This window comes from Flavobacterium xylosi (assembly GCF_042787345.1).
In the GTDB taxonomy this organism is placed as follows: domain Bacteria; phylum Bacteroidota; class Bacteroidia; order Flavobacteriales; family Flavobacteriaceae; genus Flavobacterium; species Flavobacterium xylosi.
In genome coordinates this window covers 115,344-167,277 of sequence record NZ_JBHZPZ010000008.1, presented here as the reverse complement: position 1 = coordinate 167,277, position 51,934 = coordinate 115,344, and the positions used below count along the sequence as shown (strand labels likewise).

40 protein-coding genes and 1 tRNA gene (1 of these 41 running past the window's edge) are annotated in these 51,934 nt (G+C 35.1%); 14 read left to right on the top strand and 27 right to left on the bottom strand.

Annotated elements, in window-relative coordinates:
• Positions 1-344 precede the first annotated feature (344 nt).
• The 4 genes from ACFX5E_RS08750 to ACFX5E_RS08735 are packed head-to-tail and all read right to left on the bottom strand — an operon-like array spanning position 345 to position 3,653.
• Positions 345-1,301: a geranylgeranylglycerol-phosphate geranylgeranyltransferase gene (locus ACFX5E_RS08750; protein WP_379854824.1), complete on the bottom strand. Its 957-nt coding sequence runs from the start codon at positions 1,299-1,301 to the stop codon at positions 345-347.
• A gap of 46 nt (positions 1,302-1,347) precedes the next feature.
• On the bottom strand, positions 1,348-2,286 hold the full coding sequence (locus ACFX5E_RS08745; protein ID WP_379854823.1) for a mevalonate kinase family protein: 939 nt from the start codon (positions 2,284-2,286) through the stop codon (positions 1,348-1,350).
• A gap of 51 nt (positions 2,287-2,337) precedes the next feature.
• Positions 2,338-2,532 (bottom strand): hypothetical protein, encoded by a 195-nt coding sequence (locus ACFX5E_RS08740; RefSeq protein ID WP_379854822.1) that lies wholly within the window; start codon positions 2,530-2,532, stop codon positions 2,338-2,340.
• A gap of 38 nt (positions 2,533-2,570) precedes the next feature.
• Positions 2,571-3,653, bottom strand: a complete 1,083-nt coding sequence (locus ACFX5E_RS08735) for a diphosphomevalonate decarboxylase (RefSeq protein WP_379854821.1) — start codon at positions 3,651-3,653, stop codon at positions 2,571-2,573.
• 112 nt (positions 3,654-3,765) lie between these two features.
• On the opposite strand from ACFX5E_RS08735, the gene ACFX5E_RS08730 reads away from it, so the two are divergent.
• Entirely contained in the window at positions 3,766-4,242 is a 477-nt protein-coding gene (locus tag ACFX5E_RS08730) for a TspO/MBR family protein (RefSeq protein WP_379854820.1), read from the top strand.
• Between the two features lie 64 nt (positions 4,243-4,306).
• Here ACFX5E_RS08730 and ACFX5E_RS08725 read toward each other — a convergent pair whose 3' ends face one another.
• The 9 genes from ACFX5E_RS08725 to ACFX5E_RS08685 all read right to left on the bottom strand — a co-directional run bounded on the left by ACFX5E_RS08725 (position 4,307) and on the right by ACFX5E_RS08685 (position 16,852).
• A complete protein-coding gene (locus tag ACFX5E_RS08725) occupies positions 4,307-5,044 on the bottom strand; it encodes a hypothetical protein (RefSeq protein WP_379854819.1) in 738 nt (245 codons plus the stop codon).
• A gap of 123 nt (positions 5,045-5,167) precedes the next feature.
• Positions 5,168-6,376, bottom strand: coding sequence for a BaiN/RdsA family NAD(P)/FAD-dependent oxidoreductase (locus tag ACFX5E_RS08720; protein ID WP_379854818.1), 1,209 nt, complete (start codon positions 6,374-6,376; stop codon positions 5,168-5,170).
• On the bottom strand, positions 6,373-7,050 hold the full coding sequence (locus tag ACFX5E_RS08715; protein WP_379854817.1) for a glycerophosphodiester phosphodiesterase: 678 nt from the start codon (positions 7,048-7,050) through the stop codon (positions 6,373-6,375). The genes ACFX5E_RS08720 and ACFX5E_RS08715 overlap by 4 nt, the downstream gene beginning before the upstream one ends.
• An 81-nt stretch (positions 7,051-7,131) precedes the next feature.
• Positions 7,132-8,790 carry an alpha-amylase family glycosyl hydrolase gene (locus ACFX5E_RS08710; RefSeq protein ID WP_379854816.1) on the bottom strand — a complete coding sequence of 553 codons (1,659 nt, stop codon included), beginning with the start codon at positions 8,788-8,790 and terminating at the stop codon, positions 7,132-7,134.
• 125 nt (positions 8,791-8,915) lie between these two features.
• Positions 8,916-10,721: a glycoside hydrolase family 13 protein gene (locus tag ACFX5E_RS08705; RefSeq protein WP_379854815.1), complete on the bottom strand. Its 1,806-nt coding sequence runs from the start codon at positions 10,719-10,721 to the stop codon at positions 8,916-8,918.
• A gap of 226 nt (positions 10,722-10,947) precedes the next feature.
• Complete coding sequence (locus tag ACFX5E_RS08700) at positions 10,948-13,260, bottom strand: glycoside hydrolase family 65 protein (RefSeq protein ID WP_379854814.1); 2,313 nt, start codon at positions 13,258-13,260, stop codon at positions 10,948-10,950.
• Positions 13,261-13,372: 112 nt separating this feature from the next.
• Entirely contained in the window at positions 13,373-14,029 is a 657-nt protein-coding gene (gene pgmB, locus ACFX5E_RS08695) for a beta-phosphoglucomutase (protein WP_379854813.1), read from the bottom strand.
• Entirely contained in the window at positions 14,022-15,551 is a 1,530-nt protein-coding gene (locus ACFX5E_RS08690; RefSeq protein ID WP_379854812.1) for an MFS transporter, read from the bottom strand. The genes pgmB and ACFX5E_RS08690 overlap by 8 nt, the downstream gene beginning before the upstream one ends.
• A 272-nt stretch (positions 15,552-15,823) precedes the next feature.
• Positions 15,824-16,852, bottom strand: a complete 1,029-nt coding sequence (locus ACFX5E_RS08685; protein WP_379854811.1) for a LacI family DNA-binding transcriptional regulator — start codon at positions 16,850-16,852, stop codon at positions 15,824-15,826.
• A 236-nt stretch (positions 16,853-17,088) separates the two neighbouring features.
• On the opposite strand from ACFX5E_RS08685, the gene ACFX5E_RS08680 reads away from it, so the two are divergent.
• The 5 genes from ACFX5E_RS08680 to ACFX5E_RS08660 all read left to right on the top strand — a co-directional run bounded on the left by ACFX5E_RS08680 (position 17,089) and on the right by ACFX5E_RS08660 (position 26,396).
• On the top strand, positions 17,089-20,031 hold the full coding sequence (locus ACFX5E_RS08680) for a SusC/RagA family TonB-linked outer membrane protein (RefSeq protein WP_379854810.1): 2,943 nt from the start codon (positions 17,089-17,091) through the stop codon (positions 20,029-20,031).
• A gap of 10 nt (positions 20,032-20,041) precedes the next feature.
• Positions 20,042-21,655 carry a RagB/SusD family nutrient uptake outer membrane protein gene (locus ACFX5E_RS08675; RefSeq protein WP_379854809.1) on the top strand — a complete coding sequence of 538 codons (1,614 nt, stop codon included), beginning with the start codon at positions 20,042-20,044 and terminating at the stop codon, positions 21,653-21,655.
• A gap of 23 nt (positions 21,656-21,678) precedes the next feature.
• Complete coding sequence (locus tag ACFX5E_RS08670; RefSeq protein WP_379854808.1) at positions 21,679-22,677, top strand: SusE domain-containing protein; 999 nt, start codon at positions 21,679-21,681, stop codon at positions 22,675-22,677.
• A 16-nt stretch (positions 22,678-22,693) separates the two neighbouring features.
• Positions 22,694-23,443: a SusE domain-containing protein gene (locus ACFX5E_RS08665; RefSeq protein ID WP_379854807.1), complete on the top strand. Its 750-nt coding sequence runs from the start codon at positions 22,694-22,696 to the stop codon at positions 23,441-23,443.
• 64 nt (positions 23,444-23,507) lie between these two features.
• Positions 23,508-26,396 carry an alpha-amylase family glycosyl hydrolase gene (locus ACFX5E_RS08660; RefSeq protein WP_379854806.1) on the top strand — a complete coding sequence of 963 codons (2,889 nt, stop codon included), beginning with the start codon at positions 23,508-23,510 and terminating at the stop codon, positions 26,394-26,396.
• A 133-nt stretch (positions 26,397-26,529) separates the two neighbouring features.
• Here the strand turns inward: ACFX5E_RS08660 and acs are convergent, their stop codons facing one another.
• The 12 genes from acs to ACFX5E_RS08600 all read right to left on the bottom strand — a co-directional run bounded on the left by acs (position 26,530) and on the right by ACFX5E_RS08600 (position 39,789).
• Positions 26,530-28,437 (bottom strand): acetate--CoA ligase, encoded by a 1,908-nt coding sequence (gene acs / locus ACFX5E_RS08655; RefSeq protein ID WP_379854805.1) that lies wholly within the window; start codon positions 28,435-28,437, stop codon positions 26,530-26,532.
• Positions 28,438-28,452: 15 nt separating this feature from the next.
• Positions 28,453-30,354 carry an acetate--CoA ligase gene (locus tag ACFX5E_RS08650; RefSeq protein ID WP_379854804.1) on the bottom strand — a complete coding sequence of 634 codons (1,902 nt, stop codon included), beginning with the start codon at positions 30,352-30,354 and terminating at the stop codon, positions 28,453-28,455.
• Between the two features lie 59 nt (positions 30,355-30,413).
• Positions 30,414-30,773: a response regulator transcription factor gene (locus ACFX5E_RS08645; protein WP_379854802.1), complete on the bottom strand. Its 360-nt coding sequence runs from the start codon at positions 30,771-30,773 to the stop codon at positions 30,414-30,416.
• Between the two features lie 3 nt (positions 30,774-30,776).
• Positions 30,777-33,482: an ATP-binding protein gene (locus ACFX5E_RS08640; RefSeq protein WP_379854801.1), complete on the bottom strand. Its 2,706-nt coding sequence runs from the start codon at positions 33,480-33,482 to the stop codon at positions 30,777-30,779.
• Complete coding sequence (locus ACFX5E_RS08635) at positions 33,475-33,669, bottom strand: hypothetical protein (protein ID WP_379854799.1); 195 nt, start codon at positions 33,667-33,669, stop codon at positions 33,475-33,477. The genes ACFX5E_RS08640 and ACFX5E_RS08635 overlap by 8 nt, the downstream gene beginning before the upstream one ends.
• Positions 33,670-33,807: 138 nt before the next feature.
• On the bottom strand, positions 33,808-34,035 hold the full coding sequence (locus ACFX5E_RS08630) for a DUF6814 family protein (RefSeq protein WP_379854797.1): 228 nt from the start codon (positions 34,033-34,035) through the stop codon (positions 33,808-33,810).
• 100 nt (positions 34,036-34,135) lie between these two features.
• Positions 34,136-35,671: an MFS transporter gene (locus ACFX5E_RS08625; protein WP_379854796.1), complete on the bottom strand. Its 1,536-nt coding sequence runs from the start codon at positions 35,669-35,671 to the stop codon at positions 34,136-34,138.
• Positions 35,672-35,694: 23 nt separating this feature from the next.
• On the bottom strand, positions 35,695-37,074 hold the full coding sequence (locus ACFX5E_RS08620) for a porin (RefSeq protein WP_379854795.1): 1,380 nt from the start codon (positions 37,072-37,074) through the stop codon (positions 35,695-35,697).
• Positions 37,075-37,176: 102 nt separating this feature from the next.
• The gene (locus ACFX5E_RS08615) at positions 37,177-37,596 is read right to left on the bottom strand and encodes an IS1/IS1595 family N-terminal zinc-binding domain-containing protein (protein ID WP_379854794.1); all 420 of its coding nucleotides are present in this window, start codon (positions 37,594-37,596) and stop codon (positions 37,177-37,179) included.
• Between the two features lie 344 nt (positions 37,597-37,940).
• On the bottom strand, positions 37,941-38,480 hold the full coding sequence (locus ACFX5E_RS08610) for a hypothetical protein (protein WP_379854793.1): 540 nt from the start codon (positions 38,478-38,480) through the stop codon (positions 37,941-37,943).
• Positions 38,481-39,380: 900 nt separating this feature from the next.
• Positions 39,381-39,665: a GIY-YIG nuclease family protein gene (locus ACFX5E_RS08605; protein WP_379854792.1), complete on the bottom strand. Its 285-nt coding sequence runs from the start codon at positions 39,663-39,665 to the stop codon at positions 39,381-39,383.
• 51 nt (positions 39,666-39,716) lie between these two features.
• A tRNA-Phe gene (locus tag ACFX5E_RS08600) sits at positions 39,717-39,789 on the bottom strand.
• A 99-nt stretch (positions 39,790-39,888) separates the two neighbouring features.
• On the opposite strand from ACFX5E_RS08600, the gene ACFX5E_RS08595 reads away from it, so the two are divergent.
• The 6 genes from ACFX5E_RS08595 (at position 39,889) to ACFX5E_RS08570 (ending at position 46,148) form a co-directional block, all read left to right on the top strand.
• Positions 39,889-40,623, top strand: a complete 735-nt coding sequence (locus tag ACFX5E_RS08595; RefSeq protein ID WP_379854791.1) for a type III pantothenate kinase — start codon at positions 39,889-39,891, stop codon at positions 40,621-40,623.
• Positions 40,616-41,866, top strand: coding sequence for a hypothetical protein (locus ACFX5E_RS08590; RefSeq protein ID WP_379854790.1), 1,251 nt, complete (start codon positions 40,616-40,618; stop codon positions 41,864-41,866). Before ACFX5E_RS08595 ends, ACFX5E_RS08590 begins: the two co-directional genes overlap by 8 nt.
• 46 nt (positions 41,867-41,912) lie before the next feature.
• On the top strand, positions 41,913-42,467 hold the full coding sequence (lptC, locus tag ACFX5E_RS08585; RefSeq protein WP_379854789.1) for an LPS export ABC transporter periplasmic protein LptC: 555 nt from the start codon (positions 41,913-41,915) through the stop codon (positions 42,465-42,467).
• A 17-nt stretch (positions 42,468-42,484) separates the two neighbouring features.
• Positions 42,485-42,679 carry a hypothetical protein gene (locus tag ACFX5E_RS08580; protein WP_379854788.1) on the top strand — a complete coding sequence of 65 codons (195 nt, stop codon included), beginning with the start codon at positions 42,485-42,487 and terminating at the stop codon, positions 42,677-42,679.
• Positions 42,680-42,682: 3 nt separating this feature from the next.
• Positions 42,683-43,942 (top strand): hemolysin family protein, encoded by a 1,260-nt coding sequence (locus ACFX5E_RS08575; RefSeq protein ID WP_379854787.1) that lies wholly within the window; start codon positions 42,683-42,685, stop codon positions 43,940-43,942.
• A 109-nt stretch (positions 43,943-44,051) separates the two neighbouring features.
• Positions 44,052-46,148: a peptidylprolyl isomerase gene (locus ACFX5E_RS08570; RefSeq protein WP_379854786.1), complete on the top strand. Its 2,097-nt coding sequence runs from the start codon at positions 44,052-44,054 to the stop codon at positions 46,146-46,148.
• 124 nt (positions 46,149-46,272) lie between these two features.
• On the opposite strand, the gene ACFX5E_RS08565 is transcribed toward ACFX5E_RS08570, so the two are convergent.
• Positions 46,273-47,190 (bottom strand): GYDIA family GHMP kinase, encoded by a 918-nt coding sequence (locus ACFX5E_RS08565; protein WP_379854785.1) that lies wholly within the window; start codon positions 47,188-47,190, stop codon positions 46,273-46,275.
• A gap of 60 nt (positions 47,191-47,250) precedes the next feature.
• Entirely contained in the window at positions 47,251-48,567 is a 1,317-nt protein-coding gene (locus tag ACFX5E_RS08560) for a hydroxymethylglutaryl-CoA reductase, degradative (RefSeq protein ID WP_379854784.1), read from the bottom strand.
• 178 nt (positions 48,568-48,745) lie between these two features.
• Between ACFX5E_RS08560 and ACFX5E_RS08555 the strand changes: the two genes are divergently transcribed.
• Together ACFX5E_RS08555 and ACFX5E_RS08550 are read left to right on the top strand one after the other, a co-directional pair.
• Positions 48,746-50,914, top strand: coding sequence for a S9 family peptidase (locus ACFX5E_RS08555; protein WP_379854783.1), 2,169 nt, complete (start codon positions 48,746-48,748; stop codon positions 50,912-50,914).
• A gap of 9 nt (positions 50,915-50,923) precedes the next feature.
• On the top strand, positions 50,924-51,934 hold the 5' portion of the coding sequence (locus ACFX5E_RS08550; RefSeq protein WP_379854782.1) for a peptide MFS transporter. 534 nt of this gene lie beyond the right edge of the window; the window shows 1,011 of its 1,545 coding nt (coding positions 1-1,011); its start codon is at positions 50,924-50,926; its stop codon lies beyond the right edge, outside the window.

Below are 51,934 nucleotides of genomic sequence, written 5' to 3'. Positions count from 1 at the left end.
AAATATTGAGGCTACACAAGGTAAACATCCAGTGAATAATCGCAAGAAGCTTCCTCTCGGTGTAACAAATATATAAAAATTAACAAAAATAAATTAGGTAATCAAGATAGTACCTAAGCTGATGGAATTAGTGGTGTTTTTTGGGGGAATTGTTTCAACCTTTTCTCATTCTCTAATTATTTGTCTTTTGTCTTTTGTCATTCCGACGAAGGAGGAATCTCATCAACTTACTTAGGGTTATGTGGTTTCTCCTTTGTCGAATGTTTTTGTGAATAAAATGTTTGTAATGATGGTCTTTGAATGATTTGTACTTTCGTCTTATTCAAAAGAATGCGAGCAATAATTTACACCATCAACAATAATCTTTTTCCATGCCACAATACAGTTGGATTGATCAGCACAATACAAAAAACGCCAGCTACGATAAGGAATTTCAAGACATTATGAAGCAATAGGAATTCTAACTTAGTATTCGATTTCCACAAGTAAAGCAGGAAAAAAATCAAGATGATGAGACAGGTATAAAAATAAATATCCATGTAACCGACATCGTAAATTTCGATTAAAACATAAACTGGAAAAATAGTTAAAATGGTCAAAACCGTGATTACTTTTTTCGAAACGGCTTCGCCATATATGTTTGGGATTGTTTGGTAACCATTGGCTAAATCTCCCTTTAGATTCTCTAAATCCTTGATCATTTCTCGAACCAGAAGTAATAGAAACAAAAAAGTGGCATGAGCGAAAATTACAGCAAGCTGACTTTTATAAATCTCAATATCGCTAAAGGAAATTTTAGTGTAATAATATAATAAGATGGCAAAAAATGGTAAAACAGCCAATAAAGCAGCTGTCAAATTCCCTATTATTGAATACTTTTTTATTTTATGGGAATAGAACCAAACGGAAAATATATAAAGTGAAAAGAATAAAAATGCACGCCAGGACACAAACATTGACATTAAGGCCACAATGAGATTAAGTGAAAAATAAACCGTAAGCTTCGTTTTCTGACTTACCAGGCGGTCAAGCATGGATTTATTCGGGCGATTAATTAAATCTTTTTTGCTGTCGTAAAAATTATTGATGATGTAACCGGAAGCAATCGTTAACGAAGATGCAAAAACAATTAGGAATAAATGTAAATCAAGCAGGATGTCCAAAGCTCTTATCTCCGGCGCAAGAATAAAAATAGCCGAAAGATACTGGGCCAATATGATAACTGGAATGTTATAGCCTCTAACGACAGAGAACAAACTTATAATTTTCATCAATAAAAGTTTGTGCTGCCTGCTTAACATTATAAGTATACGAGTTTAATTATTTAAATTCCCTTTTGGTTAGGGGTTAAAATTGATAAACCACTTCGAGTTTATAATCTTTCAGAGATAATTTTGCGCGTTCTAAATCCTCAGTAAATCCTAAGATATAACCGCCACCACCAGAACCACATAATTTCAAATAGTAATCATTGCTGTCAATTCCTTGTTGCCAAATTCCGTGAAATTGCTCTGGAATCATAGGTTTGAAATTATTCAAAACTACTTTTGATAATTTTTTGGTATTCATGAACAACGATTTCATATCACCACCCAAGAAATTTTCCACACAAGCATCGGTATGTTTTACAAACTGATTTTTCAACATGGCACGGAATCCTTTGTCTTTCAGGTTTTCCATAAAAATATTAACCATCGGAGCCGTTTCGCCTACAATTCCTGAATCTAACAAGAATACCGCACCTTTTCCGTCAAAACTTTGATTAGGAATTCCCGTTGCTTGAATATTGTCTTTAGAATTGATAAGAATTGGAATACTCAAATAACTGTTTAAAGGATCTAAACCAGAACTTTTTCCGTGGAAAAAACTCTCCATTTGAGAAAATATATTTTTTAATTGTAATAATTTTTCACGTGTTAAATTCTCCAGAACCGTGATTTTATTTTGGGCATATTTATCGTAAATAGCGGCAACTAATGCTCCACTGCTTCCTACTCCGTATCCTTGCGGAATACTGGAATCGAAATACATTCCGGTTTCTATATCATTTTTTAAAGTTACTAAATCAAAAGTAACTAAGTCAGATTGCTCGTTTTGCAATGTTTCTAAGTAAACAAGGAAACGTTTCAAATTCCCATTTGATTTGATAGCCTCATCAGATGGATTCTCCTCTTTTTTTAACGCGCCGTTATAAAAATTATAAGGAATGGACAATCCTTTTGAATCACGGATAATTCCGTATTCTCCAAAGAGTAATATTTTTGAATAAAATAAGGGTCCTTTCATATGATGTTGGTAATTAGCAATTTGGGATTGGTAATTTGGTTTTGAATACTTTTAAAAATCGACGATATCACCGCGATTTTCCTTTTGTATTACGATATTGATTTTTTCTTGTTGCTCAGGAGTTAATTTTTCCCAAGCTTCTTTTTTCTCTGACTTCAAAATATCTTTTACAGCTTCTATTATAGCTTTGTCATCAGTTTCTAATAACATTTTTATCAATTCTAATTTTTCAGATTGAACATCCATGATTTCAACTATTTAAAAATAAAGGTATTAAAAATTATTCAATTCTCAACGGCTCCATTTCCAATTTGGTCACAAATGTACTGACGATTTTGGCAATAGCCAACTAATTCGTCCTTAATAAATTGTAATACTTCTGGTTTATCCTTATTTGGATATAAAACATGCACATTTGCTCCTGCATCCAATGTGAAACAAACAGGAATTTTTGTGTCGTTTCTAAATTTCCAGATGGCATTAATGATTTCCAAAGTGTTGGGTTTCATCAGTATGAAATATGGCATTGAAGTCATCATCATGGCATGCAAAGTCAAGGCTTCGCTTTCTATAATTTTGATAAATTCCTCTAAATTTCCGTTTTCAAAAATGGTAATTAGTTTATCTAAGTTTTCATGTGCTTGCGCAAATCGCCTTTCGGCAAAAGGATGGTCGTGCATCAAATCGTGCCCAACGGTACTCGAAACCTGTTTTTCACCTTTATCAACTAGTAAAATAGTGTCTTGGTAATTCTTAAAATTAGCATGAATAGCATTTGTATATTCCACTCCAAATAAATCTGAACTTCCGGAGATATTCTTGTGGTTTCCCCAAACTACAACTTGTCCTTTGATGCTACGGCAAGCACTACCGGAACCCAAGCGTGCTAACAAAGCCCCTTTTTGATAGAAATAATCGTCCGTCATTTCCGGGTTTAACGCTTTTTCTAAACTCATCAAGTTCATTGCCAAAGCCGCCATTCCTGATGCTGAAGAAGCAATTCCGGAACTGTGCGGAAAGGTATTTTCCGTATCAATCGTGAAATGATAGTCTTTCAAAAATGGCAAATAGATTTCAATTCGTTCCAAGAATTTTTGGATTTTAGGTTTGAAATCTTCTTTTGGTTTTCCTTCAAAAAGTAAATCAAAGGAAAATGTACCGTCGTTTTGTTTTTTGGCGAAAGCCAATTTAGTTATCGTTTTACAATTATTCAACGTAAAACTCACCGAAGGATTGGCTGGAATCTGATTGTCTTTTTTCCCCCAATATTTTACCAAAGCAATATTACTGGGCGCACTCCATTTGAAATTGCCTTGCTCTACGGACTGTGAATACTTTTTTGGAATAAAATCGTTTGCTGTAAACATGAATAATAAAATTTACGCAAAGATACTTTTTTTGGTTTACTCTTTGTTTTGTTTATTTAGCGATTTGTACTAAAGTTTTGACTAAATTTGGACAACATTAGAAAATAGTATTATGACTAAGATTACTCGAATTTTAACGATGGTTGTAACCTGTCTTGCAATTGGTTATTTGTCAGGAATGGTTACCCGTTCTGCAATTGTTACTTGGTACCCAACTTTGATAAAACCTAGTTTTAATCCACCCAATTGGATTTTTGCACCCGTTTGGAGTATGCTTTATATTATGATGGGTGTTGCTGCAGGATTAGTGTGGAACCGGATCGAATTTGAAAAAGAGATCGTAAAAAAAGCGTTGGTTTTCTTTGCGATACAATTGGCATTAAATGCGTTGTGGTCTTATTTGTTCTTTGGATTGCACAACCCGATGCTGGCCGGTTTAGAGATTATCGTGTTGTGGTTAATGATTTATGAAACCTATATTCAGTTTTCTAAAATCAATAGAATCGCAGGGTATTTATTCATTCCTTATTTGGCTTGGGTAAGTTTTGCTGCCGTTTTGAATGGAAGTATTTGGTGGCTCAATAAGTAGTTGGCAGTTTTCAGTCGCAGTGATCAGTTTATTTGGTGATTAAAAATTAATTTTTTTTGAAGTCTCATAACTTCTTAAATTCAATATTCTTGGACGTTAAAAAATCCATCATCGATAAAATATTGCTGTTTTCGATTAATGTTTTCGATTTAGGATCGGCATCACAAAATTGAAGGAAAAGAGGTATTTCATCTGGTTTTAATTTTAAAGTTTCGATATAAAACTTCTGATCACAGCTGCTTTTTGCCAATGCTGTGAATTCAATTGTTGGGGGACTAATTTTGATTTTTTCTTTTTCTTTTATGAATAAACCTAAAATCATGCCGCCAATTCGCATGAAATCCATTCCGTTTTCAATACTACCATTGTAAACCCCCGTTTTTAAACTTCTTGCGGATTTCTCTAACGCATATTTGTCAAGCTTCCCTTGTTCATAACCTTTGTCTATACTTAATTTAATAGAAGGCATTTTTGTAATTACTACTTCCTCTAATTGTTCTGGCTTAAGGATTAATGAAACAATAAGATTGTTTTGGTCAATGGTTTTTTTATCCACCATAATTTTTTTGATATCATGGTTTCTTGAAACAAAAAGGAGCGCATCACCTGATTTTACCAATATAGAAAATTCCCCCGCTGCATTTGTAATTGTAGTTTTTTTAGAATTAAAATTAGCCACTTCAACTTTTCCCACAGGAAATTGTTCGTGCAAAACTTTGCCGCTAATTAATTTATCGGTTTGTGAGAAACCAGATTGAAATACAAAAAACAGTAATGCGAGAGAAAAGTAGATTTTTATCATTCGTAATATTTTGATTACAAACATATTCAAATCATTCTGTGAAAATCAAAACAGAATAATAAATTCATGTTAATCAAAAACTAAAGTTCTCTTAATTAAAGTTTTGCAATATAGTGATTTGGTCTAAACGGCTTTCGCCACAATAAATCCGCTAGTCCAAGCATTTTGAAAGTTAAATCCTCCGGTAATCGCATCAATATTGACGATTTCACCTGCAAAATATAAGTTTTGATGCAGTTTGCTTTCCATGGTTTTGAAATTGATTTCTTTTAAATCAATTCCACCGGCAGTCACAAATTCTTCTTTAAACGTACTTTTTCCGTTGACTTGAAAAGTCCCATTCGTTAATTGATTCGCTAGATTTTGCAATTGAATTTTGGACAAATCAGCCCATTTTGTCTCCACTTCAATTCCGGAAGCGAGCACTAAACTTTCCCATAATCTATTGGTTAATTCGAATGGGGATTTCTTGGAAACTGATTTCTTCGCGTGTTCTTGTTTTAAGTCTTTTAGCTTTTTCTCGACATCTTCTTTGTCAGCATCATTCAGCCAATTGATAAAAATGGTGAACTGATAATTTTTGTCATGCAAGATTCGTGCCCCCCAAGCGGAGAGTTTCAAAATCGCCGGACCGCTCATTCCCCAATGGGTGATTAACAAAGGTCCGGTTGAAGTGAGTTTGGTGTCTTTTACTTTTACCGTGACTTGAGCTGCGACGCCAGGTAATTCTTTTATTCGGGAGTCTTTGATGTTGAAAGTGAATAGGGAGGGAACCGGACTGACAACAACGTGTCCAAAGGTCTGTAACATTTCCCAAATTTTAGGATTGCTTCCTGTAGCCAAAATCAGTTTTTCGGCAAGGTAATTTTCATTTTGGGTTTCTACTTTCCATAACGTGTCTCTCTTGAAAATCGATTGCACACTTTGTCCCGTAAGTACTGCGATTCCTAGTTTTTGAGTAGCCGTCAAGAAACAATCAATAATCGTTTGTGAAGAATTCGAAACGGGAAACATGCGTCCGTCCCCTTCAATTTTTAATTCTACGCCATGATTCTCGAACCATTCAATCGTATCGCCGGAGCAAAACTGATGAAAAGGACCGCGTAATTCTTTTTCGCCACGCGGATAAAATTTCACTAATTCGTTCGGTTCAAAAATAGCGTGCGTCACGTTGCATCGTCCGCCGCCGGAAATACGAACTTTATTCAGCACTTCTGCACCGCGTTCTAAAATTGCGACTTTGAGTTTTGGGTTTCTCTCCACAATATTTATTGCCGTAAAAAAACCTGCCGCGCCACCGCCTACTATTATTATATCGAAATTCTGGTTCATATTCTATTTGGGAAATCAGTGATGATTCCGTTTACGTTGAATGTTTTTATTTTTTGAATGTCTTCCAATTCATTGATGGTCCAAGGAAAAACTTGCAATCCTTTTTCCTGCATTTGTGCCGTGTTGTCTTTTGTCAATAAATGAAAATGCGGGTGAATTGATTTCGCTTGAATGAATTTGGCGAAAGCCAAAGCCAACTCTAAATCGGTTTCCGTTAAAACGCCAATTGGAATTTTATCATTTAAAAACGCCACTTGCTGCAGTGCATTCCAATCAAAACTGGAAATTAAAAACCGGTCGTATTTCCAGTCTTTTTTAGTAACATACTTTTCAATTAGTGAAACTACTTTATCTGTTGCTTCATAACTTTTGAGTTCAATATTGATAAAACAGTCTTGGTTTACCAAATCAAAAACCGCTGCCAGCGTTGGAATTTTATGCTTACCATCAATATGAAAAGTATTCAATTCGCGCAAAGATAATGCATTTACAAAACCTTTTCCACTGGTTGTTCTATCAATTGTTTCATCATGAATAACCATTAATTCCCCATCAGCACTCAAATGCACGTCGAGTTCAATGCCGTCCACTTGCATGCCTAACGCTTTTTGGAACGAAACTAATGTGTTCTCTGGTTCATATCCTTTTGCGCCACGATGTCCAATTTTTAGCATTGTCTTTTATTTTTTGGTAAAGGTAAACATAAAAAAAACGCCTTCATTTCTAAAGGCGTTTGGATTAAATTATTTTGAAAGTTATTTTTTCGATTCTAATAAAACAATATCAAATTCAGAATCAATACTTACTTTTCCATTTAAAACGGTTGCTTCCTTTGCAGAGTATGCATCTCTTACTTTGGTTCCATCTTTAAAAACAGATCCTACCGAAAGTTCTTTGGCTCCAATAGCTAAATCCAATCCAATTACAACATTATCCGAATAATCGCCTTTAGAAAAAGTTCTGGAATAAGTATACGGTTGAGTCGAAATTTTCTTGTGGATTCCCGCACCCACTGAAGGATGATTTCTTCTGAATTGGCCCAATTTCTGCCAATGTAACAACGTTTTTTGTGTTGCTGGGTTTGATTTAATGTCGTCCCAATTCATCAGCGAACGCAATGTTGCATCGCCTTGAGTGCCTTCAACTACTAAAGAACGAGCGCTTTCATCACCATAATACACTTGAGATAATCCAGGACTGAGTAATAATTTTGTTCCTGCTTCTTTGCTTTTTGTTCTTTTAGCATCAAATGGTCCGCCGTCATCATGCGAAGACAAATAGTTTAAAACACTGTATCCTTTCAAGTCATTGTTTAACTTGTCAGAATACTTGGAAAATATAAATTCATAGTCTTTTTGTGCATCCCATTTAAATTCGAAATTGATCATATTATTGAAGCCATTTTGATAATAGTTGACTTTTTTATCTCCAAAATCAAAAATTTGTCCGCCACTGATTCCATAATTGTAAACTTCGGCAATCGTGTAAAAAGCATTGTTGTCCAATACTTTTGTCGGATTGTTTTTCTTCCAATTTGTGAAAGCGTAATCACATTGGGTCTTGAAATCGGCCCAAACGGTTTCGTCGGTATGTTTTACAGTGTCCCCTCTATAACCGTCAATTCCATAATCTGCAATATAATCCGTCAACCATTTGATGATGTAATATTTTGGCGCTTTTGGATAACCGGTACGGGCGAAAAACGCGTCCAATTCTTTTATTTCTTGGTCGTAACGTCCTTCTTTTTTCCATTTTTCGATTAAAAAAGGTGGTAAATCCACATTTTGATTGCTCTCGGTTTTTACATCGGGAAGATTAGAAACGAGCGTACAAGCAGTTGTGTTTTCAAAAGATTTGTAATCGCAATTTGGTCCCATTCTCACCCAGTCATTTGGCCAAACCGTATCTTCAGCAGTTACGGGTCCGGTATGATTGATCACACCATCAAGAACGATTCTTATTCCGTGTGTATGTGCTTTTTGAACTAATGCGGCTAAATCTTCTTTTGTTCCAAAGTTAGGATCTAAATTCGTCCAGTCTCTAGCCCAATACCCATGGAAACCATAGCTTAATCCCGTTCCTTCATCAACTCCGTCGTGAATTTGTTCTACTATTGGTGTAAACCAAATAGCATTGATTCCTAATTTATCAAAATAGCCTTCGTCAATTTTTTTCGAAATTCCTTTGATATCTCCACCTTCAAAACCACGAAGTTTCCCCGCCGTTCTGGTTCTCTTTAGCGTGACGTCATTAGAGGTGTCTCCGTTATTGAAACGATCGGTCATCAGGAAATATAAATTGGCACCTTCCCAAACGAAAGGTGTTTTGTTACTCTCAGCAATCGTTTTTGTGCTGGAACAACTGCTTAAAATTGTAATGGTTAATAGTAAAAGTGGGATTGAATATTTTTTCATTTTTTTTAGTATTAAATGATTTGTTTTTTTTTGAAACATATAAGGCATGTAAGTTCATTTAAGTTTAAAGATTAGTTCTTCTTCTTTTAAACTCTTTTTTTCTTAAATGCCTTATATGGTTTAAATTATTTTAACTCTAAAATCAAAGTCGATTTAGGTTCTATTATTATTTCGTTTGTAACGTCAAATGTAAGTTCAGAAATTACATCTTTTCCGGTTTTAAAGTCTTTGATGTTTTCTTTGAAACGGTCGGTTTTTACCGTTTTTGTTTCGTTGCTGTTGTTCATTAAAACCATTACCGTTTCATTCGAGTTGTATCTAAAATAAACGTAAACATTGTTCTCTGGAATGTAATGTGTCATTTTTCCAAAATGTACCGCCGCTTTTGTTTTTCTCCAATTGAATAATTTAGAAGTAAAATCAAAATATTCAGTTTGTCCAGGAGTTCTTCCTTCTTTGATAAAAACGTTATTCTCATCACCTTCCCAACCGCCAGGAAAATCTTGACGAATATCAGCATCACCGTTGTCTTTGTCACCGGCCATTCCTATTTCGCTTCCATAATACAATTGTGGAATCCCGCGAACGGTAGCCAGCAAGCTCATTGCCATTTTGTATTTTCTGATGTCGTTTGCGCACGTTTGATTGAATCGATTGGTATCGTGATTTTCGACAAAAATCAACATGTTGTTACTATTTGGATATAGAAAATCATTCGTAAAATTGTCATACATTTTGACCATTCCTTTGTCCCACGTTCCTTCGTCTTCATTGAAAGCTTTGCTGGTTGCTTCATATAATGTAAAATCCATTACACTTGGTAAATACGGATTGTAATTTTGTATTTCAGCTATTTTACTGTCTTTTTGCCAATAGGCCATTTGCGCTTGGCTTTGCATCCAAATTTCCCCTACAATATTAAAATTTGGATATTCATCGGTAATGGATTTTGTCCATGTTGCGATTCCTTTTGGGTCGGAATAATTATAAGTGTCAACTCTGAAACCATCTAAATCAGCGTATTCAATCCACCAAATCGCATTTTGAATCAGGTATTTTAAAGTCAAAGGATTCTTTAAATTTAAATCGGGCATCGAAGGAACAAACCAACCGTCTATCGCAATTTTTTTATCAATTTCTGAAGCGTTTGTGTCGTGGATAACCGTTCTTTTATGATTGGTTTGGGTGTAAGTTTCGAATTGATTAATCCATTCTTTTGTTGGTAAATCCTTTATCATCCAATGTTCAATTCCCCAATGATTCACCACATAGTCCATCACCAGTTTCATGTCTCTTTTATGCATTTCGGCAGCCAATCGAACATAATCAGCATTAGTCCCAAAGCGGGGATCTATTTTGTAAACATCGGATTGTCCGTAAGTATGATAAGAATGTTTAGGATCGTTATCTTCGCAAAGCGGCGTGCTCCAAATGGTGGTTGCGCCTAAGGACGATATGTAATCCAGGTTTTTTATAATTCCTTCAATATCTCCACCGTGTCTTCCGCCGGGTAATTCCCGATTGTATTTTTCTTGGGTCGAATTTTCGCTGTCGTTATTCCTGTTTCCATTAGCGAAGCGGTCCGGCATCAATAAATACATCATATCCGAAGAAGCAAAGCTTTTGCGTTTCGCAGAATTTTCTCTTCTTTTCTTCAGAGAATATTTTTGTGTAAACGATTCTTTATTTTTGTTTTTAAAAGTAAAAATCAAATCGGTTGCCGGCACTTTTTTCGTGTCAATAGTGATGAAAATATAGTTAGGGTTTTCTGTTCGGGTAACGTTTGTGATTTTTATTGCATTAGATACTGAAACTTGGTATTCTGCTATGTTTTTACCGTAAAACAGAATTTGCAATTCCGGATTTTTCATACCCGCATACCAAAAAGGAGGTTCGATCCTTTGAATTTGAGCGTTTAATGATAAAGACATAAAGAAAAGGAATAAGGTTATTTTTTTTAGAAAGCTCCTATTTATGAAAGGAAATGTACCAATTTTATTCATTATTATATACTTTTTAGTGATATTAAATTTGCGGTAGCAGAAAACTAAATTTTAAAAACTGTTGGTAATTAAACAATCCCAATTTTCATTGGGATTGTCTGTGAGCCTGCGAGGCCTCTTATTAAATGATAGAATTGACTACAAGTTCCAACAATTAATTTACTTCTACGGATACTGATTTATTGGCCAAAACAACGATTGCCTTTCCGTTGACAACTATTGACAGATCTTTTTGACCATCGATTGAAAATGAAGTTTGTTCATGAGTAATATCGACTTTCAAAATTTGGTTTCTGAAATTGATTTTAAACGAATAACCGTTCCATTCTTTCGGTATTTTTGGAGAAAAATGAAGTTTATCTTCTTTAATTCTCATTCCACCAAAACCTTCTACGATGCTCATCCAAGTTCCAGCCATCGAGGTGATATGACAACCTTCTTCCACTTCTTTGTTATAATCATCTAAATCAAGACGTGAAGTTCTCAAATAGAACGTGTACGCCATATCCATTTTGTCTAATAAAGCGGCTTGGATTGAGTGTACGCAAGGCGAAAGTGAACTTTCATGAACCGTAAATGATTCGTAGAATTCAAAATTGTTTTTTAGTTCTTCCTTCGAAAAATGATCTTCAAAGAAATAGAAACACTGTAAAACATCGGCTTGTTTGATATAAGGAGAACGCAAAATTCTGTCCCAAGACCATTTTTGGTTGATTGGTCTTTGGCTTCTGTCTAAATCAGCTACTCGAACTAAATCTTTATCCAAGAATCCGTCTTGTTGCAAGTACACATTATGTTCTTCCGAAAAAGGGAAGTACATATTATCGGCAACTTTTTTCCAAGACTGTAATTCCGAATCCGAAATTTTCACTTTTTCCGAAATTCTTTTGTGATCCGATGGATATTCTAACGATACTTTTTGAATCTGTTCGTACGTATAATCCAAACACCATTTTGCGATATAATTGGTATAGAAATTATTGTTTACGTTGTTCTCATATTCGTTTGGACCCGTAACGCCAAGAATTACATATTGGTTTAAATTAGTTGAGAAATTGGCTCTTTGATGCCAGAAACGTGCAATTCCTATTAATACTTCCAGTCCTTTTTCAGGAATGTAACTGTAATCGCCGGTGTATCTGTAAAAGTTATAAATGGCAAATGCAATAGCTCCATTTCTATGAATTTCTTCAAATGTGATTTCCCATTCGTTATGGCATTCTTCTCCATTCATGGTTACCATTGGGTACAAAGCTGCACCGTTTGTAAATCCTAATTTCACAGCGTTTTCAATGGCCTTGTCCAATTGATTGTAACGGTACGTCAATAAGTTTCTTGCAACTTCCTGGTCTTTGGTAGCCATGTAAAATGGAATGCAATAGGCTTCAGTATCCCAATATGTAGATCCGCCATATTTTTCACCGGTGAATCCTTTTGGTCCAATATTTAAACGAGAATCTTTTCCTAAATAGGTCTGATTTAACTGAAATATATTGAAACGAATTCCTTGTTGCGCTTTTACATCACCATCAATTGTAATGTCTGACATTTCCCAAATTTTTGCCCAAGCATCAATTTGATCTTGTAGCATTTGGTCGTATCCTTTTGCCAATGCTGTTTGGATCACTTTTTCGGCAGCAGTTTGCGTATTAGTATGGTTCAAAGAAACGGTATAACCACCAGTTTTTTGGATAGATGATTTTTGGCCTTGCCCCACAACGACCTCATAACTAAACTGAATTTTGTCTGTGGTTGCATCAATATTGGAAGGAGAAATACTTGTTTTTTCGCCATTAATCAAAATGCTATTCTGCATAAAAGTGGTTACTTTAAAATGCGTTTTGAATGTTTGTGCAGTTACAAAAGCTTCGTTTGCTGAATTTTTAACATCAAGAGGTTCCCAAAATTTTTCTTCCCAGTTGGCATCTTCATTGGTTACGCCAGCATCGATATAAGGTTTGTAAATTATTTTAGCATCCTTGTTTAAAGGCGTGATTTCATAATTAATGATTCCAACTTCATCTAAAATTATCGATAGGAAACGACGGATATTTACTGAAATTTCAGTTCCGTTTTTTAGAGTTGCCTCAAAAGAACGGTGATACCAGCCTTCTTTCATATTTAATTCCCGACGAAAGTTTTTGACCTCTGAACAGGTATTCAAATCTAAGTTTTCACCGTTGATTTCGATTTCAATTCCAATCCAATTTGGCGCATTCAGAACTTTGGCAAAATATTCAGGATATCCATTTTTCCACCAGCCCACTTTGGTTTTGTCAGGATAATATATTCCGGCAATATAACTTCCTTGAAATGTTTCACCGCTATAATTTTCTTCAAAATTTGCACGTTGTCCCATCGCTCCGTTACCAATGCTGAAAAGACTCTCAGATGATTTTACGCTCTCTACATCAAATCCTTCTTCAATGATCGACCAATTGTCAGGTTTTATATAATCTTGATTCATTCTTTACTTTTGTTTAAAGTTTAAAAAGTTTACCGTTTAGAAGTTTACCGTTGTTGAATTTTAGTTCTGTTTTTCTAACCTGTTGCTTCTCGTTTCTTTTTATTCTATCTTTTTATTTTCTAATTAATTCTTCTATAAAATCGGTGTCTATTTCTGTAAAGTCTTTGAAGATGTATTTTGCTTCATTTAAAATCGAAGCTTCACCAATTCCTACGCTTGTCATTTTTCCGATATTGGCGGCTTGTACACCAGCTACTGAATCTTCAAAAACGATAGCATTTTCTGGACTTATATTTAATAGTTTAGCCGCAATCAGAAAAACTTCCGGATCTGGTTTAGCATTAGTGACATCATTTCCATCTACAACAACATTGAAATAAGATAATATTCCAGTTTTCTCGAGAATTGGCCTCGCATTTTTACTTGCTGAACCTAAAGCGATAGGTTGGTTTTTTTCTTTTAAAAATTTTAAAATTTTATATACACCCGGAAGAATTTCACTTTCATCCATATCTACCAAATAGGTTAGATAATCATCGTTTTTTTGAATTAACCATTTGTTTTTGTCTTCTTGTGAAGCTTCAACTTTGCCTAATTCTAAAATTATGTCTAAGGAGCGCACTCGACTAACTCCTTTCAAGAGTTCGTTGTGTTCGAGTGTGAAATCAATATTTAATTCTTTTGCAATTTTTTGCCAAGCCAGAAAATGGTATTTAGCGGTGTCAACAATAACTCCGTCAAGGTCGAAGATGAATGCTTTTTTATTCATTTATTATAATTTTTGATTCGTCATTAATGGTAAGAGCAATAATTCCGGCAAGAATCATTGAAGCTCCGCCAATCAAAAGCGCATATATAGGTTCGTTATTAAAAAATTTAGAAACTAAAAATCCTAAAATGGATGCAGCAACTAATTGTGGAATTACAATAAAGAAGTTGAAAACTCCCATGTAATATCCCATTTTGTTAGAAGGTAATGAACCTGATAACATGGCATACGGTATTGATAAAATACTAGCCCAAGCAATTCCGACACCAATCATTGGAAGCCATTCCATAGTGAAAGTGGTTGGTTCTTTTATGAAATAAACAGATATAAGACCAAGTCCACCACAAACTAATGCCGCAAAATGGGTGAATTTTCTGCTGGTATATTTGGCTAATAATGGTAGTAGAAAAGAAGCGATTGCAGCAATTAAATTATAATTAGCAAACATTTCGCCTACTTGATTTGCTCCGGTATTGTATGCCTCAGATGTAGTATCTGTTGTACCGTAAATGTGTTGGGTAACGGCAAGGGTGGTATAAATCCACATAGAGAAAAGCGCAAACCAAGAAAAGAATTGAACCCAAGCCAATTGTTTCATGATTTTTGGCATAAACTGAAAATCATTCATAATGGTCACAAATCCATTTTCAGTATTATTTGTTTTTTGCATTAATCCGGAAACTAACATTGCCAATCCGCCCAAACCAATAAGTCCAAGTGATAAGACGTATAAATCTTTCTTTAAATCAAATTGATAGATGACTAACGAAAACAAAACACTGACAATTAGAAACGAGATTCCTTTTGTGAGATGTGATTTTGCATTAGATGCAAACCAATCAGCAGAATGCTCTTCTTTTATAAAAGAGGCTTCTTTGTGTTTTTCAAAAGCGTCTAATTCTTCCGGGGAGTATTCTTTGGAAGTGATAACGGTCCATAGAACAGTTATGATAAATGCGATTCCACCGAAATAAAAGGAGTATTTCACTGAATCAGGAATTATGCCAAGAGGTGCTGTGTTTTGAACTCCTAAATGAGTAAAAATTAAAGGCAGTTTTGAAGCGAAATAAGCACCAATACCAATGAAAAAACTTTGCATGGCAAATCCCATGGTGCGTTGCTTTTCTGGAAGATTATCTCCAACAAAAGCACGAAATGGTTCCATAGAAACGTTGATAGAAGCATCCATGATCCAAAGCATTCCTGCTGCAAACCATAAAAAGGGGGAATTAGGCATTACAAATAAGGCTGCCGAAGCTAAAATTGCACCTGCTAAAAAATAAGGTTTTCTTCGCCCTAATTTTGTCCAGGTTCTATCTGAGAAATAGCCAATAATTGGTTGAATAATTAATCCTGTCAAAGGAGCAGCAACCCATAAAATTGGGATGTCGTCAATATTAGCCCCTAAAGTCTGAAATATTCTACTGACATTCGAGTTTTGCAAAGCAAAACCCATTTGAATTCCCAGAAATCCGAAACTCATGTTCCAAATTTGCCAGAAACTTAATTTACGCTTTTCCATTATCGTAATTTAAAAAATTGATACGATAAGCGCTATGCTTATCAAAACTTGTCTTATTTTCGAAGTAAAAGAAAAAGCTTTGATTGGGTAAATATAAAAATATATTTTAAATTTTTGTTTTTTAGAAACAAATAAAAAGAAACATTTTCAACTACAAGGTTGTAGTAATGAATATAATATAGGATTTCTGCTGTTTGTCTTAAAAATAGTCGCAGTTTTCTGTCGCAGTTTTCAGAAAGCAACTGAAAATTGTGACTAAAAACGGATAAAGTCTAAGAAGTAGATTCTCTCTCTATTAAATGAGTTTCAATTACTTCGGTTTTATAATTTTCTTCCTCTTCATCCTCACCGTGTTCCGATTCTAACCTGTCAATCAGCATTCTTGCGGCTTTGTTTCCCATTTTTATTCCGCTTTGACTCACCGTTGTAATAGTAGGAGTGGAATATTTTGAAATAATTCCATCAGTAAAGGCGATTACAGCTAGGTCTTTTGGGACATTCAGGCCTATTTTGTTGGCAGTTTTAATACAGGTTACGGCAAAAAGTTCATTAACTGCAAAAACAGCATCAATGGCTTTGTCTTCCAGTAATTTTCCAATGGTGATTTCGCAATTGTCTACGTTTTCAATTTTAATGATTAGATTTTCATCAAAAGGGATATCGTTGTCCAATAATGCTTTTATATATCCATCCGTTCGGAGCTTGCCTACACTGACATAATCAACGGTGGTCACCAGAGCTATTTTCTTTCTTCCTTTGTCAATCAAGCTTTGAACCGCTTCATAGGCAGAAAGTTTATCGTCGATGATGACCTTGTCGCAAAGAATTTCGTTAGTAACTCTGTCAAACATTACCACTGGCATTCCTTGATCAATTACTTCGGTAATATGGTGAAAATCACCTTTGAACTGGGTTTCTTTAGAAAGTGACATGATGAATCCGTCGATACTTCCGTTAGCAAGCATTTCCATATTAAGAACTTCTTTGTCAAAAGAATCGTCTGACAGGCAGATAAGTACGCTATATCCGTTTTCGTTTGCAACCTGTTCGATTCCATTAATGACGGTGGAGAAAAAATGATGAACAATTTCAGGTATGATAATCCCTATGGTTTTTGTTTTTCGATTCTTTAAACTCAGGGCAATATTATTGGGTTTGTAATTGTAAAATTTGGCGAAAGCCTGCACTTTTAATCTGGTATCTTCTCCAATTTCTAAGCTATTTCTTAAAGATTTTGAAACCGTAGAAATCGAAACGTCAAGTTCTTTGGCAATTTGTTTAAGCGTTACCTTCCTTTTCATAATTGTAAAATTGATAATAATTGTTTTCGTAATAAAGATATGATTTGTTTTTATTAATGGCAATTTAACCCTTAAATAATTAGATAATAAAGAAAGTTTTCAACACTATCACGTTTTCGTAAACCAAATCGAATGGCTCTTTGTCGGGAGTAACAAAATTTACATAAATTTAACATTCGAAGTAAAATTAAAAGTTAAAAACACAACCAAATTTCAAATTAATTTAAACAAAAAGTATGAAAACAATTTATAAAAAGTTGTTATTTTTATTACTGCTACTGCCTCTTAGTATTCTGGCTCAGAATACTGTAAATGGATCTGTTCTTGATAAAGTGTCAGGACAGCCAATTCCAGGAGTAAATGTAAATGTACAAGGTGCCGCAAATGGTGTTTCGACAGATTTTGACGGAAAATTTCAATTATCAAATGTTAAGAAAGGGGACAAGATCGTATTTTCTTTCATTGGATATAAGGCTTCTGTCGTTAATTATGATTCTCAAAAATCATTAACTGTCTCTTTAGAAGAAGATGAAAATTTATTAAAAGAGGTAGTTGTACAAGTAGGTTACGGTACCGTTAAGAAAAAAGATGCAACGGGTGCAGTAACCGTATTGACAACTAAAGATTTTAATAAAGGAGCCAATGTAACAGCTGAAAACTTGCTTAACGGAAGAGTTGCGGGTGTTACTGTTAATACAAGCGGTGCGCCAGGTTCGGGTTCTCAAATTAGAATTCGTGGAGGTTCTTCTTTATTTGCAAGCAATGACCCATTAATTGTAATCGATGGTTTGCCTATTGAAAATAATTCAGACAAAAATTACGGTTCTACATCAATTTTAGCTTCATTAAACCCAAGTACTATTGAGTCGATGACTGTTTTAAAAGATGCTTCGGCAACTGCTATTTATGGATCTCGTGCTTCTAATGGGGTAATTATTATTACTACCAAAAAAGGAGGAAAAAAACTTTCTGTAGATTATAATTTTCAGTATGGAAGTGGTAAAATAGATAAAACAGTTGATGTATTTGATGCAGCTGCTTTTAGAACTATAATCGCAGAAAAAAGACCTGGAGATGTTTCGAAATTAGGTACAGCAAATACTGATTGGCAAAATGCAATCTACAGAAAAACAGATTTTGTGGATAATAATATCTCATTAAGAGGTAATCTATTTAATAGTATTCCAACTCGTCTTACGGTAGGTAATACGTATCAGGAAGGTTTGCGATTGACTAATGTGTTTAATAGAAATACGGTTGGATTGGCTTTAAATCCATCTTATTTTGAGGATCATTTAAAGTTAAAATTGAATGCAAATTACTCAAATGAGAACAATAGATTTGCGGAAAGTGTTGAAAGTAGTGCGCTTCGTTTTGACCCAACACAACCTGTATATGATCCAACTTCGATATATGGTGGTTTTTTTGAATACTATGACCATAGTAATGGAAGATTAACTTCTCAAACGCCAAGAAATCCTGTGGCTCAATTAATGCAAACGTTTGATACTGGGGAAAATAATCGATTTTTTGGAAATTTCGAGGTAGATTATAAATTTCATTTCTTCCCGGCTTTACGAGCAGTTGTAAATGCAGGTTTTGATCAGGCAGATGGCGAAAGAACCAAATTGGCTTCAAATACAGCAGCTAGTTCGGGTACAAATAATGACATTCCTTACGGAACGGATGAATTTTCCAGAAGTATGAGAAAAAACAGATTGTTAGACACTTATTTAGTGTATAACAAAACATTTGATAAATTGGTTTTTGATGCAACTGCGGGTTATTCTTACCAAAAGTGGGATTCGGATAACTATCAATCAGGAAATTTTAAAGATCCAAATTTACCAACTGGTTTAACAGGTTTTCCAAAAATAAATGTAGATTATGATAGAGTAAATATTGGCTTTTTTGGAAGAACCAATTTAAATTTCAATGATAAATATTTAATGACTTTATCTTATAGAAGAGATGGTTCTTCTCGATTCGACAAAGACAATAGATGGGCAAATTTCCCTGCAGCAGCATTTGCTTGGAAAATAAAAGAAGACCTTTTTAATGACAGTAAAACAATTTCCGATTTCAAATTAAGATTAGGTTGGGGTATTACCGGACAACAAGAAATTGGAAATAACAATGATTATTTGCAGCAATATAATTTAGGAAGCGGAAGTTCACAATATTACTTTGGTGCTGTTGCCTTGCCAATTGCAGTTTCTGCAAGACAAAGTTCAAATTTAAAATGGGAAGAAACTACAACCTATAATGCAGGTTTAGATTTCGGACTTTATGACAACCGAGTTTCGGGTAGTGTTGAAGTCTTTTACAAAGATTCAAAAGATTTGTTAGCCGATGTTGCAACAGCAGACGGTAGTAACTTCTCAAACAGATCTTGGCAAAATATTGGAAGTTTTACAACCAAAGGAGTTGAATTAGGTTTAAGTGCTGATGTTGTAAAAAATGAAGATTTTAATTGGAATCTTAGCGTTAATGCAACTGCTTTCGAAAGAAAAATCACAAAATTAAGTTCTGATTTTATTAGAACCGGAGATAATCTGGCAGGAACAGGAACGCAAGGTCAAGTGCATAGAGTTGGTTACGCACCAAGTTCTTTCTTATTGTACAAACAATTATATGATACAGCCGGAAAACCGATTGAAGGTGCTTATGCAGATTTGGATGGCGATGGAATTATCAACTCAAATGATAAATATATTTATAAAAATCCTGATCCTAAAGCAACTTTCGGATTAGCATCAACTATCAATTATAAAAACCTTGATTTTTCTTTCAATTTACGCGCAAGTGTTGGCAACAGAGTTTTTAATGCAGTTAATGCAAGTAGAGCGCAATACGATCTATTAACAACCGGTGGTACGGTTGGGAATATTCCAACATCAGTTTTGGACACTAATTTTAATACAACATCGAATGTAGTTTTATCGGATATGTTTGTTGAAAACGCTTCGTTTTTAAGAATGGATAACATTACATTAGGATACACTTTCCCGAAATGGTTAGAAGGTAAGGCTTCATTACGTTTGTTTGCAGGTATGCAAAATGTTTTTGTTATTTCAGATTATTCTGGTTTAGATCCGGAAATTGCTAACAATGGTGTTGATAATACCATTTACCCAAGACAACGCTCAATTTTAGGTGGAGTAAATGTTAAATTTTAATAATTAGATTATGAAAAAAATAAATTTTATATACATACTATTTGCTTTCGTCGCATTACAATCGTGCACAAGTGATTTAGATGTAGTAGCTGAAGACACCAAAATTAATACGCCGGAGCAATTGTTTTCTACACCGTTAGGGTACAAACAAGCATTGGCTGGAGTTTATGGTAATCTTAGCCTAACAGGCACAGGAGATGCAGGTTCATCGTTTTTGCAGGGAATTGATGCAGGAACAAGCCAGTTTGGAAGATGTATGTGGTACTTGCAAGACTTAACTACTGACGAAGTGGTTTGGACGTATGAGAATGATGAAGGTACCGCTGAATTGCAAAGAAATACTTGGACATCTGCTAATCCTATTTTATTGGGGATGTTTAGTAGAACGATGGCTGAAGTGGCTCTTGCTAATGACTTTTTAAGACAATCTACTCCAGAACTGTTAAGTTCAAGAGGTATTACCGGTACTGCTGATGTTGCCGAAATCAATTTTTATAGAAACGAAGTAAGAGTTTTAAGAGCTTTTGCATACTATAATATGATGGATTTGTTTGGTAAGGCACCTTTTGTTACAGAAAGTGATCCTTTGAATTTCAAGGGACCTCAATACGACAGAAAACAGTTGTTTACTTTTATTGAGACAGAATTGAATGCCGTAATTCCTAATTTAAAAGCTGCAAGAGCCAATGAATATGGTAGATTAGACAAGGCGATGGCTCAGATGATTTTGGCCAAGATGTATTTGAATGCTGAAGTGTATATTGGAGCGCCAAAATATGCAGAATGTATGGCTAAATGTTCCGATGTTATTGGTGGTGGATATACGTTAAATGCAAAATATTTAAACAACTTTAAAGCCGATAATCACACCTCTTCTGAAATGATTTTTACATTACAGTCTGATGGGGTTAAAACTCAAAATTACGGTGCAACAACCGTAATGATAAACGGACAAGTAGGTTCTCTTGAAGGGAACGGAGCAGAATTTGGTGTTGGCGGTTGGGGTGGAGCCTTGAGACTTAGAAAACAGTTTGTTGAAAAGTTTGATGGTGCAAAATTTGTATCGGATACAAGAAAAACATACACTACATCGGGTACAAGAACGCTGGAAATCGCAAGTTTAACAAATGCAGCTCAAGGGTATATTTTACATAAATATTCAAACAAAACTGCCGCTGGAGTTGCTGGTGTAAATTCAACATTTGTAGATACTGATTTTCCTTTGTTCAGATTGGCAGACGCTTATTTAATGTATGCAGAAGCGCAAATGAGAAAAGACGGTGCTACAAATGCGGGAACAAGTACAAATACAACCCCACAATCATTAAAATATATTAATGATTTAAGAGAAAGAGCTAATAATGGTTCGACTTCTGCAAATGTGGCTAAAGGCGATGTAAATCTTGATTTCATCATAGACGAAAGATCTAGAGAACTACACTGGGAAGGTCACAGAAGACAAGACTTAATCCGATTTAATAAATACGGAGGAGGAAACTATAACTGGGCTTGGAAAGGAAATATTGCAAATGGTACTTCAATTAGTGTTGACAAGAATGTGTTTCCATTACCAACCGCTTCTATCTCGGCTAATCCAAATTTAACACAAAATACAGGATATTAATAAATAATTTTATTTAGATAAATATGAAAAATTCAATTAAATATTTAATAGCTTTTATAAGTCTGATATCCTTGTCTTGTGCAAACGATGTGGAAGATGTGCAAGCTGTTACGGCTGATTCAAGTTTTAAATTACTTACGCCGACTTCAGATTTTAATCTTGTTCTTGACGGAGCTAAATTAAATGATTTAGCAACTACTTTTGTATGGAATGATCCTGCAAATGCTACAGGTACTACGATCACTTATACAGTGCAAGCGGCTAAAGCAGGTACTAATTTTGCGACTCCGGTAGTAATAGGTACAACAACCAATCATTATTTAGATGCTACCGTTGGTAAATTAGATGCAACAGCAAAAAGTTTAGGATTACCTGCTCTTATTGAAGGTCAAATGGAAGTTCGTATCAAAAGTAGTGGTACTGCAGAAACTTCAAATTTTTATACCTTAAAAGTAACTCCATACCTGCCAAATTGGGGTATTATTGGAGGTGCTACTCCACTTGGTTGGGACAAAAGCACAGATATGACTTTTAATCCTATAAATGGCACTTATTCAATTTCATTAGCTTTAACAACTGGTGAATTTAAATTTAGATTAGATAATGCCTGGACAACCAATTATGGAGACACTGGAAATAATCTTTCATTAGAAGCTGGCGGGGATAATATTCCTGTAACAGCGGGTAATTATACTATTGTAGCTAATTTTACAACCAAAACTTACACCATCACACCCATAACAAACGCTTGGGGTATAATTGGAGATGCTACAACAACAGGTTGGGGTTCTGACACGCTTTTGGATTACAATTCCACAACCAATAAGTATTCTATTATTATGAAAATGAAATTGGGATCATTCAAATTTAGATTAAATCACGATTGGGGTACTAATTATGGTGATGATGGAAATAATTTGTCATTAGATAACGGAGGTTCCAACATTGCTATTACAGATGCGGGTACTTATTATATTACTGTTGATTTTACAGGATTGACTTATACAATTAAAAAATTATAATTTAAAAGATATAAAAATGAAAAATATAATTAGATTTCTAATTGCTTTTATCAGTATTTCTGCAATATCTTGTACGGATGATGTTGAAGACAGAGAAGCTGTAAGTATAAATACTGCTCCAACTCTAAAAACACCGTCTACAGGTTTTGATTTAGTACTGGATAAAAACAAACCAAATGATCTTGCTACCACTGTAGTTTGGGATTATGCGGTATACAGTGGGACTTCCACTATAGTTACCTATAGTATTGAGTTTGCAGCTGCAGGAACAAAATTTGCAAAGCCTACCGTTGTAGCTACCAGCACAAATAAATTTAAAAATTTTACTGTAAATGAGTTGAATTCTGCTGCATTAAGTGCCGGTTTTGCTCCGTTTCTTAAGAGCTCAGTAGATGTACGTGTATTATCTACAGTGGGTACAACAGGAAGTTTATCGCAACCATCAAACTCTTATACCATAAAATTAACACCATATCCGGCATGGCCTAACTGGGGAATTATTGGTAGTGCTACCCCTACAGGATGGGACGCTGACACTAATTTGGATTACGATTTGGCAACCAAAAAGTATTCAATCACGATGCCCTTGACGGCAGGTGGTGAGTTTAAATTTAGATTGGATGATGGTTGGGCAGATAATTTTGGTGATGACGGGAATAATTTGACGTTAGATGCTGGTGGAGCTAATATTCCAGTTGCTGTGACAGGAACTTATAAAATTGTTGTCGATTTTGCAGCAAAAACATATACCATTACAAAAGTATAATTAGTTTATAATTACCGTAAAAGGGCTATTTTTTAATAGCCCTTTTTTTATAAAACCAAAAGTTATGAAAAAAACTATTCTCTTATTTTTGTTTTTCTTGTCAATAGTAGTTTCTGCTCAGCAGCAAACGGTTACTTATACAATTAATCCAAGTCCTTTTGAAGAGACAACATCAATCACTATTACCATTAATGGGAATAGTGTAAATGAAACGGCTTGGGGAGTTTCTGGAAATTCTTTATATATGTGGGCATGGGCCTTTGAGATAAATGACACAACCCAAAAAGGGACCCCACTGAATGGTTCTTGGACTGCTTCTGACGAAGCGAGTAAATTCACCTATAATGTGGGTAATGATACTTATACAAAAACGATTACGCCCACAACTTATTACAATACGACAGGAATAGGTAAAATAGGTTTTTTGATAAAAGCCAAAGATGGAACTGGAGACAAAAAATCACAAGATATTTTAGCTGAAGTCGGGGCTTTTCAAGTAAATCTAACAGCTCCTTTACAAAACAGCTCCACTATAATCGCCTCCAGCGGAAGTCTTTCTATAGCTGCCACCAACACCAATGGCGTGGCGAGTTACAACTTAAAATCGAATGGGGTAAGTATCAATACTAATCCGAGTACTTCCAGCTATTCCTTCAATCAAACCAACATTAAAGACATCCAAAACTATGAATTGGAAGTAACTCAGGGAACTACTATAGTTACCAAAAAATTTACTGCAATCATTAATCCAGGAGCCGTTTCAGAAGCAATCCCAATGGGATTATTGGATGGAATCAATTATAATACTTCCGATGTTGCAAAAGCAACTTTAGTTTTAGACGCTCCGTTAAAGGATTTCGTATACGTCGCAGGTAGTTTCAACAGCTGGCAACCGGATGCGAGCTATGCCATGAAAAAGGATCCTGGTTCTGGCAAGTTTTGGTTGGAATTAACCGGATTGACGTCTGGTGCAAATTATACCTATCAGTATTGGGTGGTGGACGCAACGCCAATTGCGGGAACACCATCTCTGGTAAAAACGGCCGATCCCTATTCGACTCTTGTTCTGTCACCATTTGATGATCCCGGGATTCCAGTGATCAATTATCCAAATCTTCCGGCGTATCCTGCAGGTCAGGAAAGAGAAGTTACCGTATTACAAACGGGAAAAGCCGCTTATACTTGGAGTAGTGCCACAACAAATTTTGTTAAGCCTGTTAAGGAAAAATTAGTGGTTTATGAATTGTTGGTTCGCGATTTTGACGCCAACAGAAGCTACCAGGACTTGATTAATAAAATTGATTATTTCAAAAATTTGAAAATAAATGCAATTGAATTAATGCCCGTGATGGAATATGAAGGCAATGAAAGTTGGGGATACAATACCTCTTTTCACATGGCTTTAGATAAATTCTACGGTACTTCTGATAAGTTAAAAGAGTTTGTGGATTCATGCCATCAAAACGGAATTGCCGTTATCCTTGATGTCGCTTTAAATCACGCTTTTGGAAGAAATCCGATGCTTCGTATGTGGATGAATGATCCTGATGGCGATGGATGGGGTTCTCCTTCAACTGAAAACCCTTATTTTAATACAACAGCTATGCACAGTTATAGTGTTGGGGAAGATTTTAATCATCAACAGCCCAGAACACAAAATTATGTGCAACGTGTGATTAAGCAATGGGTAGAAGAATATAAAATTGATGGCTTCCGTTGGGATTTAACCAAAGGTTTTACCCAAAATTGTCCTGCTAATGTTGCTGGTGGTCAAGAAAACTGTACAGGTAGCAAACAACAAGATAGAGTAGATGTATTGCGAAAATATGCCGATTATTCATGGAGCTTAGATCCAAATCATTATGTTATTTTCGAACACTTAGGCGGAAATGATGAAGAGCAACAATGGGCAAATTACAGACTTAATGAGACGCCAAGTAAAGGAGTGATGATGTGGGGAATAATGACTCAGCAGTACAACAATCTGACTAAAGGCTATGCGGCCAATATTTCTGGAATGAACTCCACAAGCAGAGGATTTACTGCACACCGATTGATGGGGTATTCCGAGAGTCATGATGAGGAGCGTCTGATGTATAATAATGTACAATCTGGAAACAATACAACTGCGGACCATAATGTAAGAACACTAAATGTAGCTTTATCCAGAATGTCAGCTTTGGGCGCTGTCTCTTTGTTGGTTCCCGGCCCTAAAATGATTTGGCAGTTTGGAGAACTGGGTTGGGAATCTTCTATCTTCACTTGTAATAACGGAACTGTAAATACTCCTACTGATGCTGCTTCAGGCGATTGTAAGTTGGACACTAAGCCACAACCGCAATGGGTAAATAATTGGTTAGGAGACACCAATAGAAATAAAATTTATAACGATTGGGCAAAGATGATTACAATGAAATCTGTTGAATCGGTATTTTCGGGAACTGCGACCATTGCCAATACAAGTTCACTGTATCCAAATATAAAAATCACAAACTCTGCTTTGGCGTCAAGCCAACTTAAAGATGTTTTGATCTTGGCTAATTTTAATGTAACCGCACAAAATGTAGCAACTGGATTTCCTTACACCGGTGAGTGGTACAATTTGATGGATAATACTTCTATCAATGTGATTAGTACGTCAGCCTCAATTACTTTGCAACCGGGCGAATTTAAAATTTATGGAAATAAAACGGCATCTTTGGCAATAGCAGATTACGAAAAATCACCAACGGTTTTGTTGTATCCAAATCCAGCGTCCAATTATTTTACTTTAAATAAAACTACTTCTAAAGTACAGATTTTTTCAATCAGTGGACAATTGGTAAAAAGTTTTGATGCAAATCAATCCGAAGGACATCAATTTATAATTAGTGATTTGAATCAAGGTCTTTATATCGTAAAAGCGTATAGTGAGAATAATGAGGTTCAGGTGATGAAGTTCATTAAGAAATAATACGGTTTGTTTGTTTGTTTGTTTGTTTGTTTTGATTTTTGAAAGGCTGTCCCTAAAAGGACAGCTTTTTTTGTATAAAAAAACTGCTCCATAAAGGAAGCAGTTTTTAACAAATTAAGACAACTAAAAAGAATTAAATTTTACCATCTTTGATTTCATCTACAATTTCTGGATTCAACAACGTTGAGGTATCACCAAAATTAGAATAATCCCCTTCGGCTATCTTACGCAAAATTCTACGCATGATTTTACCGGAACGTGTTTTTGGCAAACCAGAAACAAACTGTATTTTATCCAGTTTTGCAATTGGTCCTATGTGATCGGATATGTGTTGGTTTATCTCTTTGCTAAGGTTTTCTCTATCACGATACTCTCCAGTTTCTTTTAAAATTACAAAACCATACAAGGCATTTCCTTTGATGTCATGTGGGAAACCAACAATGGCTGATTCCGCAACTGCCGGGTGTTCATTGATGGCATCTTCTATTGGTGCAGTTCCCAGATTATGTCCTGAAACAATAACGACGTCATCTACACGACCTGTAATTCTATAATACCCAACTTCATCACGTAAAGCACCATCACCAGTAAAATATTTACCTGGAAAGGCAGAGAAATAGGTGTCTTTGTACCGTTGGTGGTCTCCCCAAATGGTTCTTGCAATTCCCGGCCAGGGAAATTTAATACACAAGCTTCCCGTAACCTGATTTCCTTCTATTTCGTTGCGTCTTTCATCCATTAAAACAGGCTGAATTCCCGGTAAGGGAAGTGAAGCGTAAGTTGGTTTTGTTGGGGTTACAAAAGCGATTGGTGAAATCATAATTCCTCCGGTTTCGGTTTGCCACCACGTGTCAACTACCGGACATTTTTTGTCTCCTACGTGGTTGTTGTACCAGTGCCAGGCTTCCTCGTTGATAGGTTCTCCTACGGAACCTATAACTTTCAAAGAGGTTAGTTGGTAGCGTTGTACGTATTCGATGCTCTCTTTTGCCAAAGCTCTAATGGCAGTTGGAGCAGTATAAAACTGAGTTACTTTGTGCTTTTCGATAGTTTGCCAAAAACGACTAAAATCAGGATAGGAGGGAACTCCTTCAAAAATTACCGTCGTGGCTCCATTCAATAACGGACCGTAAACAATGTAGGAATGTCCGGTAATCCAACCAATATCAGCAGTACACCAAAAAATGTCATTTTCTTCATAGCTAAAAACATTCTTGAAAGTATAAGCAGTATAAACCATATAACCAGCCGTAGTATGCACCATTCCTTTTGGTTTTCCGGTTGAACCCGAAGTATAAAGAATAAACAAAGGATCTTCAGCATCCATGATTTCAGCAACATTATTATCTGATGCTTGGTCTAAAAGAGGTTGCAGCCATTGGTCACGACCTTCTTTCATTTTTACGGAAGTATTTGTTCTTTTAACCACTAATACGTTCGAAACTCCAGGACAAGAGTTCAATGCATCGTCAATTATTCCTTTTAAATCAATCGTTTTATTACCACGATAACCACCATCTGATGTGATGACCATTTTGCAATCACTGTCGTTAATTCTGGTAGCAACAGCAGAAGCCGAGAATCCCGCAAAAACAACCGAGTGGATAGCTCCAATTCTGGCGCAAGCCAAAGTGGTAATGGCTAATTCAGGAATCATTGGTAAATAAATGCAAACACGATCTCCTTTTTTTACGCCTTGCTCCCGTAAAACATTCGCCATTTTGCAAACGCGTTGGTGCAATTCGTTATACGAAATGTGTAATGCTTCTTCATTGGGATCATTCGGTTCAAAAATGATGGCAGTTTTATCTCCTTTTTTAGCAAGATGTCTGTCAATGCAGTTTTTAGTGATGTTTACTTTAGCGTCAACAAACCATTTTATTTCGGCTTCTGCCATATTAAAATCGACCACTTTTTCCCATTGTTGGTACCAAGTGAAATTTTCGGAAGCAATTTTGTCCCAGAATTTTTTTGGTTCGCGAACTGATTTTTTGTATTCTTTAAAGTATTCTTCTAAGGTGTTAATTTTATAGCGACTCATAGTTATGATATTTTCTTATTTAGTATTATAAACTCCGATTTCATATTTTTTCAAAACAGCAATTATTTCATCAACAATGGATTCATCATCAATGGTGGATGGAATTTGGAATTCCTCGCCATCGGTAATGCTGCGCATCAGTTTTCGCAGGATTTTCCCCGAGCGTGTTTTTGGTAATCGCTTTACAATCACTACATTTCTCAATGAAGCAACTGCCCCAATTTGGTGTCGAACCAGTTTAATGATTTCTTGTTCCAATTGATAATGTTCGATTTCATCCCCTGATTTGGTTACCACCAAAGCCAAAGGAATTTGCCCTTTCAACTCATCTTGAATTCCAATAACGGCACATTCAGCCACGGAATGATGGGAAGCAACAACTTCCTCCATTTCCGCCGTTGACAATCGATGTCCCGCTACATTTATCACATCATCCGTTCTTCCGGTGATGAAAATGTAACCGTCTTCATCTTTATAACCACCATCTCCAGACAAATAATAACCGTCAAATTTGCTGAAATAACCCGCTTTGAAACGTGCTTCGTTTTCCCAAATGCCTAGCATATTTCCAGGAGGCAACGGCAGTTTTACAACCACTAAGCCTTCTTCATTTGCATTTAATTCTTCACCGTTTTCATTAAAAATCCGAATATCATATCCGCAAACTGCTTTTGTGGCTGAACCGGATTTGACTGGCATTTTTTCAATACCAAGGGAATTGGCAATCATTGGCCAGCCCGATTCTGTTTGCCACCAATGGTCAATTACAGGAATAGGAATGTGCTGTTGGTACCATTGCAGTGTGGCATTGTCACAACGTTCTCCCGCCAAAAATTGATTTTTAAGATGGCTTAAATCATATTGTTTGATGAATTCTCCGTCTGGATCTTCTTTTTTGATGGCTCTAATGGCGGTTGGAGCCGTAAACATGGTGCCTACTTTATGCTCTGAAATAATTCTCCAAAACGTACTCGCATCCGGAGTTTTTATGGGTTTGCCTTCAAAAATTATGGTTGTATTTCGGTTTAATAACGGTCCGTAAAGAATGTAGCTGTGACCCACTGCCCATCCCATATCCGATGCTGCCCAAAAAGTCTCGTCTTCTTTTACATTGTAAATGTATTTCATTGAAAATTTCAATGCCACGGCATATCCTCCGGTATCTCTAACAATTCCTTTTGGTTTTCCCGTAGTTCCCGAAGTGTACAAAATATACAACGGATGATTCGAATGCAAAGGAACACAAGGTGTTTCTTCCGAACCGTAAACCAAGGCATCATAATCAACATCATATTTTTTAAACGGAACTCTTGCTCCTAATTTTCTGTTGAAAACAATGACTTTTTTTGGTCTGTGTGAAGCTAATTCGATTGCTTCATCCACTAACGGCTTGTAGGCGATTAATCGGTCAATTTCAATTCCCGAAGAGGCGGTTAGGATAACTCTCGGTTTGCAATCATCAATCCGAATAGCCAATTCATGTGGTGCAAATCCGCCAAAAACGACCGAATGTGTCACGCCAATTCTAGCACACGCAAGCATTGCAAAAGCTGCTTGCGGAATCATTGGCATATAAATAATTGCGGTGTTGCCTTTCTTTAAACCAAGCGAGAGCATTCCTCCGGCAAGTTTTGCCACCTCTGTTTTTACTTCAAAAAAAGTGTATTTTTTTACCGTTTGTGTGACCGGTGAATCATAAATAAGAGCCACCTGATCTCCATAACCATCTTGAATATGCTTGTCTAATGCCAAGTAACAGATGTTTAATTCTCCGTCTTTGTACCAAACCGGATAGCCGTTTTCATCTTTTGATAAAATAGCTTCCGGTTTATTATACCATTCAATCTCCATCGCTTGTTCTTTCCAGAAAGCTTCAGGTTGATCGATGCTGTTAGTATAAAAATCTTTGTAATTCATTTTGTTGTTGGTTGTTTATAGTTTAAAAAAGTCGCGCAATGAAGTTGAAATCGAATAACTTAAATCAATCCCTGGACCTGTTCGACCAATTTTTTGACCGAAAAAGGCTTGAGTACATATAAATTTGCACCTAATGAAAGTCCTTTTTCAATATCTTTTTCTTTGTTTTTTGCCGTTAGGAAAATGACTCTGCAATTTTGCAGTCGAGGATCTTTTTTAATTTGTTCCAATGTTGCGTAGCCATCAACCATGGGCATCATCACATCCAGAATGATCACATCCGGAAGTTGGTTCTTCAGAATTTCTAAGGCTTCTTGTCCGTCTCGTGCAATGAAAACTTCAAAATTGTTCTTTTTGAATGTGTATTCAAGTGACATGACAATATTTGGTTCGTCATCTACAATTAAAATTTTTTTCATTTTTTAATAATTTTCAGTAGTATTATAATTGGGTAGAGTAAAAATAAATGTTGCTCCATTTGTCTCCGTGTTATCCGCCCAAATTTTTCCTTTATGATGTTCTATAATCTGTTTGCAAATGGCCAATCCTAAACCGCTTCCGATTGGTTTTTTTACATTTTGATTTCGGGATTGATAAAATTTATCAAAAATGGCTTCAAAATCTTCTTCCTTAATTCCTTTGCCATTATTATGGATTCGGACTTCAACAACCTCTTTTTTCTCTTTTATTTTGATGCTGATTTTTCCATCTGTTTCGGAACTGAACTTTATGGCATTTGATAACAAATTGTAAATGACCTGAATGATTCGTTCTTCATCATAGAATGCTTTTATTTCTTTTGCAGCTTCATCGAATTCAATGCTTATTTTTTTATTTTTAATCAATTGCTTTAATGAAAGCAACGTTTTTTCAACGGTTTTGGAAATGTTATTTTTCGAAAGATAGATTTTTTGTTTTCCGGTTTCGAATTTTTCCAAATCCAGTATTTTGTCTATCAAACGATTCAAACGATCCGATTCAGAAATGATATTTTGCAAGAACTGTTTTCTTAGTTCTTCCGGAATATCGTCGTCATCATGAAGGATTTCGCTTGCAGCTCGAATGGCAGTTATTGGTGTTCGTAACTCATGGGTAACTGTGTCTAGAAATTCGTCTTTTTGAATGTCTTTGTTGACCAATTCCTGATTGGCATTTTTCAGTTGAATGGATATTTTTTTTAATTCGTTGGAGGTATCTGTTAGTTTCTTGTTGATAATAATGTTCTCTTTGGATTCTTCGAGAATTCGTAACACTTCAGTCAGGCTTATTTTATCTTCTTTTACGACGCTTGATATTAAAATTTTGGCGGAAGCCGTACCAATATGTCCTGTCAATAAATTCTCGGCAAACTTTATAAATCGGGCATCGGCCGTGGTGATGTTTTTATCAATATTGTATTTTAAATTGAAAATATTCATGGCTCTTTTGGTTCTTTCTTCTCCAAGAAATCGCTGCAACACTTTTTGAATATCAGAAATATAAGCGGTTCCTTTCCATACAAAAGCGTTTTCGTGATTGGTGATGTATTTGTCAATATCGACAAACATTTCGGCATAATTGCGTTCTCTGTAATTGCCTTTGAAACTCACTGAAACTGCAGAATAACTCAGGATATTAATTAATAAGCTCCAAAATACAGCGTGCGGAATAGGATCTAAATAATCCAATCCAAATAGTTGAAAAGGCTTTAGCAATTCAATTCCCCAAGGTCCTTCCTGAATAAATAGACTCGTTGATTTTGTGATTCCAATAGCGTACGGAATTAGCAACGTGTAAAAACAGGTTAAAAACCCAAGAATAATACCAGTTACCGCACCATATCTAGAGCCTCTTTTCCAGAATAATGCACCAAAAAAGGAAGGAGCCAGTTGGGCTATAACGACAAAGGAAACCAATCCGATGGAAACTAAAGAATAGTCCAAAATGAAAATTCTATAGATGGCATACGCCAAAATGATAAGAGAAAAAATCCCTATTTTTCTACTGTTTACAATTCGTTTGCTGTTTTTTACCTGTGAAGAATTTTCTAGTGAACCAATGAAGCCATACGGAATTAGTAAGTTGTTGCTCAGCATCGTGGCGAGCGCAATTGAAGATACAATAATCATTGAAATGGCTGCTGAAAATCCGCCCAAAAAAACCATCACCGTCATTACATTATTGTTAAATAACTGTGGAATCAGCAGTGAATAGGTATCTGCATTATGATCTTTGCCATCAAAAAGAATATTACCTCCCCAAGCAATAGGGAATACAAAAAGGTTGAAAAGTAGCAGGTACAACGGGAAAAGCCAAATCGCAGTTCGAATGTGGGTTTCTTTATTGTTCTCGACAATCGCAGTGTGGAATTGTCTTGGCAAAAGGAAAATAGCAAACATGGATAGAATGCAAAGAAAAAACCAATTGATTCCGTTTGTAATGCCGCCAATCGTATTTTTTTTATCGAAATCTTTCAGGACAGCCGCTTTTTGATAAATGTCATCAAAACCGTCAAAAACAAAATAGGTAACATAAATCCCTACGATCAAAAAGAAAACTAACTTCAAAATAGATTCCATGGCTACTGCAGTTACGATTCCGCGTCTTTTCTCGGAAGCATCTACGTATTTAGTGCCATAATAGGATGCAAATAAAGCCAGCGCCATACAAACATAAGTGGTTGTATCAGTGAAAATATTGTCACCCGATTGTGTTTTTGTAACAATATGGAAGGTGTCTGAAATTGATTTTAACTGTAAAGATATATAAGGTAAAATACCAACAATGCAAATCGTAGTTACTAAAGCTCCCAGAAATCTACTGTTTCCGTATCGTAAAGAAATAAAATCGGCAATACTGGAGATTTTATTTACCCTCGAAATTCGGATAATTTTCTTAAGAATGATCATCCACGTTGGGATAATTAATATGGGACCTAAATAAATGGGTAAATAACTCAAACCAGATTCTGCAGCAACACCAATACTTCCGTAATAGGTCCAGGCTGTACAGTATACGGCTAATGAAAGGGAATAGATGTAGGGATTATTTGTCCATTTAGAATGGCTTCTTTTTTCGGACCAATAGGCAATGTAAAAAAGAATAGATAAATAAAGCAACAATATTAATAAAAGTCCTATGCTATTCATAATATCGTTTTATGATTAGATAGGAAGTAGCAATTGAAAATAACCAAGCCGAGAAGATATAAATATAGATTATTGGGAATCCAAAAAGCGGTTTAGAACTGTCAAATAAAAGCAAAAGAGGTATGTTCAAAGCTAATAGCATTAGCATTGAAAGGATAACCAACTTTTGTTCATGTCTCTTTTTCATAAGAAAATGCAGTTTGCTTTGCAGCGGAATGTGCTTTCGTTTTATATAGATTCTGTATTCGAATCTGTGTTTTTTATTTAAAAAATAAACAATCTCTGCAAAAACATGTAGAGATTGTCTATTTTGGTAATGGTTTGGTTAACTGTCTTTTTCATCGTAATCTCCCATTAAGGAGAAGTACCCAAAGGTTCCCAATCCTAAAACAATTAATGGGGTTAGTATAAAGAGTATAATTATTCCGAAAACTAAGTCTTCTTGTTTTCCGGACATCAATTTTGGTAATCCAAATGTGAAGATGCAAAAATAGGCTGCGGCAGCTGCTAATGCAATCCAAACTAGTCCTAATATTCTTTTTATCTGATTCATATGTTGATATTTATTGTTTTTTAGCGGTCATATGTAATTCGCATATCATCATTGGTATTTGCAACCCAATTGCAGTGATGCTCATTTCATAGCTGCGTTTTTATTCGTGAGCGTTTTTATCTTTATTTTTAATGTAAACCATTCCAACTACAAAACTGACTGAAGCAATAATAATTGGATACCAAAGTCCTTCAAGATAAAATTCCGGATGGCCTAGGTCTTTCGCATTGGTAACAAAATAGGTTGAAATAGCAGGAAGCAGTCCCCCAAAGATTCCATTTCCTACGTGGTATGGCAATGACATGGATGTGTACCTGATTTTTACCGGGAACATTTCAACTAAGAATGCGGCAATAGGACCGTAAACCATAGTCACGAAGATCACTTGTATGAATACTAAAAATATTAAAGTCCAATTGTCACTAGAATTAATTTTTACAGTTGTTTTAGTGTCAACCTTCGCTTTACCATCCACCACGATTGCTACACCGTTTTCTAAATGTACGGTTTTTATTTCTTGAAAAGTAGTTCCATCCACATACTCTTTGCTGGTAGTGTAGATTGAATCCATAGTCTGTTTTTTGGTTTCCTTTAATTCAGCCAGTATAGTTGTTTTTTCCACCATTTCAGTTTTGTTTTTTACTGATGTGGTTTCGTACATTTGTTTGTAGATAGGTCTGTATAATAAGATAGCCAATAACATTCCGCCCATCATAATGTATTTTCTACCTACCTTATCACTCAACCAACCAAAAAACACGAAAAATGGGGTTCCAAGAATTAAAGCAACTCCTAATAAAGTATCCACTTGAGATGAGTCAATGGACATTACTGTTTTCATGAAATTCATGGCGTAAAACTGACCAGTATACCAAACAACACCTTGTCCCATTGTAGCTCCAAATAAAGCCAGTAATACAAATTTCATATTGTATCGATTTCCAAAACTTTCTTTCAAAGGATTTGTACTTGTTTTTCCTTCGCTTTTAGCTTTGGCGAAAACAGGTGATTCATCCATGTTTTTTCTAATCAAATACGAAACTCCAACCATAACTATGGATAACCAAAACGGAACTCTCCATCCCCATTCATCAAATTGTTCTGGTGTTAAGATATTTCTTGTAGCAAGAATAACCATCAATGAGATGAATAAACCCACCGTTGCCGTAGTTTGAATCCACGAAGTCCAGTATCCTCTTTGTCCTACTGGCGCATGTTCGGCAACGTAAGTCGCTGCTCCACCATATTCACCACCCAGTGCAAGACCTTGAAGCAAACGAAGAATTAATACTAATAAAGGCGCCATGAATCCAATGGTTTCATAACTAGGGATACAACCTATTAAGAACGTGGCGCCACCCATTAACAAAAGCGTAACCATGAACGTGTATTTTCTGCCAATTAAATCTCCTAATCTGCCGAAGAAAAGGGCTCCGAAAGGACGAACTACGAATCCGGCTGCGAACGTTGCCAAGGTGGATAAGAAAGCTGCTGTAGGATTATCTGAAGGGAAAAATTTTGTTGAAATGACAACGGCTAAACTTCCAAAGATGTAGAAATCATACCATTCGATCATTGTACCCATTGAGGATGCGGAAATGACTTTCCAAATTCCTTTTGTTGATTTATTACTCATTTATTATTTAGTTTTTGGTTGGTTTATAGATAAATTTGAAGTTGTACTACGAAGTCTCCTAATGATCCTGAGCGGTTTGTTAGAGAGGTGTATACGGGTCTAGTTGAATATTGTGCCGTTATTTTGGCATGGTGCCCATCTAAGAAAAAGTTAGATCCTACATCAAACTGTGTGCTTGATTGTTCCAAAGCATCAAAGTTTTTATAGGTAACAGCACCAAAAGGCTGGATACGAATTTTAGGTTTCGCTTCTTTACATGGCAATAAAACACCTGCTTGTGTGTACCAAATATTTCCAGATCCCATCGTTGGCTGTGCATTTCCAGCTCCCGCTATAGCTCTACTCCCTGTGAAATTTGGATCTACTGAGCCAATGTTCATAATCCCAACATTACGCAAATAATTAGGACCAAAATCATAATCATATAGGACACTGTAACCTGTAACGGCCATTTTGTTTTCTTTTTTTCCAATTGGCATATCAAGAAAAACATCGGCAGAGAAAAGTTTGATATCATGTTTGTTGATCGTGCTGTTTACAGAAGTTTTTGTGGCATCAGGCGCAGTGTAAAAACCAGCACCAATGTTGAATACTTTTTTAGTTCCTAAATAGCTGCCTACTTTAAAAGGCAATACATTGGCTTCTTGATCTAAAAACTGGTATTCGAAATAACCGGCCTTAGACCATTTTGTCATACCACTGTTATCTACAGCTACGGCATTCGATGCATTCGTGGTGTTGGTAGGTATTAAGTTGGTAGCATAAGGTTTGTTGTAACTAACGCGGTATTCTAGTTTGCCATATTTCCCTTTAGCAAATAAACCCACTTGTCTGGCAAACTGATCAGAGTTTTCAATTAGTGGCCAGTTAAAAATTGGTGCGTCTATGGTTAAGAAGTTTAGCGTTGAAGCCATCGTTAGTCTAGACAATCCCATGTAGTAGTGCAATCCAGCACCGAGGGTGAAACTAAATTTTTTATCTTTTTCTGGTAAAACAACTGCATATTCATTCCAGGCATCGTGAAAAAATAAACCAGGTTTTTTTCCGGCACCATAGCCACCAGTACCTGAGGTTCCTGCTGCGCCACCGTTAATAAAAGTTTGGTTGTTGATTCCAAAATGGGTTAAGATCATGTATCTTTTGGATACTTGTGCATAAGCTAGAAAACGCAAACGGCGATTACCAATGTCTGTTGCAGTTGAAGTTGCTTCGCCACCAATCATTGTTCCTGGATTCATCTGAGCGGAACGCATCCAGATCTGGTTCCATGCAATTACACGCATGAATTTGGAACCGTCTTCGTTCAGGTTAAATTTCAATCCAGCTCCATAGTCAGTAGAGCCTTGTGAAAAACCTTTTAGCGACAATAATAAAACTGCCGCTACAATAAAAATTTTTTTCATAAATAAAATTGTGGTTTTTAAATGGTTGGTTAATTAAGTGCCAAATTCTAATTTTTTGTTTATAAAAAAAATTAAGTTATATATATGTGTAAAGTGATATAGTTAGTCTTTAAAACGCTCCCATTTTATAAGCATAAACTTATCTCCAAGCTCTGTGATAATCATTCCTGCTCCGGATAATTGGTCTTTGTTTTTAAGGTATTCAATAAGTTCTAAATGGCTTAATATCTTGTAAGTAGGATGGTAGTTGGCATGGGATGGTTTTTTTATGTTAAATGTTTTAACCCAGTTGCTTACCGTGACATGGGAAACCCCGATAATGCGCTCTATTTCGCGATAGCTCAAACCCTCCAGGTACAGCTGCAGTGCTTTGGTGACATAGTAATCGTCTATTTTTTTTCCGATTTTATTTACAGTGAAAAAATACTTGCAATTTTTGCATAAATACCTTTGTTTGCGGTTGATTACGCCACTTTTCACGATGTGGTCATTTTGACATTTCGGACAGGTTAAAAGTTCCATGTATATAAATTTTGCATAAATATAGTAATTTAGCAATTATTATTTTTAGGATTTCATAAAAAAACATAAAAATAGTTACGAAAGCCTTATTTTTATTGGCAAAACTATCAGATATTGCTAAAAGCAAGCTGGTTTTTTAAATGGATTTCTCAACTTGTAAAGGCTGCGATTGTTTAATAATTAGGTTGTTTTTTAAATACGATGGATTGTATCCCCTAAATTGGGTTTCATCGGTTGAAGTCTTTTATATCCCAAAAATAAAAAAGGGTTTAGCTTTTTTCAAAGACTAAACCCTTTCCTTTATGTTCTACTAATGTAGATTTTTTTAAATACGATTATAAATTTTAATCGACTCGTTTTAAAATTTCACCGTTTGGATGCACTACTAATTTACGCACTTCATTATTTTTTTTAATTTTAAGATGATATTGTTTCTTGATAACATCACCATCTTCCTGAGTGTATAGAAACTTGTCGTTGATAATTTGCCAGCCCGGGAACTCTTTATAAATGGAATAAATCACTTTGCTGGGAAGTTTGACGTTTTTATAGTTTTCTACAACACGTGTTAGTTTTCCATTTCCATTATAGGTTGCTGCCAAAGAGCCATTTGTGGTTGCCATCGTCACTAAATAACTATCAAAACCTTCGTAATCTTTCCCCAGATTATAGCTAATAAATTGCTCTTGCATTCCTCTGACACTTGCGTCAGGATTTTTGTCGGTTAAATAAACAGAGAAATCTTTTCCGGCACTTCGAATTACCACTTCGGGTAATTGTTCTAATTTAAGACTTTCTTCTTCTGTATCACTATCATTCTTGTCTTGGGAATAAGAAATAGTGATAGACCCTAAAAAAAACAAAATTATAATAAATGATTTCATGACTTTCTTTATTTAATATTAAATCACTAATCTTTAATACTAAAATAAATTATAAGGCCTTTGATTTTCCTCCCCTTTCTGTTTTGTTAATTTATTTTATTTCTTAATAAATTGTTGTACGAATAGTTCTGATTTACATTTAATAACATTTGTTTGCTTTAGTAAAATTATGTTTTTTAGTTAGGGAATACAGTTAATGAAATCCATTTTTTCTGTTAAAAAGAACTAGATAGTGTTGCTTTTTTTTAATAGGATTAGTGGGTCGTAGACGAAAAATCGAAATTATGACTGTCCGCTAAAAGGATCCCGATTATTTTGCACTGTCATCAACAATGAGATTAAGAGTCAATGTTGTCAAAATAATCTTAAAAGAAATTACTGAATGTCGCAAATGCCAATTGATGTCTTTATTTCTCATTGTTAAAACAAGAAAAAGCCAGCATCTCTGAACCTCTTAACCTCACTGTTTAAAGATTATAATGTTTTCGTTGTTAAATTCAATATTTACGTAGGTTTAACAAGAGTTTTTGTGAGGTTTAATTTTAATAAAGCTATTGAAATGGTTTTTGGAGTAACGGCGGGTCATACAGAAATTTGACTTGCAAAAAAGACTGGTTTTTTATCGCTTTAAATGAAGAGATAAAAAAGTAGTAAAAGGAAAATCTTATTAAGATTTGCAGGGTTTAGATTTACTAATATTCATGTTTAATTTTTATAGCTCTAAAGGTTTTGGAGTTGATCTGGTTTTGGACTTGATCCATAAATAATATAAAGACGATGCATTTTTGGAAGGGTTTAAAAACAAAAAACCCGAATCCCGAAGCGTCGGGGCTATTCGGGTTTGGTGGTACCTCCAGTACTGTCCCGACGCTTCGGGATCGGGAGAACCAGGGGCACATGTTATTTTCTTTTAGATAGAATGTCTTTCAAAATAGCGTGGTTAATAATAATTTTTTCGATAAAAATTCTACTTTTCATTTTCTTAATTAATTTTTCAAGAAAAGTGGCTTCTTCTCTGTTCGAGCAATTTAACAGTAAAACTAATTCCCAGTCATTAGCAATTTTTGTAAATGAATCTGAGTAGGAATGTTGGTTGTGTTTTATTATTCTTTCATCAATATTATGTGTTTCTCCGATATAGAATTTATTAGCTGATTTTGAATAAAGAATATAAAGATGATGCATTTTTGGGAGGGTTTAAAAACAAAAAACCCGAATATTTCTATTCGGGTTTCGTGGTACCTCCAGGGATCGAACCAGGGACACATGGATTTTCAGTCCATTGCTCTACCATCTGAGCTAAGGTACCGTTCTTATTGCGGGTGCAAATATAGGATGATTTTTAGTATATCCAAAACATTTTTTTAAAAAAATCAATTCGTACCTTCGCAACATCAAAATGTAAATTATGATTCTAACGGTTGATATAGGAAATACCAGAATTAAAGGTGCTGTTTTTGAGGGTAGTACTCAAATCGATACTTTTTTTTTCACTAAAAATGATTTCCAAAAAAAAATCAAAAATATTTTAAAAACGCACCAAAAAATAACTCATTTGGTGGTTGCATCTGTTGGGGATGTCGAAAAAGAGTCTTTTTTGGAATTTAAAAAGGAGCTAAATGTTCATTTTATATCCCACCAGGATCCTTTTCCTTTTTTGAACGACTATGAAACCCCTCAGACTTTAGGAATTGACCGAATGGTTCTTGCTGCCGGAGCGACACTCCAATTTCCTAATCAAAACAGATTAGTTATTGATGCGGGAACCTGTGTTACTTTTGATTTTATAGATGATAAAAACAAGTATCATGGTGGCGCAATTGCTCCGGGATTGCGATTGCGGTATGAATCCTTGCATCATTTCACGGCAAAATTGCCTTTGTTAACCTTGGAAAACCCTAAAGATTTAATTGGGAAATCAACTTCGGAATCAATTCATTCCGGAGTAGTAAATGGTTTGGTTTATGAGATTGACGGTTTCATAGATGAATATAGAGCACGGTATTCAAATTTTATAATAATTTTAACGGGTGGAGATACAGATTTTTTGGCTAAACGATTAAAAAATACCATATTTGCCAATTCAAATTTTCTTTTGGAGAGTTTGAACCAAACATTTCAATATAAAATCAAAAATGATTAAAAAAATTATAATAAGCGCGTGCTTGCTTTTGTCACTTGTGTCCTTCGCTCAAGAAGGAACTTCATCACCTTACTCTTTTTACGGAATTGGCGACATAAGATTTAAAGGAACGCTTGAAAATCGTTCTATGGCAGGAGTTGCAGTCGAGCAGGATAGTATTCACATTAATTTAGAAAACCCAGCCAGTTATGCAAGTCTAAAACGTACGACCTTTGCAATGGGCGGTACTTATGGGACAAGAACTTTGAAAACTAACACGGAATCAACAAATACGCGCAGAACTACTTTGGATTATTTGGCTATCGGTTTGCCTTTAGGTAAATTCGGATTGGGTTTTGGATTAATTCCATATTCTTCTGTAGGATATAAGATTGAAAAACTATCCTCAGAAGTTGGCGAAACAAACAAACGTTTAAGCGGAACTGGTGGTCTTAATAAAGCGTTTTTAGGAATTGGTTACGAAATTGCCCCTCATTTTAGTATTGGTGCTGATGTAAATTATAATTTTGGTAAAATTGAAACCAATAGTTTAGAAATTATTACAAATATTCCTACAGGTACCCGTGAATTGAATGCTGCAGAGTTGTCTGGAGTGAATTTTAATATCGGAACGATGTACCAGACTAAAATAAACAAAAAACTCTCTTTGTACAGTAGCTTAAATTATACTATAGAAGGTAATTTGACTTCTAAAAACACAAGAAATATATCAACGGTGATTTATAATTCAAATTTTGATTTAGCTGTTGTAGATACATATGGGGATCAAAAATCACAATCTGATGTAAAATATCCAAGCAAAATATCATTTGGTTTGGGAATTGGCGAATCTAAAAAATGGCTTTTAGGCGGGAAAATCGCGTATCAAAAAACTTCTGGACAAGAGAATGCCTATAATAAAGCGGATAATGTGGGTTATGGAAGATTTGGAAGTGTAAGTCTTGGAGGATATTACATTCCCAACTATAACTCATTTTCAAATTATGCTAAAAGAATTGTTTACAGAGGTGGGCTTAAATATGAAAAAACAGGCTTGATGGTTAATTCAGAGTCTATAAATGACATGGGCTTAACGCTTGGAGTTGGTTTGCCTATAACAGGTAGTTTTTCAAATGTAAATTTCGGTTTTGAAATGGGTAAAAAAGGGACAACAAATGCAAATTTGGTTCAGGAAAATTATGCTAATTTCAGTGTGAGTTTTTCACTTAATGATAAATGGTTCGATAAAAGAAAATTCGACTAGAACTTCATAAGTAAATTTAACCACATTGCTTTGTCAAGAACAGTATATGACTTTACTAAAAAAATATAAAATATTTCCAGTAGTCACAGTTTTTGCTGTGACTCTGTTTTTTGGTTGTGAAAGCAATTTTAAAGAAGTCCAAAAAATTAATTTCTCCGACTTTGTTCCCGGTGGTGATGCCGATAATGTAAATTTAAAATATACCGATTCAGGATTGATTAAATCAATTTTGGTTAGTCCAAAAATGCTAGATTTTTCGAATGTTGATTTTCCTTTTACCGAATTTCCAAAAGGAATAGATGTAACTTTATATGATAATAAAGCAAAAAGAACCTTTATAACGGCAAATTATGCGGTTTCCTATAAGTTGACGAATATTATTGATTTGCAGGGAAAAGTAAAAATTAAATCGGAGAACGGGCAGATGCTGGAAACCGAACAGTTGTATTACGACCAAAAAAACGAATGGTTTTTTACCGAGAAAAAATTTAAATTAACAGACCTTAAAGGTTCCTCGAACGGGCAAGGCATCGATTTCAGTAAAGATTTCAAAGTGATTAATTCGCAGAGAATCACTGGTGAATTCCAATCTGCCGAATAATTTTATAAATTCTAATTATGACTTACTTAAAATACGTACCCTATTTTTATTTGGTTTTTGCTGTCTTTTTTATCTATGACGGGGTCACAAAATTCAATGATCCTACTGCAACACCATGGTTGAGTTTTGGGATTGCGGTAGTGGCAGTATTTATGTTTTTCTTCCGAATGAAATTTGGAAAAAAATTTGAAGACCGAAGCAAAAAATCCTAAATTATGGAAATTAGTATCATAATATTGTGTTTAATACTATGTGCCTTTTTTTCAGGAATGGAAATTGCTTTCATTTCTTCCAATAAGATTTATCTTGAAATAGAGAAAAAACAAGATAATTTTCTCTCTAGAATCCTTACTAAACTTACCGAAAAGCCCTCTAAATTTATTGCCGCCATGCTTATTGGAAATAATATTGCATTAGTGATATATGGGTTTTTTATGGGCGAGTTATTGATGCGCTGGATCGAATCCTTTGGTTATCATCTTTCCAGTTTAATAGATTTATTAATTCAAACTATTCTTTCCACACTAATAGTTCTGATTACTGCCGAGTTTTTGCCTAAAGTATTCTTCCAGATTTATGCCAATACGTTAATACGGATTTTTGCTGTTCCGGCTTATGCTTTTTATGTTTTATTCTATTTTGTTTCTAGCTTTTTTATCTGGGTTTCCGATTTTGTTTTGAAAAAATTCTTCAAAACCGAAGGCGATCAGGTGCAGATTTATTTCAGTAAAGTGGAGCTTGGGAATTACATAACAGAGCAAATGAGTACTGTTGAGGATAATGAAGAAGTGGATTCAGAAATACAAATGTTTCAAAATGCTTTAGAGTTTTCCGGAGTAAAAGCGAGGGATGTGATGAGTCCCAGAACTGAAATCGTTGCGATAGATTTATACGATTCTATCGATGAATTGAACAAACTGTTCATTGAAACCGGGTATTCAAAAATTGTGGTTTATGAAAACTCTTTAGATGATATTGTGGGTTATGTACATTCGTTTGATTTATTCAAAAAACCCGGCAGTATCAAGGAAATCGTGATTTCAGTAGAGTTTGTGCCGGAAACAATCTACATCAAAGACGCGATGAATTTACTGACCAAAAAGCGAAAAAGTGTAGCAGTTGTTTTGGATGAGTATGGCGGAACTTCGGGAATCATTACGATAGAAGATATTGTTGAAGAGCTTTTCGGGGAAATCGAAGACGAACACGATTCAGAAGAGGAATTAATTGAAAAGGAATTAGGGGATGACACTTACCTTTTTTCGGCTCGATTTGATGTGGAATATATAAATCAAACCTATAAACTTCATATTCCGGAAAGAGATTCTTATGGAACACTCGGTGGTTTTATAGTTGATTTCACCAAAGAAATTCCTCAAAAAGGGTCTGTAATTACCATTGGAACCTTTCATTTCGTCATAGAAGAGGCCACAAATAAGAAAATAGAATTAGTTAAAATGGCGGTGCGAGAGTAGTTTTTTTTATAAAATTGAAAATTCTTGCAAAATAAAACGCTACTAGTATAATTATTAATTAGATAATTGTATTTTCGCAAACTGAATATAAAAATTAACAACAATAGAAATGGCAGTTTTAGCAAAAATTAGACAACGTTCCGCTTTATTGATAGCAGTTATTGCACTTGCATTATTTGCATTTATAATACAAGATCTTATCGGTAAAGGTGGCTTTGGTCAAAGTACCAAAGATGTAGGTAGTATCAATGGAAAAGATATTGCATTCGAAGATTTTAGAATCAAAGTAAGCAATGTTGAGAAAAGTGGTGAAGGTATCACTTCAACAGCAGCAGCAAACAGAGTTTGGGATCAGGAAGTTTCTATAGCTTTATTGTCTTCAGAATTTGAGAAATTAGGATTGCGAGTTGGTGAAAAACACATACTTGAAATTTTAAAATCAGATGAAAATATTGGAAAAAATCCATTGTTCTTAAATGCAGCAGGGATGTTTGATATTGCTAAATTTAAAGAATATTTTAAATCAAATCCAGCACAGGCTCAATATTTGAAAGACAGAGAGAAAGATGCGGAGTTGAATGCGAAATATCAAATCTACAACACTTTGATTAAAGCGGGTATTTATACTACTGAAAGCGAAGGAAAAATGAAATATGAAATGGAAGCCAACAAAGTAAATTTTGCTTACGTTGCTGGTTTGTATTCTACCATTAAGGACAGTGATGTAAAAGTGACTGATGCTGAAATTGTAGATTTCATGAAGAAAAACGAAAAGAAATTCAAAGCTGACGAATCACGTGAAGTGGAATATGTTTTGATTGAAGATAAAGCTTCGAAAGAAGACGAAAATGAGGTTAAATCTAAAATAAACGGATTGTTATCCGGAAGAGTAGTGTACAATCAGGCAACTGGTAAAAATGATACTTTGTCAGGATTCAGAAATGCGACTAATACAATTGAGTTTGTGAATTCAAATTCTGATGTTCCTTACGATTCAACTTATATTGCTAAAAAAGATTTGCCGGCAGTTGATGCAGATAGATTATTCAATCTTGCTGCAGGTGAAGTGTACGGTCCTTATATGTTTGGAAAATACTACTGTATTTCTAAATCAATGGGTATGAAATCAGGAGTAAATGCAAAAGCAAGCCATATTTTGATTAGCTATGAAGGAACACAAGTTCCTAACAAAAAAGAGAAAAGAACTAAAGAAGAAGCTAAAGCTAAAGCAGAATCTATCTTGGCTCAAGTGAATGCAAATCCAGATAGTTTCTTGATGTTGGCTTTCACCAATTCAGATGATTCTTCAGCGCAACAAGGTGGTGATCTAGGTTATTTTGGTCCAAACCAAATGGTAAAACCGTTTAATGATTTCGTTTTCAATAACTCAATCGGAAACGTTGGGTTAGTAGAAACTCCATTCGGTTTTCATATTATCAAAATCACGGATAAACAAGACGGAATTCGTTTAGCAACTGTTGCTCAAAAAATTGAAGCTTCAGAAACAACTTCAGACAAAATATTTACACAAGCGACTAAATTTGAAATGGACGCAACGGATAAAGATTTTGGTAAAATTGCAAAAGACATGAAACTTACGGTAGCTGCTCCAGTTACTTTGAAAGCAATGGACGAGAGTTTTGGTCCTTTAGGGAATCAAAGATCTATCGTTAGATGGGCGTTTGAAGATGGTGCTAAAGTTGGTGCTGTAAAAAGATTTGAAGTGGCTAATTTAGGACATGTAATTGCAAAACTTAAAAATGTTGACAAATCTGGTTTGGTAACCGTTACGTTAGCGAGACCTTATGTGGAGCCAATTCTTAAAAACAAGAAAAAAGCGGAATTGATCAAAGCTAAAATGACAGGTTCTTCACTGGAAGCGATCTCAAAAGCTACTGGTGCTAAGGTTCAACAAGCAACTGGTTTAACTATGGAAAATCCAATGTTAATGGGTGCAGGTCAAGAGCCTAAAGTTGTAGGAAATGCATTTGCATTAGCTGCAAACAAGCTATCTGCTCCTATTGAAGGAAATACTGGAGTTTATGTTGTGAAAAACAGCAGCACAGTAAAAGCGCCGGCTATGAAAAATCATGCTCTATATGTAGCTAAATTGAAAGCACAAAACGCTTCTGATGTGAACAGAGTTATTCCGGCTTTGAAAAGTAGTGCTAAAATTGAAGACAACAGAAAACAATTCAATTACTAATATTTTATAAGTAATTAATTCAAATAGAAATCCCGATACATTTTTAGTGTATCGGGATTTTGTTTTTTATATAGTTTTGTTTGAAAGCCTGAGCGGAATTTAAGATGATAATTTAATAGTAGAATTAGAGTAATATCATTTCATCATAAGGAATAATTGTACCATATCCCTTTGAGGCAAAATAGTTGGTTGGGTTTTCATCCGTAATTGCCATAACAAAATCTCCTCCCCAAGCGCCAAGGCTTTTGATTGAGCCATTAAAATCAGGAAACAAAGATTCCTTTGCGGTTTTTATTTCTAAGATGTTACTCATGTCAGTCTCGTGTTTTTCTATTGCTGAGGCAAATGATTTAAGAGTTGTTGCCTTCAAAGCTTCAAAAGTTAATTTGTCGTTTGAAGCAATTGTTCTGGCCAAATTGTGTTTTTTATTGATGTTGTATGATGTTATTGCGGCTTTACTGCTTTGCTTTTTGTTGAGATATACAAAATAGAGGTCTTTAGTAAATGAAGGATTAAAGACAACTTTTTCAACATTCGGTTTTCCTTGTTCTAAATGATATAAGATGGGAGTGTCGTTTTGTGCGCAGGCAATGTCATAACCGCTTCCTCCAAAACTGTTTTTAAGCAACACAAAAGCATCAATTTGCAGCCATTGGGCAATGTTGTTGATCAAAGTAGACGAGGTGCCTAAACCCCAACTTTTAGGAAACCCAAGTTCAGTGGTAATTGTGTATCCTTTTGAATTAGTAATGAAATCGGGATTTAATACAAAAGCTTCGTGTAAAATAGCGATTAATGTTGATTTAACGGAGTCGCTTTCTGAATTTCTTTCTTTCGAAATATCCGAAAATGAAATGATGTCTTCAAACCAAATGCTACCGTTGGAGTCGTAACTTTTCCATTGTATTTCTTGATTGGTTCCTTTTTCCACGATTAAATTTTGTCCGAATTTTGTGGGTAAAGCAAAGGCTTTAGCACCATCCAGAACAAGATATTCGCCTGTGACTAAAAGTTTTCCGTTACTGTAGAATGTTTGTTTCATTATTCTTGTTTTAATCTCTGTCAGGGTTCTTAACCCTTACAGAGATGTCGAAAATCAATGTTATTTTCTTAAGTTTTCAATAAAGTCAACAACGGCACTATGGGAAACAACATGGTGTTTGAAATGCTTTCGTATCAAAACGCGTTCCTTGTCGTTGGCTTCAAACTGATTGATGATATTGTTTAGATGCATTTTCATGTGTCCTTCCTGAATTCCCGTTGTTGTCAGGGAACGCAAAGCGGCAAAATTTTGAGCTAAACCGGCAACGGCCACGATCTGCATTAATTCCTTGGCGGATGGTTTTTTCAGCATTTCTAATGAGAATTTCACTAAAGGATGTAAGGATGTTAGTCCGCCAACTGTGCCTAAAGCTAAAGGAATTTCCAGCCAAAACGTAAAAATGCCATTCTCAATTTTTGCATGTGACAAACTGGAATATTTTCCTTTTCGAGAAGCATAAGCGTGAATTCCCGCTTCGACAGCGCGGAAATCATTTCCCGTAGCAAGAACCACGGCATCGATTCCGTTCATGATTCCTTTGTTGTGGGTTACGGCACGATAAGGTTCGACCTCGGCGATTTGAACGGCTTGAACGAATTTCTCTGCAAATTCTTGCGGATTTGAAATATGTTTCTCTTTTAACTCTTCAATCGGGCAGGAAACTTCAGCTCGAACAATACAATTAGGAACATAATTGGACAGAATACTCATCACAACTTGAATGTCCTTTTCAGTTTCTGAAAATAATTCATAAATGGAAGCTTCTTCTTTTAATGTTTTGGCAAATTGCTCCAAACAAGAATTAATAAAATTCGCACCCATACTGTCTTTGGTTTCAAAAGTAGCATGAAGTTGGTAATAATTGGGAAGCAAATCGGTTTTGTCGTTTAAAACAATATCGAGAATTCCGCCACCACGTTTTTGCATATTTTTGGTAATGCTTTCCGTTTCGGTAAAAAAGACAGCTTTGGTTTGAGCAAAAAACAAGTTGAGTTTTGATACATCACCGTTATAAATAAAGTGGACTTGACCAATTTTTTCGGTATTAATAACTGTAGCTTTAAATCCGCCACGAGTAGACCAGAATTTAGCCGTTTTTGATGCCGCAGCAACTACAGAACTCTCTTCAATAGCCATGGGAATAGCGCTGTATTTGCCGTTAATTAAGAAATTTGGAGCAACTCCTAACGGAATATAGAAATTGGTGATTGTGTTTTCGATGAATTCATCGTGTAGTTGTTGTGTTTTTTCGTCCGAATTCCAATAGTTTTTGAGCAATGCGATTGCTTCTGTTGGTGTGGAAAAGTATTCGTTGGCAATCCAGTTTATTTTTTCTTCTTTGGATAATTTAGAAAATCCCGTTACTGCATTATTCATTCTCAATAGATTATGTGATGTTGAGTCGCAAAGATACGGTTTTAGCTCTTTTATTTGGTCTGAATTGTATTCATTAAGTCGTTGTTTTTTATATTACTTTTTACATTTAACATATAAAATAGCCATTAATTGTAATTTTTTCACTAAAATTGACGGTTTTTATCTTTAAATCTATAGTATGAGTTTCAGTAGAGTTACAGTCTTACTTTTATTTGTGTGTTTTACTGTTTTTGGACAGCAAAAAATCACAGTTGATGAAATTTTTAATGGCACTTTTCGTGCTAAAGGAATGGATGAATTGCAGTCTATGAAGTTGACGAATCAATATTCAGTTTTGAATTTTGATCAAGCCTCCAAAAGCATGCAAATTGATTTATATGATTTTGCTACCTTGAAAAAAATTGCTGTTTTAATCGACACCAAAAATCATAAGGAATTGCCTGTGATTGACAGTTACACATTTGATTCCTCTGAAAAAATGATTTTGTTGGCTTGCAATACCAATCAAATTTTCCGTCATTCTTTTACAGCGGATTATTATTTATATAACATTGCAACCAAACAATTAAAGAAATTGTTTGATTTTCAGGTGCAGGAGCCAACTTTTTCGCCTGATGGAAAAAAGATAGCTTACGCTAAAGAAAACAACTTATATGTATACGATTTAGCTTCCAATCAATCGGCTCCAATTACTAGTGACGGAAAGAAAAATGCGATTATAAACGGGATTACGGATTGGGTTTATGAAGAAGAATTTGCATTTGTAAAAGCATTTGACTGGAGTGCTGACAGTAAAAAATTGGCTTACATTCGTTTTGACGAAAGTCAGGTTCCGGAATTTTCTATGTCAATCTTTCACAAAGATTTGTACCCAACTGTTGAAACATTCAAATACCCAAAAGCAGGGGAAAAAAACTCATTGGTTTCGTTACATATTTATGATGTAACTGCCAACGCAACCAAAGAAGTTAATTTAGGAAACTACAATGATTTTTATATTGCAAGAATGAAATGGACAAACAACTCTAATGTATTGTCAGCGCAGGTATTGAATCGTCATCAGGATAATTTAGATATATTGTTTATTGATGGAAATTCAGGAACTGCAAAAGTGGTTTTAAATGAAAGAGATAAGGCGTATGTGGATGTAACCGATAATTTAACTTTTCTGAAAGACAATAGTTTTATTTGGACCAGTGAGAAAGACGGTTTCAACCATATTTATTTATATGATAAAAATGGAAAACTGAAAAAACAAGTTACCAAAGGAAAATGGGAAGTGACTAATTATTATGGATTTGACGAAAAAACCAATACTGTTTTTTATCAATCAGTCGAGAATGGTTCTATCAACAGAGATGTTTATAGAATAGGTCTTGACGGAAAAAATAAAGTGCGTTTGTCTGCTAATGTTGGAACAAACGGAGCTACTTTCAGTCCCAATTTCCAATATTATATCAATACATTTTCTAGCGCATCTCAACCAGCGACTTATACATTGAATGAGGCTAAAAGCGGAAAACAAGTTCAGGTTATCGAAGACAATGAAGCATTAGCCTCAAAACTGAAAGGATATAATTTGCCTTCAAAAGAGTTTTTTGTTTTAAAAACAGAAAAAGGGAATGAGCTAAACGCTTGGATGATTAAGCCAAAAGATTTTGATGCAACAAAAAAATATCCTGTTTTTATGTTTCAGTATTCCGGTCCAGGTTCACAACAGGTAAATAATGATTGGAATGATTCTAATGATTATTGGTTTATGATGCTTGCCCAACAAGGCTATATTGTGGCTTGTGTTGATGGTCGCGGAACGGGTTTTAAAGGTGCCGATTTTAAAAAAATTACCCAAAAACAATTGGGGAAATACGAACTGGAAGATCAGATTGATGCAGCGAAAGTTTTTGGAAGCTATGCTTATGTTGATAACTCAAGGATTGGTATTTTTGGATGGAGTTTTGGCGGATATATGTCGTCAAACTGTCTTTTCAGAGGAAATGATATTTTCAAAATGGCTATTGCCGTTGCTCCGGTAACAAATTGGAGATTTTATGACAGTATTTATACCGAAAGATACATGCAAACGCCACAGGAAAACGCTAGTGGATATGATGAAAATTCCCCAATAAATCATGTAGAAAAACTTAAAGGGAAGTTTTTGTTGATACACGGTTCTGCAGATGATAATGTGCATGTGCAAAATTCCATGCAAATGATGGAAGCCCTGATTCAGTCCAACAAACAATTTGATTCTCAAATCTATCCTGATAAAAACCACGGAATTTATGGTGGTAAAACCAGAATCCAATTGTATAATAAAATTACTAACTTTATTAAAGTAAATTTATAACACCACTTTATGACAAACGACTCATCGAATAAAAAAGAATTTTTTGGACATCCAAGAGCACTTTTTATATTGTTTTTTACCGAAATGTGGGAACGCTTCTCCTTTTATGGAATGAAAGCCTTGTTGATTTTTTATCTGACAAAATACCATTTGTTTTCGGATACTTCAGGGAATTTACTGATTGGAAGCTACGCTGCTTTGGTGTATGCAGTACCCGTTTTAGGTGGTTTTATTGCGGATCGCTATCTGGGATTTAGAAAAGCGATTGTTTTTGGAGGTATAATGCTTGTGTTAGGTCATTTAGGAATGGCTTATGAAGGGAATGCCGCCACACAATCCATGACTGGCGAGATTACACGAGACGAAACCGCCTTGCAAATATTTTATTTTTCATTATCCTTAATAATTGTCGGAGTTGGTTTTCTAAAAGCCAATATCTCTTCATTAGTTGGAGAATTGTATGAAACGGGTGATAAAAGAAGGGATTCTGGATTCACTTTGTTTTATATGGGAATCAACTTAGGTTCCTTTTTGGCTACGCTAATTTGTGTTTGGCTGGGAGAAACGTACGGTTGGAGTTATGGTTTTGGTGCAGCTGGAGTCGGAATGTTTTTTGGATTGGTGACTTTTATTTCCGGTAGAAAATTATTGATGGGAAAGGGCGAAACAAATAACGCCTCATTCTTAGAGAAAAAATCGTTTGGACTTAAAAATGAATGGTTAATTTATATGGGAAGCGTATTGTCAACATTGTTGTTTTGGCAAATGGTTCAAAATCATGATGCGGTTTCATGGGCTTTAAAAATTGCAGGTGGTATTTCCTTTATTTATATTGTTTACTATGCTATCACACAGTTAGACGGAAAAGCACGTCATCAATTGATTGCTTTAACCATTCTGATTGTATTTACAATTGTGTTCTGGGCATTGTTTGAACAGGCTTATACCTCTATGAATTTATTTGCTGACAGGATTTTAGACCGAACTATATTTGGTTATGAAGTTTCTGCCGGACAGTTC

Coding starts and splice junctions, on each gene's coding strand:
- ACFX5E_RS08750 (WP_379854824.1), bottom strand. CDS start 1,301: ATGTTAAGCAGGCAGCACAAACTTTTATTGATGAAAATTATAAGTTTG.
- ACFX5E_RS08745 (WP_379854823.1), bottom strand. CDS start 2,286: ATGAAAGGACCCTTATTTTATTCAAAAATATTACTCTTTGGAGAATAC.
- ACFX5E_RS08740 (WP_379854822.1), bottom strand. CDS start 2,532: ATGGATGTTCAATCTGAAAAATTAGAATTGATAAAAATGTTATTAGAA.
- ACFX5E_RS08735 (WP_379854821.1), bottom strand. CDS start 3,653: ATGTTTACAGCAAACGATTTTATTCCAAAAAAGTATTCACAGTCCGTA.
- ACFX5E_RS08730 (WP_379854820.1), top strand. CDS start 3,766: ATGACTAAGATTACTCGAATTTTAACGATGGTTGTAACCTGTCTTGCA.
- ACFX5E_RS08725 (WP_379854819.1), bottom strand. CDS start 5,044: ATGATAAAAATCTACTTTTCTCTCGCATTACTGTTTTTTGTATTTCAA.
- ACFX5E_RS08720 (WP_379854818.1), bottom strand. CDS start 6,376: ATGAACCAGAATTTCGATATAATAATAGTAGGCGGTGGCGCGGCAGGT.
- ACFX5E_RS08715 (WP_379854817.1), bottom strand. CDS start 7,050: ATGCTAAAAATTGGACATCGTGGCGCAAAAGGATATGAACCAGAGAAC.
- ACFX5E_RS08710 (WP_379854816.1), bottom strand. CDS start 8,790: ATGAAAAAATATTCAATCCCACTTTTACTATTAACCATTACAATTTTA.
- ACFX5E_RS08705 (WP_379854815.1), bottom strand. CDS start 10,721: ATGTCTTTATCATTAAACGCTCAAATTCAAAGGATCGAACCTCCTTTT.
- ACFX5E_RS08700 (WP_379854814.1), bottom strand. CDS start 13,260: ATGAATCAAGATTATATAAAACCTGACAATTGGTCGATCATTGAAGAA.
- pgmB (WP_379854813.1), bottom strand. CDS start 14,029: ATGAATAAAAAAGCATTCATCTTCGACCTTGACGGAGTTATTGTTGAC.
- ACFX5E_RS08690 (WP_379854812.1), bottom strand. CDS start 15,551: ATGGAAAAGCGTAAATTAAGTTTCTGGCAAATTTGGAACATGAGTTTC.
- ACFX5E_RS08685 (WP_379854811.1), bottom strand. CDS start 16,852: ATGAAAAGGAAGGTAACGCTTAAACAAATTGCCAAAGAACTTGACGTT.
- ACFX5E_RS08680 (WP_379854810.1), top strand. CDS start 17,089: ATGAAAACAATTTATAAAAAGTTGTTATTTTTATTACTGCTACTGCCT.
- ACFX5E_RS08675 (WP_379854809.1), top strand. CDS start 20,042: ATGAAAAAAATAAATTTTATATACATACTATTTGCTTTCGTCGCATTA.
- ACFX5E_RS08670 (WP_379854808.1), top strand. CDS start 21,679: ATGAAAAATTCAATTAAATATTTAATAGCTTTTATAAGTCTGATATCC.
- ACFX5E_RS08665 (WP_379854807.1), top strand. CDS start 22,694: ATGAAAAATATAATTAGATTTCTAATTGCTTTTATCAGTATTTCTGCA.
- ACFX5E_RS08660 (WP_379854806.1), top strand. CDS start 23,508: ATGAAAAAAACTATTCTCTTATTTTTGTTTTTCTTGTCAATAGTAGTT.
- acs (WP_379854805.1), bottom strand. CDS start 28,437: ATGAGTCGCTATAAAATTAACACCTTAGAAGAATACTTTAAAGAATAC.
- ACFX5E_RS08650 (WP_379854804.1), bottom strand. CDS start 30,354: ATGAATTACAAAGATTTTTATACTAACAGCATCGATCAACCTGAAGCT.
- ACFX5E_RS08645 (WP_379854802.1), bottom strand. CDS start 30,773: ATGAAAAAAATTTTAATTGTAGATGACGAACCAAATATTGTCATGTCA.
- ACFX5E_RS08640 (WP_379854801.1), bottom strand. CDS start 33,482: ATGAATAGCATAGGACTTTTATTAATATTGTTGCTTTATTTATCTATT.
- ACFX5E_RS08635 (WP_379854799.1), bottom strand. CDS start 33,669: ATGAAAAAGAGACATGAACAAAAGTTGGTTATCCTTTCAATGCTAATG.
- ACFX5E_RS08630 (WP_379854797.1), bottom strand. CDS start 34,035: ATGAATCAGATAAAAAGAATATTAGGACTAGTTTGGATTGCATTAGCA.
- ACFX5E_RS08625 (WP_379854796.1), bottom strand. CDS start 35,671: ATGAGTAATAAATCAACAAAAGGAATTTGGAAAGTCATTTCCGCATCC.
- ACFX5E_RS08620 (WP_379854795.1), bottom strand. CDS start 37,074: ATGAAAAAAATTTTTATTGTAGCGGCAGTTTTATTATTGTCGCTAAAA.
- ACFX5E_RS08615 (WP_379854794.1), bottom strand. CDS start 37,596: ATGGAACTTTTAACCTGTCCGAAATGTCAAAATGACCACATCGTGAAA.
- ACFX5E_RS08610 (WP_379854793.1), bottom strand. CDS start 38,480: ATGAAATCATTTATTATAATTTTGTTTTTTTTAGGGTCTATCACTATT.
- ACFX5E_RS08605 (WP_379854792.1), bottom strand. CDS start 39,665: ATGCATCATCTTTATATTCTTTATTCAAAATCAGCTAATAAATTCTAT.
- ACFX5E_RS08595 (WP_379854791.1), top strand. CDS start 39,889: ATGATTCTAACGGTTGATATAGGAAATACCAGAATTAAAGGTGCTGTT.
- ACFX5E_RS08590 (WP_379854790.1), top strand. CDS start 40,616: ATGATTAAAAAAATTATAATAAGCGCGTGCTTGCTTTTGTCACTTGTG.
- lptC (WP_379854789.1), top strand. CDS start 41,913: ATGACTTTACTAAAAAAATATAAAATATTTCCAGTAGTCACAGTTTTT.
- ACFX5E_RS08580 (WP_379854788.1), top strand. CDS start 42,485: ATGACTTACTTAAAATACGTACCCTATTTTTATTTGGTTTTTGCTGTC.
- ACFX5E_RS08575 (WP_379854787.1), top strand. CDS start 42,683: ATGGAAATTAGTATCATAATATTGTGTTTAATACTATGTGCCTTTTTT.
- ACFX5E_RS08570 (WP_379854786.1), top strand. CDS start 44,052: ATGGCAGTTTTAGCAAAAATTAGACAACGTTCCGCTTTATTGATAGCA.
- ACFX5E_RS08565 (WP_379854785.1), bottom strand. CDS start 47,190: ATGAAACAAACATTCTACAGTAACGGAAAACTTTTAGTCACAGGCGAA.
- ACFX5E_RS08560 (WP_379854784.1), bottom strand. CDS start 48,567: ATGAATAATGCAGTAACGGGATTTTCTAAATTATCCAAAGAAGAAAAA.
- ACFX5E_RS08555 (WP_379854783.1), top strand. CDS start 48,746: ATGAGTTTCAGTAGAGTTACAGTCTTACTTTTATTTGTGTGTTTTACT.